The following is a 57671-nucleotide window of genomic DNA, read 5'->3' on the forward strand; positions in this document are numbered from 1 at the left end:
TTAAGCGATAACTTTAGCAACAACGCCCGCACCAACAGTACGTCCGCCTTCGCGGATTGCGAAACGCAGACCGTCGTCCATTGCGATTGGGTGGATCAGCGTAACAACCATTTTGATGTTATCACCTGGCATTACCATTTCAACGCCTTCTGGCAGTTCAATGGTACCGGTCACGTCAGTAGTACGGAAGTAGAACTGTGGACGGTAGCCTTTGAAGAACGGAGTATGACGGCCGCCTTCATCTTTGGACAGAATATAAACTTCTGACTCGAATTTGGTGTGTGGCTCGATGGTGTCTGGCTTAGCCAGTACCTGACCACGCTGGATATCTTCACGCTTGATACCACGCAGCAGGATACCACAGTTCTCACCAGCACGACCTTCGTCCAGCAGCTTGCGGAACATTTCAACGCCGGTACAGGTTGATTTCACAGTATCTTTGATACCAACGATTTCAACTTCTTCACCCACTTTAACGATGCCGCGCTCAACACGACCGGTCACAACGGTACCACGGCCGGAGATGGAGAACACGTCTTCGATTGGCAGCAGGAACGGCTTGTCAATAGCACGCTCTGGTTCCGGGATGTAGTTATCCAGGTGGCCCGCCAGCTCGATGATTTTGGCTTCCCACTCAGCGTCACCTTCCAGCGCTTTCAGCGCGGAACCGTGAACGATTGGGGTGTCATCGCCCGGGAATTCGTACTGAGACAGCAGATCACGCACTTCCATCTCAACCAGTTCCAGCAGCTCTTCGTCATCAACCATGTCACATTTGTTCAGGAACACGATGATGTAAGGTACGCCTACCTGACGACCCAGCAGGATGTGCTCACGGGTCTGCGGCATTGGGCCGTCAGTCGCAGCAACAACCAGAATCGCACCGTCCATCTGCGCAGCACCGGTGATCATGTTTTTCACATAGTCGGCGTGGCCCGGGCAGTCAACGTGAGCGTAGTGACGGGTTGGGGTGTCATACTCAACGTGAGAGGTGTTGATGGTGATACCACGTGCTTTTTCTTCTGGTGCGTTATCGATCTGGTCGAATGCACGAGCAGAACCACCGTAGGTTTTAGCCAGAACGGTAGTGATAGCTGCGGTCAGGGTAGTTTTACCGTGGTCAACGTGGCCGATAGTACCAACGTTGACGTGCGGTTTGGAACGTTCAAATTTTTCTTTTGCCACGACGATATTCCTTACTTTCTGTGCTCTCCCTGTGGAAAGGAGAGCACGGGATCAATTGATTAAACCCGATTATTTACCACGGGCTTCAATAACAGCCTGAGCAACGTTGTTTGGCGCATCATCGTACTTCAGGAATTCCATGGAGTAAGATGCACGACCTTTAGTGATAGAACGCAGCTGAGTTGCATATCCAAACATCTCGGACAGCGGAACTTCGGCGTGAATCACATTACCTGTCACGTTCGATTCCTGACCGCGCAGCGTACCACGACGACGGCTCAGGTCACCGATAACGTCACCGGTGTTCTCTTCAGGTGTTTCAACTTCAACCTTCATGATTGGCTCAAGCAGCACAGGTTTTGCTTTCTTAAAACCATCTTTAAAGGCGATAGATGCTGCCAGTTTAAACGCCAGCTCAGAGGAGTCAACGTCATGGTAAGAACCAAAGTGCAGACGAACGCCCAGATCCACAACTGGATAACCAGCCAAAGGACCTGATTTCAGCTGCTCCTGGATACCTTTATCAACCGCAGGGATGTATTCACCAGGAATCACACCACCTTTGATATCGTTGACAAATTCGTACCCTTTCGGATTCGAACCTGGCTCCAGCGGGTACATATCAATAATGACATGACCATACTGACCACGACCACCAGACTGCTTGGCGTGTTTACCTTCAATATCAGTTACTTTCGCACGAATCGCTTCACGATAAGCTACCTGTGGTTTACCCACGTTAGCTTCAACGTTGAACTCACGCTTCATACGGTCAACGATGATATCAAGGTGCAATTCACCCATACCAGCGATGATGGTCTGGTTAGATTCTTCATCAGTCCATACGCGGAAAGACGGGTCCTCTTTAGCCAGACGACCCAGAGCCAGACCCATTTTTTCCTGGTCAGCTTTGGTTTTCGGCTCAACGGCGATAGAGATAACTGGCTCTGGGAATTCCATACGCTCCAGAATGATGACGTTATCCGGATCACACAAAGTGTCACCAGTGGTCACGTCTTTCAGACCGATAGCAGCAGCGATATCCCCTGCACGAACTTCTTTGATCTCTTCACGTTTGTTCGCATGCATCTGTACGATACGACCAAAACGCTCACGAGCCGCTTTCACCGAGTTCAGTACGGTATCACCAGAGTTAACCACACCGGAATAAACGCGGAAGAACGTCAGGTTACCCACAAACGGGTCGGTTGCGATTTTAAACGCCAGTGCAGAGAACGGCTCATCATCAGTTGCATGACGCTCAGCCGGAGTATCTTTACCATCGTCCAGGATACCATTGATCGCAGGAACATCGGTTGGGGCCGGCAGGTATTCAACTACAGCATCCAGCATTGCCTGAACACCTTTGTTCTTAAACGCAGAACCACAGGTAACCAGAATGATTTCGTTGTTCAGAACACGCTGACGCAGAGCCGTTTTGATCTCTTCTTCAGTCAGTTCTTCACCGCCCAGATATTTCTCCATCAGCTCTTCAGACGCTTCAGCTGCAGATTCAATCAGGTTCTGGTGCCATTCTTCAGCCAGCGCCTGCATATCAGCTGGAATATCTTCGTATTCGAAGGTTACGCCCTGATCGGCGTCGTTCCAGTTGATTGCTTTCATTTTCACCAGGTCAACGACGCCGGTGAATTTTTCTTCTGCACCAATTGCCAACTGCAATGGAACAGGGTTAGCGCCCAGACGGGATTTAATCTGGCCAACCACTTTCAGGAAGTTCGCACCCATACGGTCCATTTTGTTAACGAACGCGATACGTGGAACTTTGTATTTGTTTGCCTGACGCCATACAGTCTCAGACTGTGGCTGAACACCGCCAACCGCACAGTAAACCATTACTGCGCCGTCGAGGACACGCATAGAACGCTCAACTTCGATGGTGAAGTCAACGTGTCCGGGGGTGTCGATGATGTTTACGCGGTGCGGCTCGAACTGCTTAGCCATACCAGACCAGAAAGCCGTAGTCGCTGCGGAGGTGATAGTAATACCACGCTCCTGCTCCTGCGCCATCCAGTCCATGGTGGCTGCGCCGTCATGAACTTCACCGATTTTGTGGTTTACACCGGTGTAGAACAGAATACGTTCAGTCGTCGTCGTCTTACCGGCGTCGATGTGAGCACTGATACCGATATTACGATAGCGTGCAATGGGTGTTGTACGAGCCATTTGATTCCTCTGATTCTCGGACGTTCAAAGTTAAATCCCGGCGGGGTTAACTGAACGCCCGCCGGGTTAATAACAACTACAAAGCTGTTACCAGCGGTAGTGAGCGAACGCCTTGTTGGCTTCGGCCATACGGTGAACGTCTTCACGTTTCTTCACTGCGGTACCTTTGTTCTCGGCCGCATCAGAAAGTTCGTTCGCCAGGCGCAGAGCCATAGATTTATCACCGCGTTTACGAGCAGCTTCAACGATCCAGCGCATTGCCAGAGCATTGCGACGAACCGGACGGACTTCAACTGGTACCTGATAAGTAGAACCACCAACGCGACGGGATTTAACTTCCACGGTTGGGCGGACGTTGTCCAGAGCTACTTCAAATGCTTCCAGTTCACTTTTACCAGCACGCTGAGCCAGGGTCTCAAGTGCGGTATAAACGATGGATTCAGCAGTAGATTTTTTACCATCTACCATCAGGATATTTACAAATTTAGCCAGCAGCTCTGATCCAAACTTAGGATCTGGCAGGATTTTACGCTGACCAATTACGCGACGACGTGGCATGGAAATACTCCGTTGTTAATTCAGGATTGTCCAAAACTCTACGAGTTTATTATGACATTTAAGATAAAACGTTTGGCCTTACTTAACGGAGAACCATTAAGCCTTTGGCTTCTTCACGCCGTACTTGGAGCGTGACTGCTTACGGTCTTTAACACCTGAGCAGTCCAGCGCGCCACGGACGGTGTGGTAACGCACACCTGGCAGGTCTTTAACACGACCGCCACGGATCAGGATCACGGAGTGCTCCTGAAGGTTATGACCTTCACCGCCGATATAGGAGGTGACTTCAAAACCATTGGTTAAACGAACACGGCAAACTTTACGCAGCGCTGAGTTCGGTTTTTTAGGGGTAGTAGTATATACGCGAGTACATACACCACGTTTCTGCGGGCAGGCTTCCAGCGCTGGCACGTTGCTCTTTGCAACTTTGCGTGCGCGTGGTTTGCGAACCAGCTGGTTAACTGTTGCCATTAAATAGCTCCTGGGATTTGCTTTTGCTTCGTAAACACGTGATAAATCGCCTCGTGGTATAACGAGGACGCGGAATTTTAGGGCTGAGCAGAAAAGGTGTCAAGAAATAACCAGGATATCGTCCTGTTACCAGGTTACCTGTTGTGGATGTTTTACCGTCAGCGCAACGAAATCAGTATAGCCTACCTGCGCTATACTGGCTGAAATTTGAGCAGAAAGGCCACGTGCCAGAACATCCTCACGCAGCACATACAGAGAAACTGGCGCACCGATCAGACGCCCCAACGCCTGAGAGCCTTCCATCGCCGCTACCACCCCATCCTGTATCAGTAACACATCGTCCCCTGTGGCCAGCATTCGCATCAGCGCATCGAAATCGCACTTAAAAGGAGAATGTAAAATGAGATGCAGCATGAATCCCTCAGAAGGTAATAATCCGGTCACAGCGATCAAGCTCTGCACGTAACGCTGCCGGAGAAAGGACATTTACCGGTAGTACTCTTTTGCCTTCAGCTGGCAGACCACGTTCTGACAGTGAAGCCGCGCAGACATAGAGATCATCAATATCATACAAAGGCAAAACGCCAAACGTCGCCGCATAATGGCGCGCCAGTATCCGTTCAGGCTGCTGCTCGGGAACAAGTTGTAATACGCCATCACTGACAAAGAAAAGCGCGATTTTTTCACTGAGAGCAGAAATGGCCAGAGCCGCATCCAGCCCTTCCCTACCGGCACTACTGCCATGAGGAGCCTGGGTAAAAATAATTGCGACACGATTCATCAGAATTGCACCAGACGGTCACAGCTTAATACTGCTTCAGCCAGCGCGCCCAGCCCGGTCAGCTGAAAGCCATGCCCTAGATTATCCGCAGGCAGGCCGAGATTTTTCGCTTCCTGCTGGTCGGTCACTCCCCGCCGCAATGCCGCCGCAACACAAACATTAAGCGCCACACCGTGCTCCTTATGCAGCTGTTGCCAGCCTTGCGTCAGATTAAATTCATCGCTGGCGGGGGAAACCAGCGAGCTGGCATTGAGCACCCCTTCACGGTAAAAAAACACGCTGTCCAGATGATGACCTTCAGCCAGTAAGGCCTGAGCAAACAAAAATGCGCTGCTCGCCTGCTGGGTGCCACAGGCGGGGCCGGTTACCAGCAACGTAAAATGCATCAACGATCATGCCCCTGAATATCCCCATTCTTGAACTGACGAATGTAGAGATAAACCGTGTGCTTGGAAATATTAAGCCGGTCAGCTACCTGATTGATGGCATACTTAATATCGAAAATGCCCTTCTCATGCAGATTAAACACAATCTGGCGATTTTTGGCGTTATTGGAGACATTACGATCGCCGCTGACTTCCTCAATGGTGAACTCAAGGGTCTGCATCACCAGATCTTCAACCGACGAAGCGAAGTTCACCATCGAAGGGACTTCCTGAGTTTCCGGCGGCATAAAGGTTGCCATAATCTGCGAGAACGGTACATCCAGGTTCATATTAATGCACAACAGCCCAATAACCCGCTGTTTACCATTACGAATTGCAATGGTAACTGATTTCATCAACACGCCGCTTTTGGCACGGGTAAAATAAGCTTTCGAGACATTGCTGTCCGCCCCTCTCATTTCGTGCAACATCCGCAGAGCCATATCCGTAATTGGCGAACCGATTTTACGCCCGGTATGTTCGCCATTAGCAATACGCACGGCGGAGCGTTTCAAATCTTCCAGGGAATGAAGAACGATTTCACAATGGGTGCCAATCAGCATAGCGAGGCCATCGACCACCGCTTCATAAGATTGCAGGATATCTAAGTCAGTTTGCTCGAAGGGACGCTGATCCAGTAATTCCAGATCGGTCATATCACCGGTAAATAGTGAACCAGACATTAAGACACCACCCTTGAAAAGAACCTGACGCACTGTGTCAGGAGAGACGTGTTCAGATGAAAATACGCGGAGGGTAGTCTAGCAAATATCGCAAAGGCATGTCCTGACCTTTGTAAGGAATTAGAGTGAGCAGTAAAGGCTGGAAGAAGAATGGAAATGACACCGCCACTAAGAAGTGGCGGTGAAAAGGCTTATTTAGCCTGGGTCGCTGCAGGCGCTTCAGCCGGTTTTTCAGCGTTAGCATCGGCTTTTGCCGCAGGCTTAATGTCCAGCAGCTCGACATCAAAGACCAGCGTGGAGTTCGCCGGAATACCCGGAACGCCATTCTTGCCGTAAGCCAACTGCGGTGGGATGACCAGCTTAATCTTGCCACCTTTTTTCACGTGCTTCAGACCTTCGGTCCAACCGGGAATAACACCGTCAAGACGGAAAGAGAGTGGTTCACCACGCGTGTAAGAGTTATCAAACTCAGTACCATCGATCAGCGTGCCTTTGTAGTTAACGACAACCGTGTCGCTATCCGTTGGGGCCTTGCCAGTACCTTCTTTCTCTACCTGATAGAGCAAGCCAGATTCCGTTTTCTTCACGCCCTTTTCTTTGGCGAATTTAGTGGCAAAAGCGTCACCTTTCTCAGTGTTTTCTTTGGCATCTTTTTCCATCTTGGCCTGTGCAGCACTCTTCACACGGCCTTCAAACGCCTGAAGGGTCTGCTCAATTTCCTGGTCAGAGAGTTTACTCTTACCAGCAAAAGCATCCTGAACACCGGAGATCAGCTGCTGTTTATCCAGCGTGATACCCAGTTTTTCCTGTTCTTTCAGAGAGTTTTCCATGTAGCGACCGAGCGAAGCGCCCAGCGCATAAGCGGATTGTTGATCCTCAGTTTTAAACGCAGCATTTTTGGGTGCTGCCGCTGGCTGAGGTGCCTGCTCTGTTGGTGCGGCGGCAGGGGCGGCGGCAGGGGCGGCGGCAGTTTCAGCAGCCAAAACCTGCGGGGCATTCAGCGCAGCGGCAAGGGTGGTGGCTAACAGTGTGACTTTAAATATTGATTTCATCCATTTCTCCAAAACCGAAGCCTCACACCTCGGAAATCATTGACAGATCGGGGTCTGTACTATAACTACAAATCTGCACAAGAAAACTGCACAATTTCGCAATGAAAGCTAAGTAACTTACGACCGTATGTCCACCCGAAAGTTTCACCACAGAAATGCAGACGCCTGACTCTTTTTTCAAGTGCCGCCAGAAATTAACCTGAACATTTCTGTTTCCTGCCCTGCTTTCCCGTTAGAATCAGCAAGATTCTGCCATTGTCAGAACCCGTGGCAGTCACCAGCAGTCACCTGAGGAAAAACTATGCAGCACCTGTTTGAACAACGCCTGGAAATGCTGGAAAGCCGACTGGCGTTTCAGGAGCACACCATTGAAGAGCTGAATCAGACGGTAATTCACCATGAACTGGAGATGTCCCGCCTGCGTGAGCAGATGCGGCTGCTTACCGATAAGCTGAAATCGGTTGCCCCTTCCATGATTGCTTCACAGTCAGAAGAGACGCCCCCTCCGCACTACTGATTTGATTAAAAGAATGGGGAATTCACCGCTAATCGGTCGGACTTTTCTTCAGCTCGCGGCCCCTCTACCCGCCCGGACAAACAGGCAAAAATAAGGCCACCGCAAGGGTAGCCTCATTGAAATCCGCAGAAAATTTAGTGGCTGCAACCACAGCCACCGGTGCCACATCCACCCTTACCATGCTCATGGTCGTGGTCATGATCGTGGTGATGGTCGTGTTCGCCATGGACATGACCGTGAGCCAGTTCTTCCGCCGTAGCTTCGCGAATAGCCACCACTTCGACGTTGAAATTCAGATTCTGCCCAGCCAGGGTGTGATTACCATCAACCACGACATGGTCATCTTCCACTTCGGTGATTTCAACCGGCACCGGCCCCTGATCGGTTTCCGCCAGGAAGCGCATTCCCACCTGCAACTCATCAACGCCCATAAAAACGTCTTTGGGTACGCGCTGAACCAGATTGTCATCATACTGGCCATAAGCGTCATCGGCGGTGATATTCACTTCGAACTTGTCACCCGCCTCATGATTTTCCAGTGCTTTTTCAAGGCCGGCAATCAGGGAACCATGACCGTGCAGATAGTCCAGCGGTGCGCTCACCGGAGACTCATCAACCAACACACCATCTTCTGTACGTACCTGGTATGCCAGGCTGACCACCAGGTCTTTTGCTACTTTCATGATTACTCCTAAACCGTTGAGAGCCTGAGCTCTTGCAGGCCAGCCAAATGCTGACCTTAAGAGCTTTAAATTGCGTCGATTGTAATAAATTTCAACGCTGCTGTACGGTAAAGCTTAAAAAAAGCTGCGCGATAACGCTACTCAGGATGGAAAATTCCTATGACCTGTTCATTTGCCCGCACCTCATCACGGACATGTTTATCCGCTTCACGCATCTGGTGGCCGCACTTAACACATTCAACCACATCGATATTATTTTCTTTCCACAGTGCCAGAGTATCTTTTGCCTGACATTTCGGGCAGGTCGCACCGGCGATAAATCTTTTACGCATTTTGATTCCTATTCAAACTCATCCCAGCCGCCAAACTGGCGTTTTTCATGGCGCATCTCTGCCTGAAAAATGTCTTCCAGTTCGCGACGCGCCTCTTTCACCCGTGAAATTTGCTGGCTGTCAGCATGGTTAGGCATCAGCTCACGCAGCATACGCATATCCAGACGGCGAAAATGCTGCTGGGCGCGGAAAGCCTGGTGTGGATGCATACCTAACGTCATCAGCGTCTTACGCCCCAGTTCCAGCGCACTGGAGAAGGTCTCACGCGAGAACTGCGCCACCCCAGCCTGGATCAGCTCATGAGCTTCCACACGACCTCTGGCCCGGGCAAGAATCTGAAGATGCGGAAAATGATGCTGGCACAGATGAACAATTTCCATCGCATCCTCCGGACCATTACAGGTAATAACTATCGACTGCGCGGTTTCCGCACCGGCAGCACGCAACAGTTCCAGTTCGGTTGCATCGCCGTAATAAACTTTATAACCATATTTACGCATCAGACTGACCGCACTGATATCCCGCTCCAGTACCGTAATCCGCTTCTCGTTCGCCATCAGCAAACGCGCCACCACCTGACCAAAACGCCCAAACCCGACCACGATCACTTCAGGTTTATCATCCTCAACGAAAGGCTTCTCATCAGGCTCATCGCTGTCGTTAAAGCGCCTTGCCAGAATCCGATCAATGCCCTGCATCAGCAATGGCGTAGTCATCATCGATAGCGTCACCGTCACCAGCAACAGCGGCATCTGATCGCCATGAAACAGCTTTGCCGATGATGCTGCCGAAAACAGCACAAAAGCGAACTCGCCTCCCTGACTCAGCACGCCGGAAAATTGCAGGCGCTCAGAACTACGCAGACCAAACAGACGAGAGAGCGAATAGAGGACCGTCCCCTTAATCGCCACCAGCGCCACAACACCGACCAGAATTTCGATGATATGGGTGTAGAGCACGCCAAGGTTCAGCGCCATCCCCACTGAAATAAAGAACAGGCCGAGCAGCAATCCTTTAAACGGGTCAATGGCTATCTCCAGTTCGTGGCGATACTCACTCTCTGCCAGCAGGATCCCGGCGATAAAGGTGCCCAGTGCCATCGAAAGCCCCAACGCATCCATAAACAATGCGGAGCCCAATACCAGCAGCAAAGCAGCAGCGGTAAAGACTTCACGCACGCCGGATGCCGCGATAAAACGGAAAATAGGTCGCAACAGATAGCGGCCACCAACCAACATACCGGCAAAGGCCAGTACCTTCATGCCGATGGTCATCCAGTCAGTATGACCACTGTCACCTCCGGCCAACAGCGGAACCAGAGCCAGAGCAGGGATCACCGCGAGGTCCTGGAACAACAGTACCGAAAACCCCAACTGGCCCGATTCGTTGCGGTTCATCCCCTTATCGCGCATCAGCTGTAGCGCCATCGCGGTGGACGACATCGCCAGTCCGATACCACCGATCACTGCCGCCTGCCACGAAAAATTCGTCAGCCATAACAGTCCGCCGAGGATCGCCGCGCTGAGCAGAACCTGCGCGGCACCGACGCCAAAGATGGAGCGTCGCAGCTGCCACAGCTTTGCCGGGTTCAGCTCCAGCCCAATGATAAACATCAGGAACACCACACCCAGTTCCGAGAAATGCAGGATCTCATCGACATCGCTGATAAAGCCAAGTCCCCACGGCCCGATAGCAATACCGGCCAGCAGATAGCCCAACACGGCACCAATCCCCAGCCTTGCCGCCAGTGGCACCGCGATCACTGCCGCAAAAAGATACACCACGCCTGCCGTCAGCAGCGTTTGCCCTTCCATTCAGAGCCCTCCGGGCAGTTGCGGCGATGCCAGCCAGTCACCATAGGCACGCGCAAAATTTTTCATCACTTCTGGCGGCTGCCGCCGTGCAAGATAGATGATCATCGGCGTCAGCCAGTGCATACGGCATAGCTGAGCGGTCAGTTCAAAAGGACGCATGATTTCCGACATCGGGTAGCGATTAAGCCCATCCTGATGATAGGCCGCTTCAGGCTCACCGGTGGTGATGACACTCCGCCAGTATTTCCCCTCCAGCACGTTGCCATCAGGACCGCTGGCAAACCCACGTGACAACACGCGATCCAGCCACTCTTTCAGCAATGCAGGGCAACTGTAGGTATAGAGCGGATGCTGAAAAACAATCACCTGATGCTCACGAAGCAACTGCTGCTCGCGATGGATGTCAATAAAAAAGTCCGGGTAGTGTGCATACAGATCATGTACGGTCACATTTGGCAGATCCTTTGCCGGTTGCAGCAATACCCGGTTAGCGATTGAGTCCTGTGATTCAGGATGTGCATAGAGCAACAAAACATTGGGCTGCTGCGACATGATTCCTCTCCAAATCGTCGTCATAACGGGGAAATTCCGCTACCATGCCCGACGCAGCGGAATAGTGCATTCCGCAAAGCAATTACGATGATTTAATTTAACATATACCCTGAATAATTCGTATTGCAGCGAGGCGACAGGCGAAGGGAACCCGGAGAGCTGGTTCAGCTAAGGGATTCGGGAGACTGAACGCAGTCAGCGCATCTGCAACCTGAAGTATGACGGATATATTCTGACTATTACGGCGCTTATGATTATCTTCTCCTCGTTACAAATACGACGCGGCGTCCGCGTGCTGCTGGACAACGCCACCGCCACGATCAATCCCGGCCAGAAAGTTGGACTGGTTGGGAAAAATGGCTGTGGCAAATCGACCCTGCTGTCGTTGCTCAAGCACGAGATAAGCGCCGACGGCGGTAGTGCTCATTATCCAGGCAACTGGTCGCTGGCCTGGGTTAACCAGGAGACGCCCGCGCTGGCCATGCCCGCCATTGAATACGTTATCGATGGCGATCGTGAATTTCGTCAGCTGGAATCCGACCTCGCTCATGCTAACGACATCGATGATGGTCATGCCATCGCCACACTGCATGGCAAGCTGGACGCTATCCAGGCATGGACGATGCAATCCCGCGCAGCCAGTTTGCTTCATGGTCTGGGCTTTTCGCAGGAGCAGCTGACACGCCCGGTCAGTGACTTTTCCGGCGGCTGGCGAATGCGTCTTAACCTGGCACAGGCGCTGATATGCCGCTCAGATCTGTTGCTGCTTGATGAACCCACCAACCACCTTGATCTTGACGCGGTGATCTGGCTGGAACGTTGGTTGAAAAGCTATCAGGGCACATTGATTCTTATTTCCCATGACCGCGATTTTCTCGACCCGGTAGTGGATAAAATTCTGCATATTGAGCAGCAGTCAATGTTCGAATACACCGGCAATTACAGCGCCTTTGAGGTGCAGCGGGCGACCAAACTGGCGCAACAGCAGTCGATGTATGAAAACCAGCAGACCAAAGTGGCGCACCTGCAAAGCTTTATTGACCGCTTTAAGGCGAAAGCCAGCAAAGCCAAACAGGCGCAAAGCCGGATTAAAATGCTGGAACGTATGGAGCTGATCGCGCCTGCACATGTTGATAATCCTTTTACCTTCAGCTTTCGTGCCCCGGAAAGCCTGCCCAATCCATTGCTGAACATGGAAAAAGTAAGCGCAGGCTATGGTGAGCGCATCATCCTGAATCCCATCAAACTGAATCTGGTGCCAGGCTCACGGATTGGTTTGCTGGGCCGTAATGGCGCGGGTAAATCGACGCTGATTAAACTGCTGGCCGGTGAACTGACCCCGCTAAAAGGCGATATTGGCCTGGCGAAAGGCATCAGGCTGGGTTACTTCGCTCAGCATCAGCTGGAATTTTTGCGCGCCGATGAATCACCCTTACAACATCTTGCCCGCCTTGCGCCTCAGGTGCTGGAACAGCAGCTACGGGATTATCTCGGCGGCTTTGGTTTTCAGGGCGATAAGGTGACTGAAAATACCGAACGTTTTTCCGGCGGTGAAAAAGCGCGGCTGGTGCTGGCATTGATTGTCTGGCAGCGCCCCAACCTGCTGCTGCTGGATGAACCCACCAACCACCTCGATCTGGATATGCGTCAGGCATTAACCGAGGCGCTGATCGACTTTGAAGGCGCACTGGTGGTGGTTTCGCACGATCGCCACCTGCTGCGCTCCACCACTGACGATCTTTATCTGGTCCACGATGGCAAGGTCGAGGCCTTTGATGGCGACCTGGAAGATTACCAGCGCTGGCTGAGCGAACTACAAAAACAGCAGGTCAGCAGCACAGATGTCAAAACAGATAACGCCAACAGTGCTCAGGCGAGAAAAGATCAAAAACGTCGTGAAGCAGAATTGCGCACACAAACGCAACCTCTGCGTAAACAGATTGAGAAGCTCGAAAAGCAGATGGAGAAACTGAACAGCCAGCTGACCGCCGCCGAAGAAAAACTGGCGGATGCGGAGATCTACGACCAAAAGCGCAAGGCCGATCTCACTGCCGCACTGAAGCAGCAGGCTGAGACAAAATCCGCGCTGGAAGAGTGTGAAATGGCCTGGCTGGATGCGCAGGAGCAGCTGGAAGCGATGCTCCAGGCCAGTTAAAACGGCTTATCACCGAGTATCGTCGCGCGGTGCATAATGCGCCGCGCTGGCAAATAATCGGCGTTAGCGTAGTGCTGCGTAACCCGGTTGTCCCAGATAGCCAGATCGTTTTCCTGCCAGCGCCAGCGCACCTGGAATTCTGGCTTAGTAATATGGGCAAACAGAAAGGCCAGCAATGCCTCACTCTCTTTCTGCTTCAGGCCAGCGATGCGGGTGGTAAATCCTTCGTTCACAAACAGTGCCAGCCTGCCGCTTACCGGATGAGTCCTCACCACCGGATGCAACACCGGTGGATTCTTCTCTACCGCCACTTTCCAGCGGGCGTGTTCTTCTTCACTGTCACGGTATTTGAATTCCTGGAATGATTTGGTGAAGTCGTGCTCCGCTTTTAATCCGCTCAGTAACACCTTAAACGGTTCAGACAACGCATCGTAAGCTGCGACGCCACTGGCCCACAGCGTATCACCACCGTTTTTCGGCAACTGCTTCGCAGCGAGGATGGCACCGGCCGGAGGCGTGGCGATAAAGGTGACATCGGTATGCCAGTTATCACTGTCGGGGGGATTATCGTTGTGCGTATCCAGTACAATAATCTCTTCCACATCAGGGGCGTGAGGGTATACCGGATGGATATGCAGGTCACCAAAACGCGCGGCCAGCGCCCGCTGCTGCTGCGGGGTGATCGGCTGATCCCGGACGAACAGCACCTGATGACGGATCAACGCATGATATAGCTGTTCAAACTGGGCGTCGCTCATCGGCCGACTCAGATTAATATCAGCAACCTGCGCCCCAATATTCGGGCCAAGTGGGGTGATAGTCAGACGTTCGTTCATCACTATTCTCCGTGCCAGGGGGTTAAGCGACGTTGCAACGTGCGCAACATCAGTTCCAGTGTGAAGGCAATCAGGGCAATCACCGCGATGCCAGCCAGTACCACATCTGTTGCCAGAAACTCTCCGGCCGACTGCACCATAAAGCCCAGCCCACGGGTAGCAGCAATCAGTTCAGCCGCCACCAGCGTTGACCAGCCAACGCCAAGGCCAATACGGATACCGGTAAGAATTTCCGGCAGCGCACCGGGCAGGATCACCAACCACAATAGCTGCCAGCGATCGGCACCCAGTGACTGCGCGGCCCTGATACGCACCAGCCTGGCGCTTTTCACACCCGCCAGGGTCGACAGGGCAACCGGTGCGAAAATCGCCAGATAAATCAGCAGGATTTTGGAGGTTTCACCAATACCAAACCAGATAACCATTAAAGGTAAATACGCCAGCGGCGGCACCGGACGGTACAGCTCAATCAGCGGGTCAAGAATACCGCGCACCGTGGCATTCAGTCCCATCATAATACCCACCGGTACCCCGAGAATGATTGCCGCCAACAGCGCGATGAGGATCCGCCCGAGGCTGGCGGACAGGTGCTGCCATAATGTGGCATTCATAAATCCCTGCGGACCGGCAATGACCACCAGTTGATGAAACACCTGTTGTGGCGGCGGCAGAAACAGCGGAGCAATCAGATGAAGCGTCGTAACCGCCCACCATGCCGCCAGCAATACCAGCAGGGTGGCGATACTGAATGTCAGCTGGCGACGCAATGGCCAGCGCCACCGCTGACGCGAGGTAAGGTTTTTTTCGGCTGATAGCAGGCTCATAAGAAGACCTCACGCTGTCGGAAGACCCGGCTTAATACATATTCGCGTTGGGCAATAAACGCAGGGTCGGACTTAATAACCCGACAGGACTCCCCAGCGGCATAGCGGCGACCAAAATCCAGTGTGATCCGTTCAGTAATGCGCCCCGGTCCCGGCGACAAAAGGATTAATTCACTGGCGAGGAATACCGCTTCTTCAATATCGTGGGTGATCAGTAAAACCGGCCTGTTTTCCTCATACCACAGGCTTAACAGCAGCTCCTGCATCTGTTCCCGGGTAAAAGCGTCCAGTGCGCCAAATGGCTCATCCAGCAGCAACAGCGGTGGCCGGGTCAGCAGCGCTCTGGCAATGCCGACCCGCTGACGCATTCCGCCTGAAAGCTGCCAGATAAATTTTTTTTCCGCACCGGCAAGTCCGACTTTCTTCAGCATCTGACGGGCCGCCTCCCTGCGCGGTTCTTTCGCCACACCGGCCAGTTGCAGACCCAACGCCACATTGTCCACGACGTTACGCCACGGCAGCAGGCCTTCGTGCTGAAACACCACGCCGCGGTCTGCGCCGGGCCCGGTAACGGTTTTGCCATCCAGCGTAATACTGCCGGACTGCACCGGAAGAAAACCGGCGATCAGATTCAATAACGTGGTTTTCCCACAGCCTGACGGGCCCAGCACCACAACCAGTTCTCCGGCTGCAATCCTCAGGTTAATGCCATCAAGCGCAAGATGGCCCTCATAACGGGCGCTGAGATGTGAGACAACAAGCACAATGCCTCCGACTAACGAGCGAGGGGTTTAATAAACCGGTCAGTGACATAGCTGCTGTAATCGGTGGCAACCTGTGGCACTTTTCCCTGCTGTTGCAGAAACCGCGCGGTATCTACAATCGCCTTACTGACCGGCTGAGACAGTTGCTCTACCTGCTGCGCGGCGGTCAGGTAACGATTACCTTTTACCAGCTCAGCAACCTGCGATTCCGGCACCCCGCTGAGGCGTGACAGCTTGCTAAGGTTGTCACTGTTTTCGAGCCACTGCTGCGGGTTATCGAGATAGCTTTTCTGCGCCGCCAGCGCACTGCGTGCAAAAGCAGTCACCACTTCCGGGTGTTGCCTGGCAAAATCTTTACGTACCACCCAGACATCGAGCGTCGGTGAGCCCCATTGTGCCACCTGAGCAGAGTCGGTCAGGACATGGCCCTGTTTTTCCAGCTCACTGACTGCCGGAGCCCAGACATAAGCACCGTCGATATCCCCTCTCTGCCAGGCAGCCACAATCGCCGGTGGTTGCAGATTGATAATTTGCAGCCGATCGGGGGCGATTCCCCAGTGCTTCAGCGCAGCAAGCAGGCTGTAATGCGTGGTGGAGATAAAAGGTACAGCGATACGTTTACCGATCAGATCCTGAGGCGTGTTGATGCCTTTTTTCACCACCAGCGCCTCGGAAGTGCCAAGTTGCGAAGCCAGCAGAAACACCTCAATCGGCACCTGCTGACTTGCAGCAACGGCCAGCGGGCTGGAACCGATATTACCGATTTGCACATCGCCAGATGCCAGCGCCCTGACCACGCCAGAACCGCTGTCGAACTTGCGCCAGTCCACTTTCGCACCACTCTCTTTAGCAAAGGTATTATCAGCCTGGGCGACCTTTGCTGGCTCCGCTGACGTCTGATAAGCAATGGTGACATCCACCGCTTTGCTACTGAAGGAGGAAGCAAGAAGTAAAAGCATTACAGCGATGGAAGAATGGCTGAATTTACCCGCCATAACACAGCTCCGGTTGTCTTTATCTGAGGATTAATCTCCTCTTTGTAACCGGGAACTATTTTGGCAATAAAGTAATTAAAAATTATCTTTTATATTTTTATCTGCTTAGAAGAAAAGTACCTGACTTTAGCTGAAAAACAGAAAACCACCGCCAGACGGTGGTTTATATCCCGCAGACAATGGTTAATGCCAGATCAGTAGCACGCAGACGGCAGTCAGAATGCCCATGGAGAGATTAAAAATTTTCCAGGCGCGACGGCTGGCAAGAATTCGTCCAATCAGCGTTCCGAAACTCAGCCAGATTACACCGGACAGCAGGTTAACCAGCATCATCGCAAAACTGATCGCCACTACCGAATTCCGCCAGGCATCGCCCGACAGGCTGAAGCTGGCTACCGCTCCCAACGCCATCAGCCAGGCTTTGGGATTAATGAGCTGGAGCAACCCGCCCTGCCAGAAGGGCACGGGGCGCTTTGGAGGCTCACCGGTTTGCAGTTTTTCATATTTCGCGCTGGCAATTTTCCACGCCAGCCAGAGAAGATAGAGACTTCCGGCAATTTTCAGAAACAGATGAAGGGCAGGATAAAGCAGGATCAATCCACCGATGCCGGAGGCTGCAATAAGCAGCATGACCTGCATACCGGTCATAATCCCTGCCAGCAACCACAGCGAACGCAGGAAGCCAAAATTGGCACCAGAGGCGGTAAGTAACATATTATTGGGGCCTGGGGTTATGGCGGCCACCCAGAGAAAGCCCAGCATCGATAAAAATAAACTCAGTTCCATATGAATCGGGTGCTCCTCACCGCAGACCAGAATCGAACCTGATGAAGCTAACAACGTGACAGGGATCAGACAAGCATTTTGAAGATCAATTTTAATCCACAGCCCTCTGATTTTCAGCCCATAACAGGGTTCAGTAACCCACACCTGCAAACCATGCTGCCCCGGTTAATACGCCGTCGTATGTATCTGCAACCGCACTGGCAACGCCTGACGCTTCCCGACAGCGATTTTGTTGACCTCGCGTGGAGTGAAAATCCGGCACAAGCCAGGCATAAGCCCCGGGTAGTGCTGTTCCATGGCCTTGAAGGCAGTGTCAGCAGTCCCTATGCGCATGGCCTGCTGCATGCCTGTCAGCAACGTGGATGGCTGGGGGTAGTGATGCATTTTCGCGGTTGTAGCGGCGAGCCGAACCGGCTGCACCGGATTTACCATTCAGGCGAGACCAGCGATGCCTCCTTTTTTCTGCAATGGCTTCGGGAGCAATGGGGGACGGTGCCTACCGCCGCCGTAGGCTTTTCACTGGGCGGCAATATGCTTAGCTTTCTGATGGGAGAACAGGGGAACGCCTGTCTGCTGGATGCCGGCGTGGTGGTTTCTGCTCCGCTGATGCTGGAGCCATGCAGTCTGCGGCTGGAGCATGGATTTTCCCGCGTCTATCAACGCTATTTGCTGAATTTGCTCAAAAAAAATGCCGAACGTAAACTGATTGCCTGGCCTGGCACACTCCCTGTGGATATGTCACAACTGAAAGCATTGAAGACGCTGCGAAGTTTTGACGATGCCATCACCGCCAGAGCACACGGCTTCAGGGATGCAGGCGATTACTATCGCCGCTGTAGCGCCATGCCATTGCTGCCTGCTGTGTGTAAACCTTTACTGATTATTCATGCGCAAGACGATCCTTTTATGAGTGAAGAGGTCATCCCTGATCCAGACAGGCTGCCAGCCTGCGTCGAGTATCAATTGACCCGTTATGGTGGTCATGTGGGATTTGTCAGCGGAACCCCGCTCAAACCGCAAATGTGGCTGGAACAACGCATTCCGCAATGGCTTTCAACCTGGCTGGACAATTAACATGATTATTCCCTGGCAAGAACTGGAAACAGAAACGCTTAATAACCTGATTGAATCCTTTGTGCTGCGTGAAGGGACCGATTACGGTGAACATGAACGTTCTCTGGCGCAGAAAGTCGAGGACGTTCGTCGACAGCTCAGTCATGGGGAAGCCGTACTGGTGTGGTCAGAGCTGCATGAAACAGTGAATATCATGCGTCGTAATCAACTCGGTCAGACTTAACCTTTCCGTTCTGATAACGACATACCCTTACGGTAAATGGCGGGCCTGTGTCATCAGGATATCAGGCAGTCAGGTCCCTGTTCAGTCTGCGCTTTTTTTCAAATATCACTCACCCGGTGTGGATGGAAGGGAAGATGACACAGGGCAACAAAACGTGTTAACAATGGCGGGTCCATATGCACAAGGAACCCGTTTATGTCTGCTAAACATCCGGTGATCGCCGTGACCGGCTCCAGCGGAGCCGGAACTACCACCACCAGTCGCGCCTTCCGCAAGATATTTCAGCAGTTGAACCTGCATGCTGCTGAAGTGGAAGGAGACAGCTTTCACCGGTATACCCGACCAGAAATGGATATGGCTATTCGTAAGGCACGGGACCTGGGTCGTCATATCAGTTATTTTGGGCCTGAAGCCAATGACTTTGCGCTACTGGAACAGACCTTCAGACAATATGGCGAAAGCGGAAACGGCCAGTCACGCAAATATCTGCATACCTACGATGAAGCCGTGCCCTGGAATCAGGTTCCCGGCACCTTCACGCCCTGGCAGCCGTTGCCGGAACCTACCGATGTGCTGTTTTATGAAGGGCTGCACGGCGGCGTGGTGACACCACAAAATGATGTCGCACAACACGTTGATCTGCTGGTTGGTGTGGTGCCGATTGTTAACCTTGAATGGATACAGAAACTGGTACGCGATACCAGTGAACGTGGTCATTCCCGCGAAGCGGTGATGGATTCTGTCGTGCGCTCAATGGAAGATTACATTAATTTCATCACCCCACAATTCTCCCGCACTCACCTCAACTTTCAGCGGGTGCCAACCGTTGATACCTCAAATCCGTTTGCTGCCCGCTCCATTCCGTCGCTGGACGAAAGCTTTGTGGTTATTCATTTTCAGGCGCTGGAAGATATCGATTTCCCTTATCTGCTGACCATGCTTCAGGGCTCGTTTATTTCCCGCATCAATACCCTGGTGGTGCCTGGCGGTAAAATGGGGCTGGCAATGGAGCTGATCATGGGGCCGTTAGTCAAACGATTGATGGAAGGCAAAAAAATAGAGTAGCGCCCTGCATTGACAGGGCGACATTGCGCTTAGCGCGCAACCACCTCGTAACTGTGGGTAATGGTGACACCCTTACCCAGCATCAGAGCCACGGAGCAGTATTTTTCAGCCGAAAGATCGACTGCCCGTGAGACAGCTTTATCACTTAGCTCATCACCGGTAACGATAAAGTGCAGATTAATATGGGTAAACAACCGGGGAGCCTCTTCCCGTCGCTCTGACGTGAGCTTCACTTCGCAATCTTTTACGTCATGGCGGCCTTTTTGCAAAATTGACACCACGTCAATAGCGCTGCATCCACCTGCCGCCATCAGTACCATCTCCATCGGGCTGGGCGCTTTATCTCCGGAGTTGCCATCCATCAGTATCTGATGCCCTGAAGAGGATTCGCCTAAAAAGGTCAGCCCTTCCACCCACTTGACTCGTGCCTGCATGTCAATGCTCCTAATTCATTCAATTAACTCCAGATTACGCTTAAGCCATAAAAACGGCAATCCGACAAACTTCCCACTATGCTGAATAAAGAGAACAGAAGACACTGATGCAAAGCTATGCTACAAAAAGACTGTAAAATTTTCGTCAGTACTCTACAAATCATGACGAAACGGAATGACATAACGAGCCAGGCTTTGAGCTAAGGCCAGAAAAAATTTCCTGACAGGGTAACGCTTCAGTATTTCATCGCCTGACAGGGAATTCTGCCCCTGAATTTAAGGCACGATAACAACAGAGGATAACAACGAATGGTTCTCGGCAAACCGCAAACAGACCCGACACTTGAATGGTTCCTGTCACATTGCCATATTCATAAGTATCCATCCAAAAGCACGCTGATTCATCAGGGTGAAAAAGCGGAAACGCTCTACTACATTGTCAAAGGCGCGGTAGCGGTGCTTATCAAGGATGAAGAAGGCAAGGAGATGATCCTCTCTTATCTCAATCAGGGTGATTTTATTGGCGAACTTGGCCTGTTCGAAGAAGGTCAGGAACGTAGTGCGTGGGTTCGGGCAAAAACCGCCTGTGAAGTTGCTGAAATTTCGTATAAAAAATTCCGTCAGCTGATTCAGGTTAATCCGGAAATTCTGATGCGCCTTTCTTCGCAAATGGCGCGCCGCCTGCAAGTAACATCAGAGAAAGTAGGTAATTTAGCGTTTCTTGATGTCACCGGCCGCATCGCCCAGACATTGCTTAATCTGGCCAAACAGCCAGATGCCATGACTCACCCGGACGGTATGCAGATTAAGATTACCCGTCAGGAGATCGGTCAGATCGTTGGCTGCTCACGTGAAACAGTGGGCCGTATCCTGAAAATGTTGGAAGATCAGAATCTGATTTCAGCGCATGGGAAAACCATCGTGGTTTATGGCACACGCTAAACGACTCTGCTCCACGGCGTAACAGTTTTGTTGCGCCTTTTATCGGTAGGGAGCCATGTGGCGTAGAATCATTTATCACCCCGAAGTTAATTACGCATTACGCCAGACAATGGTGCTCTGTCTGCCCGTCGCTGTCGGATGGCTGACGGGCTACCTGCAAAACGGATTACTCTTCTCTCTGGTTCCAGCCTGCTGCAACATTGCTGGACTGGATACACCCCACAAACGTTTTTTCAAACGTCTGACCGTTGGCGGCAGCCTCTTTGCCTTTAGTAGCTTTCTTATCCAGTATCTCGGCGAACAGCAGATTCCCCTGCCCGCCATCCTGTTTGTGATGGCCATGTTGCTGGGCGTCACCGGAGAAATCAGTCCCCTGCACGGCCGCTTGTTACCCGGTTCGTTGATTGCCGCTATTTTCACTCTCAGTCTTGCCGGCAGAATGCCCATCTGGCAGCCCCCTGTGCTCTATATACTGGGCACCGTCTGGTATGGTGTTTTCAACTGGTTCTGGTTCTGGCTGTGGAAAGAGCAGCCGATGCGGGAAACATTGAGCCTGATGTATCGTGAGCTGGCTGATTATTGCGAGGCAAAATATTCTTTGCTGACAAAGCTAACCGATCCGGAAAAGGCCCTGCCGCCACTGCTTACCCGCCAGCAAAAAGCGGTGGATTTAATCACCACCTGCTATCAGCAGATGCATATGTTAGCCGCCAATAATCACAATCATCATAAACGGCTGACCCGCGCCTTTCAGGTAGCGCTGGATTTACAGGAGCACATTTCCGTCAGCCTGCACCAGCCGACAGAGGTGCAAAAACTGGTGGAACAAAGCCACGCTGAAGCAGTGATCCGCTGGAATGCCCGAACGATTGCCGCCCGGCTACGCAGGCTGGCAGACGACATTCTTTATCATCGGTTACCTGAACGCTTTACGATGGATAAGCAGTTGCAGGCACTGGCAAAAATTGCCCGTCAGCATCCGGATAATCCGGTCGGCAACTTCTGTTATTACCATTTCAGCCGTATTGCGCGCGTGCTGCGTACTCAGCGCCCTCTTTATCAGCGCGACCTGATGGCGGACCGTCAGCGCAGGTTGCCATTGCTGCCCGCGATAAAAAGCTATCTCTCACTGAAGTCTTCGGCGCTGCGTACCGCCGCCCGCTTCGCGGTGATGCTGAGTTTTGCCAGTTCGCTGGCGCTGTTTTTTGATTTGCCTAAACCTTACTGGATCCTGATGACGGTGATGTTTGTCAGCCAGAATGGCTACAGTGCCACCAGGGTGAGAATTCAGCACCGGGCGCTTGGCACCTTCGCCGGGCTGGTCATCGCTGCCATTACCCTGCGGCTGCATGCCCCGGAATCTCTGGTGCTGTTGATCATGCTGGCAATCACCCTGATCAGCTATCTGTTTATCCGTAAATTTTATGGCTGGGCCATGGTTGGCTTTACGGTCACGGCGGTATATTCCCTGCAACTCCTGTCGCTGAATGGCGCAGATTTTTTACTACCACGCCTGATGGACACGCTGATGGGATGCCTGATTGCCTTTGGTGGTATGGTCTGGCTGTGGCCACAGTGGCAAAGTGGCCTGTTGCGGCAGAATGCCCATGATGCGCTGGGCGCTTACCAGGATGCGCTGCAAATGCTGCTGGGTAGCGAGGAGCAACCAGAGAAGCTGGCATACCAGCGGATTAAAGTTAATCAGGCCCACAATGCGCTATTTAACTCTCTCAACCAGGCAATGCAGGAACCGGGATTCAATACCCGTTATCTTGCCGATATGAAGCTGTGGGTTACGCACAGCCAGTTTATCGTTGAGCATATTAATGCCATGACCATTCTCGCCCGCGAGCATACCATGCTGACGCCATCACTGGCGGAAGGCTATTTACAGCGGTGTGAAATCGCCCTACAGCGCTGTCAGCAGCGGCTGGAATATGATGGCCCAGGCCAGGAAACCGACATCATGGAAGCGAAAACTGAACGTCCGCAGGGCGCGGTGACCATTCTGGAAAGACATGTGCAGCGGATTCTGGGGCATCTTAACGTGATGCACACCATCTCATCACTGGCGTGGGCCAATCGCCCACATCATGGTCGCTGGCTGTCACGGCGTTTAAGAAAAACGGCCTGATTGCGCAGGCCGGTTGGCAGGGGACGTGTTAAGCAGACAACTGTTTTGTTACCGCCGCCGCAAAGCGCGCCATTCCCTCTTCGATATCTGCCGGTTCAATCACCAGCGAGGGGGCAAAACGGATAACATCGGTCCCGGCATTGAGGATCATCACGCCTTCTGCGGCAGCGGCATTGAGAATATCACGCGCCTTACCGGCATATTGCGGTTTCAAAGCCGCACCAATCAGCAGCCCTTTCCCCCGGATCTCACTGAACACATCCAGACTGGCATCGATTGCCTTCAACGCATTCACAAACATCTGGCGGCGAATTTCCACGCCGTTCAGTACTTCTGCGGTATTGATCACGTCAAGCGCCGCTTCGGCTACGGCACAGGCCAGCGGATTACCGCCATAGGTCGTACCATGCACACCTGGCGACATGGTGGAGGCAATCTCATTCGTCGTCAGCATCGCACTGACGGGAAAACCCCCGCCTAACGCTTTTGCCGTGGTCAGAATATCGGGCACCACGCCGTAATGTTCATATGCGAACAGCTTGCCGCTGCGGCCCATACCGCTTTGTACTTCGTCCATCACCAGTAACGCCTGATGTTCATCACACAGCTGGCGCAGCCCCTGCATAAACGCTTCAGTCGCCGGAATGATGCCGCCCTCGCCCTGAATCGGCTCAACCACAATCGCACAGGTATGATCGTCAATGACCGCCTTCACCGCGTCCAGATTGTTAAACGGCACATGGACAATATCTGCGGGTTTAGGACCAAAACCATCAGAATATTTCGGCTGACCACCAACAGAAACCGTAAAAAATGTGCGTCCATGAAAGGCGTTATGGAAAGCGATAATTTTGCTTTTATAAGGCGAGTGACGTTTGGCAGCATAGTAACGCGCCAGCTTGAAGGCCGCTTCATTGGCTTCCCCACCAGAATTGGCAAAGAAAACGCGATCGGCAAAGGTCGCAGCAATCAGCTTGCTGGCAAGGCGCAGGGCGGGTTCGTTGGTGAAGACGTTACTGGTGTGCCACAGGGTTTCGCCCTGGGTTTTCAAAGCATCAACCAGTGCCGGATGGCAGTGCCCCAGTGCAGTCACTGCAATGCCGCCAGAGAAATCGATATACTCTTTTCCCTGTTGATCCCAGACCCGGCTACCCTTGCCTTTGACCGGCACAAATTGTGCTGGTGCATAAACAGGCAAAATCACCTTATCAAACGTCTTCCGTGTTACCGCTAGTTTGTCCGCTGCCATTGACGACCTCATTTTTATACATTACCGAGAATGTGAAATTATAGTCATAAAATATGCATAAAAAATCAATTTAGAGCAACTATTTTACTGCCGCAAAAAATTCTCCAGCAGTTGATGCCCCTGCTCACTAAGAATGCTTTCCGGATGAAACTGAACCCCCTGCACGGGAAGGTGCCGGTGACAAAATCCCATAATCTCATCAGGTTGACCATCACGTATCGACCACGCGGTAATATCAAATTCTGCCGGGAGAGAGTCCTTCTCAACAATCAGCGAATGATAACGCGTCACCGTCAGCGGATGCTTCAGGCCCCGGAAAACACCGACCTCATTGTGCTCAATCGCGGAAGTCTTGCCATGCATCACTTCCCGCGCCCGCACCACTCGTGCACCAAATGCCTGAGCAATAGCCTGATGTCCCAGGCATACGCCAAGGATCGGCAACTTTCCGGCAAAGGTCATAATTGCCGCCAGCGAAATTCCGGCCTCATCGGGTGTGCAGGGTCCGGGGGAAATCACCAGGTGATCCGGGCGCAGAGCAGCAATATCTTCCAAAGTCAGCGCATCATTCCGCCGAACCTCGACCTCTTCTCCAAGCTCACAAAAATACTGATAGAGATTCCAGGTGAAAGAGTCGTAATTATCAATTAATAACAGCATTGATGCTCCACATGGGAAAAGGGGGCACGGTTCTTTACGGAAGTGACCAGCGGGGTGATGACTATATCGCAACAACAACGATGCATAGCCCGCCCCGCAGGAAGGTTAAGGCAGCACTTTAGCGGAGAGGATCACCACCGGCTTCACCGGTACATTCTGGTAAGGGCCAACGTTCTGCGAAGGAACCTGAGAGATCTTATCCGCAACGTCCTGTCCTTTCACGACTTTACCAAATACGGCATAGCCAAAGTCACGCTGACCATGATCGAGGAAAGCGTTATCAGCCACATTAATAAAGAACTGGCTGGTAGCACTGTCCTTGTCTGCGGTACGCGCCATAGCGATGGTGCCGCGTTTATTCAGCAAACCGTTATCCGCTTCATTTTTGATTGGCGCATTCGTCGTTTTTTGCTGCATATCGGTGGTAAAGCCACCGCCCTGCACCATAAAACCAGGAATAACGCGGTGGAAGGTGGTGTTGTTATAGAAACCACTATTAACGTAATCGACGAAGTTTTTAACCGAAACCGGGGCTTTCTGATTATTAAGCTCAAGCTCAATATTACCGGCAGAGGTAGTCAGGAGCACATGCGTGTCTCCTTTCGCAGCCAGCGCAGAAAAGGAGAGCGTGGAGAGAGCAAACACGGTAGCAACCGCTGTTAACGTACGTTTTAGCATGAAAAATTCCTTACTAAGGGCGACAAGCCAAAAAAACCACATTGATTGTAAAGAGGCCCTTATCAACGCGCCAGCGTTTTACTTTTATTTACCTGCTGAGCCTTAAAAAAGGCCTGATTCCCTCAGCGGAAAAAAGTTGATTTACATCACAAATTCAATGCATATGAAACAGAATATTTCATTATTCATTTATGCCGATCACGAAAATCGTTACACTGCCGACGCTTACCGTGGGCGTCCGCCTCACGATCCTTCAGACTCACAGGCATCCACTATGACTAATCGCGATCGAATTGGGCTTACCTGGATCAGTTTCTTTTCCTACGCACTTACGGGCGCGGTCGTCATTGTGACTGGCATGGTGCTGGAAAATATTGCTGATTATTTTCACCTGCCAGTCGCGCAGATGAGTAATACCTTTACCTTTCTCAACGCGGGTATCCTCGCAGCCGTGTTTTTGAATGCCTGGCTGATGGAAATTATTCCCCTTAAACGCCAGCTGATATTTGGCTTTGTCCTGATGGTGCTGGCGGTGCTGGGCCTGATGACCAGCCACAGCCTGAGCGTTTTTTCTCTCAGTATGTTCGTGCTGGGCGTGGTCAGTGGCATCACCATGTCGATTGGTACATTCCTGATTACTCATCTGTATCAGGGACGTCAGCGCGGGTCGCGCCTGCTGTTTACCGATTCCTTTTTCAGTATGGCCGGTACTATTTTCCCTGTCATTGCCGCCGCTCTGCTGGCGCGCGCGCTGCCGTGGTACTGGGTTTATGTCTGCATCGGGGTGATCTATGTCGCGATCTTTGTGCTGGCACTGTGCTTTGAATTCCCGGTTCTGGGTAAGCAGGCGGTAACGCAGCAGACGGCGGAAAAAGAAAAATGGGGCGTTGGTGTCCTGCTGCTGTCGGTGGCGGCGCTCTGTTATATCCTGGGACAGCTGGGCTTTATTGGCTGGGTGCCACAATATGCCACCAAAAATATGGCAATGGACCTGGGCCAGGCAGGTGGGCTGGTCGGCAACTTCTGGACCTCTTACATGATAGGAATGTGGGCATTCAGTGCCATCCTGCGCTTTTTTGACCCACAGCGCATCGTTACCCTGCTGGCCCTGCTCTCCACCTTATTGATGTACTGGTTTATCAGCACCACCGATGCCGCGATGCTGAAGTGGATCATGATAAGCCTGGGTTTTTGTTCCAGTGCTATTTACACCACCATTATTACCCTTGGTTCACTACAAACCCGGATTTCTTCACCCAAACTGGTGAATTTTATTCTGACATGTGGAACGGTCGGTACGATGCTGACCTTCGTGGTTACCGGTCCGATCGTTGAAAGAGGGGGCCCGCACGCCGCTCTTTTCACCGCCAACGGCCTCTATGCGGTGGTATTTATCATGTGTCTGCTGCTCGGTTTTGTCAGCAAACACAAGCTGCATGGTAAGAACGCGGCTCACTAAAGAGTGATGCGGGCAGGCCACCCTGGTCTGCCCGCAGTCATCACCGTTTGAAATTGATCCGTTCGCTTTCATCAAGATAAATGCGGGTTTCTGCCGGTTGAGTTTCCGCAATGACTCGTCCATTACGCACTGACCAGCGCACCGGCACCTGACGGCGTAGCGCATCAAAACCGCTCTCGGCGGGGAGAATGATCAGACTGGCGCGATTGCCGGTCTGAATGCCGTAGTCATTCAGTTGTAGCGTTCTGGCACTGTGAGTAGTAATCAGCTTTATCCCCTCATCCAACTGACCATAGCCCATTAACTGACAGACATGCAGCCCCATATGCAGCACCTGTAACATGTTGGCGGTGCCCAGTGGATACCAGGGATCGAAGACATCATCATGGCCGAAACAGACGTTAATATCGGCCTCCAGCATCTCTTTCACCCGGGTGATACCGCGGCGTTTAGGATAGGTGTCAAAACGGCCTTGCAGATGAATATTCACCAGCGGATTGGCGACGAAATTAATGCCCGCAAGTTTCAGCAGGCGGAACAAGCGTGATGTGTAAGCGCCATTATAGGAGTGCATCGCCGTAGTGTGGCTGGCGGTGACGCGTGCCCCCATTTTTTCACGTAAGGCCAGCGCAGCGACCGTCTCAACGAACCGCGATTGTTCATCGTCAATCTCATCGCAGTGGACATCCACCATACGCTGATATTTCTGCGCCAGGGCGAAGGTTTTATGTAACGATTCGACGCCATATTCGCGGGTGAACTCAAAATGAGGTATAGCCCCAACCACATCGGCACCCAGCTTCAGCGCCTCCTCCAGCAACACCTCACCATCCGGATAGGAGAGAATGCCCTCCTGAGGAAAAGCCACAATCTGGATATCCACCCACGGTGCCATCTCCTCTTTTACTTCCAGCATTGCCCGCAGTGCGGTCAGCGTTGGGTCGGAGACATCAACATGCGTGCGGACATACTGGATACCATTCGCTATCTGCCATTTCAGCGTCTGCCGGGCGCGTTTTTTTACGTCATCATGGCTTAACAGCGCCTTGCGTTCTGCCCAGCGCTCAATGCCTTCAAACAGCGTTCCCGATTCGTTCCAGGCCGGATCACCCGCGGTTTGCGTGGTATCCAGGTGAATATGTGGTTCGATAAATGGCGGAAATGCCAGACCACCTTCCGCATCCAGCGCATCATCTGTCGCCGCATTTTGTGGTTGAGGAGAAATTGAGCTGAACACGCCATCGCGAATTCCGATTTGCCAGAGTCCCTCGCGCCACGGCAAACGAACGTGATTAATCCATTTTAAATTAACAGCCTGCATGGAAACGCTCCTCAATATCAGTGGTATCTGTTAACCATACCACCGATTTCCGCTGCTGCACGGAAGATTGCTGCCCCTGAGTCCCTGAACATCTGCCAATGCAGTAGCAACCGCCAGGCAGGCACAACTGGTGGAAGCGGAATCGGGCAAAAAACGCTGTCATAAACCAACCGCAAGGTTATATATCGCGACGGCATTCTTATCTATACTGATTTTTTACCCGATATCTGAAGGAATTAGCATGAAACGCCTGTGGTTTGCTGTGTTGCTGACTGGAGTCAGCCAGTTGAGTTGTGCCGCCGCGCTGGACTACTCTGCATTACAAGGGCGCTGGCAGGTTAAGGCCGTGCAGGTTAATGGCGACGGCATTCAGGCGGTAGTGGAAAATGACCCTCAGTATATGGGCGCAGAGGTGACTTTCTCTGCGGATAAAATCATCTGGACCAAAGGAACCAAAGATCGGGCCATCGATCCGGCAATCGATAATTGCACCGGTCAGCCCACTCTGACACCTGCCGACCATAACGATCCTGAGATGGGTTATCGGGTAGTAAATGGATTTAATGTGGTATGCGGTAAGCAGCCGTGGGGACCGGGTGCCGTGGTTACCGTACCGGTCAGAAATACCATGACGCTTTACTGGTATGACGGAGCAATTCTGACCATGAAAAAGACAAAATAACCAGAAGCAGAATCTCTCTCCTTCTGGTCATATCTGGTGGTTATGGCTGGGCAACAAATCCCACAGCAGCATAGACTTTGCTCAGGGTTTCCTGGGCCTGTGCCCGCGCTTTAGCAGCTCCTTCGCGCATCACCTGCTGAAGAAACGCTTCGTCATTACGGTAACGGTGGTAACGTTCCTGTAACTCCGTCAACATGCCGGAAACCGCTTCCGCCACGGCCCCTTTCAGGTGACCATACATCTGGCCTTCAAACTGTTTCTCCAGCTCCGGAATGCTCTGACCCGTCACCCCGGAGAGAATATCCAGCAAATTAGATACGCCAGCCTTCTGCCTGATGTCGTAACGGACCACCGGTGGCTCGTCACCATCTGTCATGGCACGCTTGATTTTCTTTACCACTGATTTTGGGTCTTCCAGCAGACCAATGACGTTATTACGGTTGTCATCAGACTTGGACATCTTTTTGGTTGGCTCCAGCAGTGACATGACACGGGCACCGGATTTGGGGATAAACGGCTCAGGAATCTTAAATACCTCACCGTACAGGGCATTAAAGCGTGACGCCACGTCGCGGCTCAGCTCCAGATGCTGCTTCTGATCTTCGCCAACCGGTACCTGAGTGGTCTGATACAACAAAATATCAGCCGCCATTAACACCGGATAATCAAACAGACCGGCGTTAATGTTCTCTTCATAGCGCGCTGACTTGTCCTTAAACTGCGTCATGCGGCTCAGCTCACCAAAGTAGGTGTAGCAGTTAAGAACCCAGCTCAGCTGAGCGTGCTCAGGGACGTGGGACTGAACAAAAATAGTGCTCTTCTCAGGATCGATACCGCAAGCCAGATAGAGCGCCAGCGTGTCCAGCGTCGCCTTGCGCAATGCAGCCGGGTCCTGACGCACGGTAATCGCGTGTAAATCGACAATGCAGTAAATACAGTCGTAATCATCCTGCATGCTGACCCACTGACGCAGCGCACCCATATAATTACCGATGGTCAGTTCGCCGGAGGGCTGTGCGCCGCTAAATACGATGGGTTTGCTCATGAGTTTCATCCTGGTAATGACAGCCCGAGTGCGGGCAACAAATCGTTAAAATGATCGAGTACAAGGTCCGGCTGCGAACTGGCAATTGGCTCGCCGTAGTTGTAGCCAAAAGTCATGCCCACGCAGGGGCAGCCTGCCGAGCGGGCAGCGAGAATATCATTGCGGGAATCACCGACAAACAGCAGCTCATGCGGCAACAAGCCAAGTTTACCCAGCACCAGGAATAATGGCGCAGGGTGTGGTTTCTTTGCCACCACATCATCACCGCCCAAAATCAGCGAGAAGTGGTTTTCAATCCCCAGTGAAATCAGCAGGGGCTGGATAAAGGCGGTTGGCTTGTTGGTGACTATTGCCAGAGGCAAACCACTGGCAGCGAGCGCTGCAAGGCTTTCCTTCACTTCAGGAAACAACCTGCTGCCCGTTTCAACCGTGCGGGCGTAATGCTTATCAAACAACGCACGAACTTCACGTAACTGCTCGTCCCCTGGCGGATGCCCAAGCGCCCAGTGCAAAGCGCGCTCCATCATAATATCGGCACCATTGCCAATCCAGGTTGCAACCCGCGCAACACCGGCAGCAGGTAAACCAGTATCAGTCAGCGCAGCATCTACCGCACTGGTCAGACCCGGCGCGCTGTCAACCAGCGTCCCGTCGAGGTCGAAAGCAACTCCGCGAATGTCAGTGAAATGATCCATGACGTGATTTCTCCAGTTCGGTGCGCATGTCTTCGATTACTTTTTTGTAATCGGACTGACCAAATATTGCTGAACCGGCGACAAACATATCGGCACCTGCCGCTGCAATCTCAGCAATGTTATCCACTTTAACACCGCCATCCACCTCCAGACGGATATCGTAGCCGCTGCGGTCGATAAGCTGCCGGGCCTTACGCAGCTTGTCCAGCGTCGCCGGAATAAAAGACTGGCCGCCAAAACCCGGATTAACGGACATCAGCAGAATCACGTCAATTTTATCCATGACATAATCCAGATAGCTGAGCGACGTCGCCGGGTTGAATACCAGTCCCGCTTTGCATCCGTGCTCTTTAATCAGTTGTAGCGAACGATCAACATGCTCAGAAGCTTCAGGATGAAAAGTGATATAGCTGGCACCCGCTTTTGCAAAGTCAGGAATCAAACGGTCAACCGGCTTCACCATAAGATGCACATCAATCGGGGCAGTAATACCGTAATCACGCAGTGCTTTCAGCACCATCGGCCCCATTGTCAGATTGGGAACATAGTGATTATCCATCACGTCGAAATGTACTACGTCACCACCCGCAGCCAGAGCTTTGGCGGTGTCTTCACCCAGGCGGGCAAAGTCAGCAGACAAAATTGATGGGGCAAGTAAAAACTGTTTCATCCATTTCTCCCAGTTAAGCGCGCCTGTGAAGCCAGGCACGAACTGCATTTGAGGTTCAGCCGCCTTCAAACAGTGCTAACAGCTCCTGAACCTGGGTGCGGCCACTGCCATTGCGACTGATTGAACGCCGGGCCTTAATCTGATGTAGCTGTTGCGCAGCCTGATACCATTCACGGGTCATCGGCGTGTCGTGATTGGAAATCAGTACCGGAATGCGGCTTTCTCGCGCCAGTTTCTCCGCCAGCTCGGCCAGATGTTGCTGCTGCCACAAGCTGAAGCTGTTGGTGTGATAAGAAGTAAAATTCGCCGTAGCCGACAGCGGCGCATAAGGAGGATCGCAGTACACCACCGCCCCTTGCTGCGCCCTGCTCAGGGTAACATCGTATGATTCACAGACAAAGATTGCACTCTGCGAGCGTTCAGCAAACCAGTAAAGTTCTTCTTCAGGGAAATAAGGCTTGTGATAACGGCCAAACGGCACGTTGAATTGACCGCTAAGGTTGTAACGACAAAGCCCGTTGTAGCAGTGACGATTGAGATACAAGAACAGCACCGCACGGCGAAAAGCATCGGTACACTGATTGAACTCTTTCCTGCACAAATAATAGAACTCCGCGTTGTTGCTTTCACGGGTAAAAAGCTCACGGGCACTGACGACAAACTGGTCAACGCGGGTTTTGACGATGTTATAGAGATTGATCAGGTCACTGTTGATATCGGCCAGCACGTAGCGTGGAAAGCGGGTGTTAAGAAACACCGATCCCGCACCAACAAAAGGCTCTATCAGACAGTCTCCTTCAGGCAGGTAACGTTGGATATCATCAAGCAGTGGGAATTTACCCCCTGCCCACTTCAAAAAAGCGCGATTTTTTTTCATGCCGTCGTTTTAGTACAGTTACTCTTCTGGCTGCGGTCATACCAACAGCATATCTGCGCTTTGGATGGTCAGGCCCAACCGTTCAGGCCTGACTTTCATCACTGGCCGAATAAATCCGGCCCCGGTTAGTTTGTTGCTTCTTTCCTGACCTGGCTGACTGGTTTCACCCACGGATTTTGCGCCCGAACTTCAGCTGGCAAAGAGGCAACCGCACGTTTGGCGTCGGCTGGCGTCGCGTATGAACCACTCACTAACACAAACCAGGGTTGACCATTACGCGTGGTTTTATACACGTGATAGCTGCTCAGATTCTGTTTTTTCGCCCATGCATTCAGTGATTCAGAACGGGAAGCGCTGCTCAGCTGCAAAGTATAGCTCCCTGCGGGCACCGACGTGGAGGCCGTTTTTGCCGGGCTGGCTGCCGCATGTGGTTTACTCTCTTTCACCGGCTGAGAAACGGCAGGCTTATGAGTGGCAGCCGGTTTGTTCTGATGCTGAGCCACAGGATGCTGTGATGTTTGCCGCGGCTGGCTGGGGCTGGCCGTCGGCCTGGCACTGGCAGCAGGATGCGAGCCTGGCACTACCGTTGCCGGAGTGGTCGGCAACGAGCTTCCATTATCCTGAGAACCTTGCGCCGCATTATCAACCTGGCCTTGCTGACTGCTTAAAGCACTGTTGAGATCGCCAGGCAATTCAACGCGTTGCTGATTGGCTGGCGTCTGCACGGGAGCCGCCTGAGTCGGCGTTGGCGAGACAGCAGGTGCGCTCAGTTCCTGAGGGTTATTGCCAGTTTGCGGCGACCCGGACTGGCCGCTGATTGATGACGAACCAGAAAGATCGATACTTTTATCGCCGCCATTACCAGACGCGGCAGACGGAGAAGCGGGCTGCTGTGTAGCTGGCTGGCCACTCATTGAAGACGAAGCGGAGAGATCGATATTTTTATCGCCACCGCTGCCTGAATTCGCTGGCTGGGAAGAGGTCGACTGCTGTGCAGACTGCGGGTTACTGGTGCCCGTAGTGTTTAAGGCCGAACCAATACCGATGACCAAAAGCAGCAGAACCAGAATACCAATCCCCATCATCATATGCTGACGGGAAACGGGCACTTTAGGGGCGGAAGACGCCTTGCGGGACCGCTGTGGACGGCGATCGCTGGTATCTGGTTTTAACTCGTCTTCCGGTTTGAACTCGTCCATTCAACCTCCTCCAGTAGATCGGATATGCCGCCCCACACCCTGTGAGCAGCGGTTGCTTCATCAATTAAATCCGGGCCACAGACAGCCTCAGCTTTGCTGACAATCGTTAATGGCAGCCAGAACCGTATCATGCCCGACACCGCTTCGCACTTCTGCTTTGCCGATGGCCACGGGCAGAACCAGACGCAGCTCACCTGCCAGCACTTTTTTATCGCGCATCATATGGGGCAGATATGCTTCTGCTGCCATACTTTCCGGCCCGGTGACAGGTAACCCGGCACGCTGCAACAGCGCAATAATCCGCTGCGTCTCATGTGCCCCAAACTGATTCAGGCGCTCTGCGGTGCGGGCCGCCATGACCATACCTGCCGCCACCGCTTCGCCGTGTAACCAGTTTCCGTAGCCCATGTGTGCTTCAATAGCGTGACCATAAGTGTGGCCAAGATTCAGTAGCGCGCGTTGCCCCATTTCACGTTCATCTGCGGCCACCACCTCTGCTTTAAGTTCACAGCAACGGCGTATACAGTAAGCCATCGCGTTACTGTCGAGCGCCAGCAACGCGTCAAGATTGTTTTCCAGCCAGTGAAAAAATTCGCCGTCCAGAATAATGCCGTATTTGATGACCTCTGCCAGCCCTGAAGCCAGCTCACGACGTGGAAGGGTATTCAGACAATTGATGTCGATTACCACCGAAGCTGGCTGGTAAAACGCACCAATCATGTTCTTGCCAAGAGGATGATTGACGGCAGTCTTGCCGCCAACGGAGGAGTCAACCTGGGACAGCAGCGTGGTGGGAACCTGGATAAACCGGACGCCCCGCTGATAGCTGGCAGCAGCAAAACCCGTCAGATCCCCGATGACTCCACCGCCCAGGGCAACCAGCGTGGTATCGCGACCGTGTGGTCTTTCCAGCAGCGCGGTGAAAACCTGATCCATTACCGCCAGAGTTTTATACTGTTCGCCATCGGGCAGGACCACCTGATCGACGCGAACGCCAGCACTTTCCAGTTGCTGACGCAGGGCGTCAAGATAGACAGGTGCCAGCGTCTGGTTAGTGACCAGCATCGCTCTGTCACCCGCCTTCAACGGCCAAAAAGATGCCGGATCGTTAAACAGTCCGGCAGCAATAGTAATGGGGTAACTACGCTCCCCCAAAGTGACGGTAACCTTCTCCATGAAGCGTATCACCTTAATGACTTTGGCCCGCAGGCGCGGTGAGCCTGATTCAGCTCTTCTCTAACATGTTAATGATTTGATTAGCGACCACTTTCGCACTCTGATCATCGGTGCGAATAGTGACGTCAGCGATCTCTTCATACAATGGGTTGCGCTCATCTGCCAGCGCTTCCAGCACTTCACGCGGAGGAGAATCCACCTGTAACAAAGGGCGCTTTTTATCACGCTGAGTACGTGCCAGTTGCTTTTCGATTGTGGTTTCCAGATAGACCACGACACCACGTGCAGAAAGACGATTACGAGTTTCACGGGATTTTACAGAACCACCACCGGTGGCCAGCACAATGCCCTGCTTTTCGGTGAGTTCATTGATGATTTTTTCTTCGCGATCGCGAAAGCCTTCTTCGCCTTCGACGTCGAACACCCAACCCACATCCGCTCCGGTACGTCGCTCAATTTCTTGATCAGAATCGAAAAATTCCATATTGAGTTGCTGAGCTAACTGACGCCCAATAGTGCTTTTGCCGGCACCCATAGGCCCAACCAGAAAGATATTGCGTTTCTCTGCCATTTTTTTGGTATTACTAAGACAATTCGTTAATGATACCCCGTCCAACCGGACAGGACATGAACTGAAACCTCATGAGCGATAGTGCGAGAGTCAGACGAAAATTATCTCAACACTGAGGGTGTTTTGGCAACCGATTAAATTGACCTTGCCCATCGCGCACACGCCAGGCGCGTTTCATTATGTTAATTGCCAGCCCGATATTGCTGCACCGGCTGCGCTGTTTACGCACGATAAAGAGTGGATAAAGTACCTCCGCGAAACCAGAACCGTGCTTCAAAATCAAAATCGCTAAACCTTGTAAGCTAATTCCGCTCTTGCGTCAAACGCATATGGTTGCATTCAGCCAAAAAAGCCACGGGCGACTCAGTTTGTGCCAAAAAAAGCATTATTGCTCACCGATCAAGCGGGGAGTGATGAAGATCACCAGTTCCCGTCTTTTTTGCGCGGATGTCGAATGGCGAAACAACGTCCCCAGCAGCGGCAAATCGCCCAGCAACGGTACTTTGCTTTGCCCCTGAGTGTTCTGCCGCTGAAAAATTCCCCCCAGTGCCAGCGTCTGACCATCTTTTACCGTCACCTGGGTCTGGATCTCCTGCTTATCAATGGCAATGTATTCACCTTCACCACTGCTGACGGTGCTCCCCGGCAGATTCTGGCTGATATGCAACTTCAACAATATCCGACCATTGGGTTGCACCACCGGCGTGACTTCCATTCCGAGTACCGCTTCTTTAAATTCCACCGACGTGCTGCCATTGCTGCCACTGGCGACTTCATAGGGAATTTCGGTGCCCTGCTTGATGCTGGCAGTTTGTTGATGTGAGGTGAACAGACGGGGGCTGGCAATGATCTCCAGCTTGTTTTCCTGCTCCAGCGCACTCAGTTCCAGATCCAGCAATCGTCCGTTCAGCCGGGCCACGGATACGCCTGCGGTCAGCGCAGGGCTGGTGGCAGCCAAATCCACCCTTAGCTGGCTGGCCCGCAGTGCTTTGTTGACCTGCTCATCCCCGCTCAGCCCCCAACTCACGCCAAGTTCGCGCAGGCTGTCTTCACTGATGGTGACAATGTGCGCCGCCAGCTCGACCTGCTCCAGTGGCTGATCAAGAGCAGTAATCCAGCGTCGGGTTTCCTCCAGGGCGGCATGGGTATCGCGCAGCAGCAGACTGTTGGTGCGCGTATCAACCGTGATGCTACCGCGCGACGTCATCAGTTTTTCCCGCTCCGCCTCCAGACTGGCGCGAACGGTTGTCGCATCAGCGTAGCGCAACGTTAATGCCAGGGTATGCAAAGGAAGCGTGTTTTCCTGCTGTTGATGGCGCAAAACCTGTTGATGCTCTTTTTCCTGCTGCCAACTTTGCGGCCAGACCAGCAGGATATTATCTTCGCGTTCGATACTCAGCTTTCCCATGCGCGCCACCAGTTTCAGCGCCTGCTGCCACGGCACATTCTGTAAGCGGACAGATAATTCCCCTTCCACTCCGGGTGCAATCACCAGATTTAACTGCTGATAATCCGCCAGCGCCTGAAGAACCTGGCCCACGGGAGCTTCATCGAACGCCAGAGACAACCCGGTGGGGCTGGCGCGCTGCGGAAAGAGCGCCATCATCAGTAACAGCGGCAGAATTGCCTTTATCCCTGGCATAGATATCTCCTTTTAATGTCATTTTCAGCACGGCCTTACAGCCCTGCATACTGGCAAGGGTGAGACCACGCGCATCCACCTGCGACAGTTGCCATTGATTTCCTGGCGACTGCTGCCTTGCCCATAGTTTTCCCCTACCCTCTGGTGAAACCAGCCATGCACGATAGTCATCTGGCTGGCCAACTATGCCCCGTAACTGCCAGGGAGCAGCAGCAGGTTGCACGTTGAGACAATCTGCCTCCTGCGGCGGCTGAAAAGGATCGCGTTCAGACTGGCCTGCGGGTGAAAACAGCAGGCTGAAGAGCAGTAAATTGTACCGCCATCGATTAAAAATCATCATTCAGCACCAGTGACAATTTAACGGACAGCAATCCCTCCTGCTCCCTGAGCATAAATCCTGTCAGCATAACGCCTGCTGACAAACTGCGCAGGTATTGCAGCACAGCCTGAAACTCCGGCCAGCGAAGCCGCATTGTCAGCTCACCGCCCTGATTATCTGGCCGCCATGCCTCCAACGTGCCGCCTGAAGAGGAGATCAGTCCGTCCAGTGAGAATGCCGGACGCTTAACAGATAATAATGCCTGTTGTAACTGCACCAGTTCAGACTCAAGCAGGAGTAATGGCGGTTGGCGCAGCAGACGTCGCAACATCGCCTGGTTACGTGCTGAATGTTGTCGTTGAGTTGCGCTGAGTTCATCAGCCTGATGCAGCACGGGCCGCATTCCTCCCAGCCACAGAGCGGTTAACACCAGAGTGCCGGACAGCAAAAGGTGCAAAATCCGCATCCATAAAGGAAGATACAGCCAGCCGATAAGCAGGTTACGAGTCATGCTGCTCCTCCAGAATTTCAGATGCCTTCGCAGTATCAGCCCGCAGTACAGCTTGCAGACTGAACTGAATAAACCCCTGCTGATTACGACTCAGTTTGCCTGTCTGCACCCGGCTGAATAAGGGCATCTGCAACAACTGTGCCCGGAGCGCCTGGACATCCGTCATCTTCAGGCAAAAGCCTTTCAGGTTGAGGTATTGCGCATTTTTGTTCATCTCACTCAGCCACATGGTTTCAGGCAATTTTCTGGCCAGCTCAGCAGTAAAGTCAGCCCATTCACCCGTTTGCTGCTGCTGTTGCTGCTGTAGCCTTAACTGCTGCTGAAGCACTCCCCGCTGTCGAACCAGTTCTTCAGCCCTGGCTTCGATCACCTTCAGTTGCTGACCTGATTGCAACTGCCTTTCTACAACCTGCCTCAGCCTGACGTTGATCGATTGCTGCCCGACGACTGGCAGCAAGATGGTGAGAAATACCGCCAACATAAGCAGTAAAACCAGCGACCAGCGATGTAACCTGGCGCTGAAACGTCGGGCACGCCACGGCAGAAGATTGACCCAAACCATCAGCAATCTCCCGGCCGCAGCGCCAGTCCGGCAGCCAGTGTAAATGCGCCCGCATTAAGCGGTAACGGAGGTTGTCTGTGGACAAAAGCATTCAGCGGATCGAGCCACTGCGCGCTTTCTGGCAGGGAGGTTTCCATGATGGCGCTGTAATAAAATGAGGAGATGTCTGGCAGGTGTGCCTGACGTAAGGCGTTAAAATCCGGCGCTTCCTCCAGTGAACACCAGCCCCATCCCTGCTGATGCAGAGGGCAAAACCATAACCAGTGATCGTGCAGCCGATGGATCAGCGCAGCTTGTGAATCGAGCCGCATATTTTTCGCCAGAGCAAAGAGCGCAGCTGGCGTCAGCTCCAGTACCTGGGGTTTTAACCTGGCTTCATGCAGACAGTTGAGCCAACTTTGCAACGCATCACGCCGGGTGGCCGTGAGCCACAACTGCCCGCCATGCGCTGTCGGCTGACGGTAATCAATCTTCAACGTTTCAGGTTCAACCGGAAAAACACGTCTCGCGGCGGCGGCAATGTAACTTTCGCGCTCTGGTTCGCGTAATTGCTGGTGAGGCAAGTCAATCTGACGCTGCAACACCAGCTGAGGCGGAAAACCCACTCTTAGCGAAACGCCACCGGGAAGTTGCCTGCGCCAGCGCTGTAATACGAGTTGGATCACCCCGGAACGTTGCAGCCTGCCATGGGTTAACGTATCGTGCGGCAGCGCATGTTGCCAACAGTGGCGTAGTTGCCATCCGTGGCGACGCCGCTGGATGCCCACTGCGCAAAGTTGTCCGTTCTGGATATCCAGGCCGACTTGCCATGTCTGAAATGCCATTTATCGCGATCTCCGTATCGTCAATGCCAGAAATTGCCATGCCCGGAATTATTTGTGTCAGAAATTGAGGTATCCAGGCGTCTGGCTTGCCTTTATACTACCGCGCGATTGTTTATAAACTGTCCAGGCGACTCAAAATGGAAAATATCAGGTGAAGTTCGTAAAGTATTTTTTGATCCTTGCAGTGTGTTGCATTTTACTGGGAGCAGGCTCGATCTATGGTCTTTACAAATACATAGAGCCTCAACTACCCGATGTGACCACGCTGAAAGATGTACGGCTGCAAACGCCAATGCAGGTTTACAGCGCAGATAACGAGCTGATTGCCCAGTATGGTGAAAAACGCCGTATTCCGCTGAAATTACAGCAAATTCCGCCAGAGATGGTTAAAGCCTTTATTGCCACGGAAGACAGCCGTTTCTATGAGCACCATGGCGTTGATCCTATTGGTATTTTCCGTGCCGCAAGCATTGCGATGGTTTCCGGTCGCGCTTCACAGGGAGCCAGTACGATTACGCAGCAGCTGGCGCGAAACTTCTTCCTGAGCCCTGAACGTACGCTAATGCGTAAAATCAAGGAGGCCTTCCTCGCCATCCGTATTGAACAGATGATGAGCAAGGATGAAATCCTTGAGCTCTACCTGAATAAGATCTATCTCGGCTACCGCGCTTACGGCGTAGGCGCTGCGGCACAGGTCTATTTTGGTAAGAATGTCGATCAGCTGTCACTGAGTGAAATGGCGATGATTGCCGGTCTGCCAAAAGCGCCGTCAACCTTTAACCCGCTCTACTCTCACGAACGTGCGCTTTCGCGTCGTAATGTGGTGCTCAGTCGCATGCTGGATCAGCATTACATCACCCAGTCACAGTTCGATGAGGCGCGCAACTCACCGCTGGTCGCCAACTATCATGCGCCAGTCATTGCTTTCTCTGCGCCTTATCTTACCGAAATGGTGCGTCAGGAAATGGTCAAACGTTATGGTGACAATGCCTATAACGATGGCTTTAAAGTGACCACCACCATTACCCGTAAATTACAGCTGGCAGCGCAGAAATCCGTCCAGGATAACGTGATCAGCTACGACATGCGTCATGGCTACCGCGGTCCGGCAAACGTGTTGTGGAAACTCGGCCAGCGTCCCTGGGGACAAACAGAGATTCTGAAGTCATTAAAAGCGCTGCCGGTATACGGCCCGCTATTCCCGGCTGTCGTGACGGAAGCTGACAGCGACAGGGCCACCGTGTTAATGCGTGACGGCAGCAATGTGACACTGGATATTGCAGGCGTGCGCTGGGCGCGTCCATATAAGTCAGACACGATGCAGGGTCGCACGCCCAGAACGGTGAGTGAAGTAGTGCAACCTGGTCAGCAGATTTGGGTGCGCCAGGTGGACAATGGCTGGTGGTTAAGTCAGGTCCCCGATGTTAACTCATCGCTGGTTTCTCTCGATCCACATAACGGGGCTGTCCTCGCTCTGGTCGGTGGGTTCGATTTTAATCAGAGCAAATTTAACCGCGCCACTCAGGCACTGCGTCAGGTGGGGTCAAATATCAAACCTTTCCTGTATACGGCGGCAATGGATCGTGGCCTGACCCTGGCTTCGATACTTAATGATGTGCCAATTTCCCGCTGGGATGCTGGCGCGGGTGCCGACTGGCGTCCTAAAAACTCGCCTCCCACCTATGACGGACCTATTCGCCTGCGTCAGGGGCTTGGTCAGTCTAAAAACGTGGTAATGGTTCGTGCCATGCGGGCAATGGGTGTCGATTATGCCGCAGAGTATCTGCAACGATTTGGCTTCCCGGCACAAAATATCGTGCATACCGAATCGCTGGCACTGGGCTCCGCTTCTTTTACACCATTGCAGATGGTTCGCGGCTATTCAGTGATGGCGAATGGCGGATTCCTGGTTGACCCCTACTTCATCAGCAAAATTGAGAATGAGCAGGGTATTACGCTGTTTGAAGTGAAGCCTAAAGTTGCCTGCCCGGAATGTAATCTGCCGGTGATTTATGGTGAGACTAAAAAAGCGGTCGCCATGAATGAAGACAGCGTGGAGAATCCCTCTGTTTCTCAGGAAGGCCGGAACGTTGCCGTTCCTCAGCCCCAACTGGAGCAGGTGAGTCGACAGCAGGCACAGCAGGATGGTGAGCAACAATATGCGCCACATGTGATTAACACCCCGCTCTCCTTCCTGATTAAGAGCGCCCTGAACTCCAATATCTTCGGCGAACCGGGCTGGATGGGTACGGGCTGGCGTGCCGGTCGTGATTTGAAACGTAACGATATTGGTGGCAAAACCGGAACAACTAACAGCTCGAAAGATGCCTGGTTCTCCGGCTATGGCCCCGGTGTGGTTACATCAGTGTGGATTGGTTTTGACGATCACCGCAGGGATCTGGGAAGAACCACCGCAGCCGGAGTCATCAAAGATCAGATCTCCGGCTATGAAGGGGGGGCAAAAAGCGCTCAACCTGCCTGGGATGACTATATGAAAGTCGCCCTCGATGGCGTGCCTCTCCAGCCACTGACGCCACCAGAGGGCGTGGTAACGGTGAATATTGACCGCAGTACCGGCAAACTGGCTAACGGCGGAGGTAATACACGTCAGGAATACTTTATTAACGGCACTCAGCCAACGGAATATTCCGTGCATGACGTGGGCACTACGCTGATGGACAACGGACAAAGTCACGAACTGTTCTGACATTTTGCTTCCTGATTTGTCCTGAAGCGAAAAAAGGGATGAGGCAATAATGGCTCATCCCTTTTTCTTTGGCCGAAACAGCTACGAAATTAGTAGCTCAGTCTTCCCTGCCTGACCAGCCACTCCCTGACCAGAAACAGGGCACTGACGTTACGCGCTTCACGAAAATCTGGCTCCTGCAATAAAGCCAGCAGATTATTCAACGGCCAGCGACGTTGCGGCAGCGGCTCTGGTTCATCGCCTTCCAGTTGTTCCTCATATAATTCTTCGGCGACCAGGATATTCATTTTGCTGGAAAAGTAGGAGGGAGCCAGCGTCAGCTGCCCCAGTACTTCCAGTTTCCCTGCACCAAATCCTGCCTCTTCTTTCAGTTCACGGTTCGCCGCTTCGAAAGGGGTTTCTCCAGGATCAATCAATCCTTTAGGAAAACCCAGTTCGTAACTTTCCAGCGCCACTGCATACTCCTGGATCAGAATCAGATGATCGCCAACGATGGGAACAATCATCACCGCCTCACGACCAGAAGGTTTCATCCGCTCATAGACTCGCCTGGCACCGTTGCTGAACTCCAGATCGACCGACTCAACGGTAAAAAGGCGTGAACGCGCGGCAGTTTCAATATTCAGGATTTTGGGTTTCTGTAACTGTCTGGTCATAGGGACCCCAGGGAAAAGCTAAAAAAATGAGCACGATAGCCCGCTGAGCACAATGTATTTAACGATGATATCTTCATCACGAACCAGCCGCACGGGAAAATCCATCATTACATAAATCCACTTACACACTTATAACAAATCAGTTACTTAAGGGGTTAATTTTTCATAAAAAGTCAATGAATGACAATTAAAATAGGATTATGCCGATACTGATATTCTGCACAGATTGTTAGTATGATCGACATAACTCATATATAGTTATTCTAATTTTATGATTTTGTGCGCTATTTTAGTACACACAGTAGATTGCCAGCTCCGTCTGAACCCGTCACAATGCAATAATTCATCTTTTAAGGCAGGCATTCTCCAGCAGAGCTACGGGAGCAAAGTGGCAGGAATGAGGGTTGCGTGAGCGCAATAGTCATCATATTGGTTGTGATGCTGGCCTGTTCGCTCGGAGCAGGTTGTTTCTTTTGGTACGCTATGCGGCATCGTCCGCCGTTGGCGAAACCACTGCCATTTATCAGTCCCCCCTTTCGCAAACTCAACAACGATGAGCGTCAGGCTGTCGAGAGCTATATCGACTCGCTGGAAAAACACCGTAAGAACGTCATCCCCAGTGGCACCAGCGCGACAGCCGCTCACCTGGTATTAAATGCGCAGAGCAGCAATGTTTATCCAGTCACCCGCTCAATTACTCGTTACGGGCTGTCAACTGATGATCCCAATAAATGGCGTTACTACCTCGATGCCGTTGAGGTTCATCTGCCCCCTCTTTGGGAGCAGTACATCACCGATGAAAACTTTGTCGAGCTGATCAAAACACAAAGTATTCCTCTGGTGATTTCGCTTAACGGGCACTCCCTCGTCAATTACGTCCATGAACAGCCGACGTTACCGCCCGTGGTCAGACCGGCCGGGCAGAAAGCGTCGATCAGGAAAGAAGAAAGCGAAAATATTGAGCTGCTTAAAGTGCGTACTGAAACGCCCGAAGAGTATGCTCTTCATCGTCCTGATGGCACCCGTGAAGCTTTTGCCATTAATTTTGCCCTCTTATTACTGTTTTTCAGTCTGACCGGCCCGATTGTCCTGATGACCTGGCTGGTGATCGCAGCAATCATCATCATTTTGGTTAGTTGCTGGAGTCTCTGGCGTCGCCCGCGCGAAAAGGATTTACGGGAGATTCATTGTCTGCGAGGCGCCCCGAAACGTTGGGGATTATTTGGTGAATCTAATCAGGGACAGGTGAGTAATATTTCTCTGGGTATTATCGATCTTATCTACCCTGCTCACTGGCAGCCCTATGTCGCAAGCGATCTGGGACAATCGACAGAGGTGGATATCTATCTCAGCCGTCACGTTGTTCGCCAGGGTCGTTTTTTATCGCTTCAGGATGAAGTGCGTAACTTCCCGATTCAGCGCTGGAGAAAAAACATGGTGCTGGCGGCAGGTTCTCTTCTGGTGCTGTTGCTGCTTATTAGCTGGATCCCACTGAGTATGCCACTGAAACTGAGTATGGCGTGGTTGAAAGGCACTGAGAGCGTACAGGTGCACTCCGTCAATGATTTGGAGTCTGTACCACTTCGCGTCGGTGACAGCCTGAAGGTTAACGGTGAGGGGATGTGTTCCATCCCGACAACCTATCAGGGCAATCGCTCTTATGCCTTTATGCCGTTTGACTGCTCGGCGGTTTACTGGAATAACGCAGCTCCCCTGCCCCAGCCCCAGTCGGACATTATCGACAAAGCGACCGCGCTGCTGACCACCACCAGCCAACAGCTTCATCCCCAGAACAATACCGATCAGAAGCTTAATCCTCAGCTTGCCACCGCTATTCAGAAGTCAGGAATGATCCTGCTGGATGACTTCTCTGACATTGTGATGAAAACCCAGGATTTGTGCAGCCAGGAGCAGGATTGTGTCAGACTGAAAAATGCTCTGGTTAATCTTGGCAACGCAAAAGACTGGGATGCGCTGGTTCATAAGGCTGACTCCGGGGCACTGAATGGTATGAATGTGCTGTTGCGTCCTGTCAGCGCAGAGGCTCTGGAAAATCTGGTCAATACGGCCACATCATCGTTCTTCTATCGGGAAACACGACGTGCAGCAGAGGCCCTCAACAGTCCCCCTCCCGGTGGATTTGTGATCCTGAGTGATGAAGGCAGACAGTTAGTCAGCCAGCCAGCTCCCAGCGTCTCCCTGTTTGATTACAACGCGCCCGAACAATGGCCGGAGCTGCAACGTCTTGCCAGCATGTTGCTGCACACCCCCTTCTCTGCCAGCGGCATCGTGACCAATATCAGTACCGATGCCAATGGTACCCGACATATTGCCCTGCATAGTGAACCGGACGCGTTCACCCTCAGTCGCTACCTTGGCAACAGTCTGCTGCTGCTGATTACCGCCCTGAGTTTTATCATTAACAGCCTGCTGGCATTAAAACGTATTCACCGCAACCGCGTTCGCACCAGCGCCATCCAGAATTATTACGATAAATGCTTCAGCCCAACGCTGAGCGGCAATGAGGACATTCGTCCCCTGTTCTGAGCCTGTCAGTTTTATGCTATTTTTAAGACTGACATGGCTACCTGTCTTCTCAAAGACACCTCCGATTGCCTCTGTGGTTAACTCCTGAAACACACCCTTGATTTATGGCTCGCAACCCATACATAGGAAGTTTCCTGAAAGGAGCAGCGATGAAAGCAAAAGACGGTGAAGCAATACGGCTTGATAAATGGCTGTGGGCCGCACGCTTTTATAAAACCCGCTCAATTGCCCGTGAAATGATTGAAGGCGGTAAAGTCCACTACAACGGTCAGCGCAGCAAGCCGGGAAAAATCGTCGAGTTGCAGGCCCTGCTGACATTACGCCAGGGAAACGATGAACGAACGGTGATTGTTCAGTCGATTAGCGATCAGCGTCGACCGGCAGCAGAAGCGCAGCTGATGTACAGTGAAACGGCTGAAAGCATTGAGAAACGTGAAAAAATAGCGCTGGCACGTAAAATGAACGCCCTTAGCATGCCGCACCCTGACAGGCGTCCGGATAAAAAAGAACGACGCGATTTACTGAAATTCAAAAATGCTGGCGAAGAGTGACAGCTACCCGCCTTTACGAGAGAAAATCATGGCTCATCAAGACCAAATGCACCGTTACCTGTTCGAAAACTACGCCGTTCGTGGTGAACTGGTTACCGTATCCAACACCTGGCAGGAAATGATTGACGGCCACGACTATCCACAACCTGTCCGGCAAGTGCTGGGTGAACTGTTGGTCGCTACCAGCCTGCTGACTGCCACACTGAAATTTGACGGCGATATCACCGTGCAGTTACAGGGAGATGGTCCGCTGACGCTGGCGGTGATCAACGGAAATAATCAACAGCAAATGCGCGGAGTGGCGCGTTTTCAGGGTGATATTGCCGTCGGCAGCAGCCTGAAAGAGATGGTGGGTAATGGTTATCTGGTGATTACCATTACCCCCACGGACGGCGAACGTTATCAGGGCGTGGTCGGTCTCGAAGGCGAAACCCTGGCTGAGTGTCTGGAAGACTACTTTATGCGTTCAGAACAGCTGCCAACCCGGCTGTTTATCCGCACTGGTGATATCGAAGGTAAAGCCGGTGCGGCAGGTATTTTGTTGCAGGTTCTGCCCGCACAGGACCCCAATCCGGATGATTTTACCCATCTGGCCACGTTGACCGAAACCATTAAAACCGAAGAACTGCTTGGGCTACCGGCTAATGACGTCCTGTGGCGCCTCTATCATCAGGAAGAAGTGACCGTTTTTGATCCCCAGCAAGTCAGCTTCCACTGCACCTGTTCTCAGGAACGCTGTGCTGAAGCACTGCGCACCCTGCCAGAAGAAGAAGTTGACCAGATTATTGCCGAGGATGGTCAGATTGATATGCACTGCGACTATTGTGGCAATCATTATATTTTTGATGCCGTCGATATTGCCGCCGTTCGCAATGACTCGGCGGCAGGTAACAATCAGGTCCATTAATATTTTCACGTCATCCGCTCCAGAAAACAGCTGATGACGTGATTCTTCCTTATCTGAGTATTCCCACCCAACTTACTGTCCTGATGAGTTTTTGCTCGCTGACAGTGTACTCAGGAAAACCATTTTGCTTCTGGTGCAAGTGCCTGTAGCGACAGAATAATCCGATAAGATTAAGACCTGCTTACAGATTCACGCGCCGCCTCTCATTTTTGCTGCTTAATTCTTTCCCTTCCGTTACGGAAGTGTAAACTGCGCGCGATCGTGCTCCCGGCCTGCTGACAGGCTGGCGCGGCAACACCGTTAACAGAGCGCAGTCTCAATTAAACTCAGTGGCAAAACAGAGCCGAGAAAGGAGCAGTACTATGCGTGACCTGACCCCGCAGGACCTCGTCGCTTATGGCATCACGGATACGGTTGAAATTATCCATAATCCTGATTTCGACACCCTCAGGCAGGAAGAAACCCGCCCGGAACTAACCGGTTATGAGCGTGGTATCGTCACTCAATCCGGCGCTGTCGCCGTGGATACCGGTATTTTCACTGGTCGTTCTCCGAAAGATAAATACATTGTCCGTGATGACACCACCAGGGATACGCTGTGGTGGAACGATCAGGGTAAAGGTAAGAACGACAACCAACCGTTGTCTCAGGAAACATGGCTGCAACTTAAATCACTGGTCACTACACAGCTCTCCCACAAGCGCCTGTTTGTGGTTGATGCCTGGTGTGGCGCCAATGCGGATAGCCGTCTCTGTGTACGCTTTATCACCGAAGTGGCCTGGCAGGCCCATTTCGTTAAAAACATGTTTATCCAACCCGATGCAGAGGCACTCAATACCTTCGAACCCGATTTTGTGGTGATGAACGGTGCCAAATGTACCAATCCCCACTGGCAGCAGCAGGGGCTGCATTCGGAGAATTTTGTTGCATTCAATCTGACTGAGCGCATCCAGCTGATTGGTGGCACCTGGTACGGCGGCGAGATGAAAAAAGGCCTGTTCGCCATTATGAACTATCTGCTGCCGCTGAAAGGCATTGCCGCAATGCACTGCTCTGCCAACGTCGGCACGGCAGGTGACGTGGCGGTCTTTTTTGGTCTCTCCGGCACGGGGAAAACCACCCTGTCAACCGACCCTCTGCGTAAGCTTATCGGTGACGATGAGCATGGCTGGGATGATGATGGCGTATTTAACTTTGAAGGGGGCTGCTACGCCAAAACCATCAAACTGTCTGAACAGGCAGAACCGGAAATCTATCGCGCAATCCGCCGCAATGCCCTGCTGGAAAACGTGGTGGTGAGAGCCGATGGTTCGGTTGACTACGATGATGGCAGCAAGACTGAAAATACCCGTGTCTCTTATCCCATCGACCATATCGACAATATAGTGAAACCCGTGTCGAAAGCCGGTCATGCGCAAAAAGTTATTTTCCTTACCGCCGATGCCTTCGGCGTGCTGCCGCCGGTTTCACGGCTGACGCCTGACCAGACACAGTATCATTTCCTGTCGGGCTTCACGGCCAAACTGGCGGGAACCGAACGTGGCGTAACCGAGCCCACACCAACCTTTTCAGCCTGCTTTGGCGCGGCATTTTTAACGCTGCATCCAACTCAATATGCAGAAGTGCTGGTAAAACGTATGGCGGCGGCGGGTGCAGAGGCGTATCTGGTCAACACAGGCTGGAACGGCAGTGGCAAACGCATCTCCCTTAAGGATACCAGGGCAATTATTAATGCCATCCTCAAGGGCGATATGACTGACGCGGAAACGATCACGCTACCGGTGTTCAATCTTGCAATGCCCACGTCCCTGCCAGGGGTGGACAGTGCGATCCTCGATCCCCGTAACACTTATGCGAATGCGGCGGAATGGCAACAGAAAGCAGAAGATCTGGCGAAGCGGTTTATCACTAATTTTGATAAATACACCGATAACGCTGCGGGTAAAGCACTGGTATCAGCAGGCCCGCAAATTTAATCACGTGTAACCGATAAAGAAAAAGCGTCATCGCACTATGGGATGACGCTTTATCATTGAGCATCTGTATGACACGTTCAGCCATCTGACAATGAATTCAGGCTGCTGATGCTGTCAGCGTCACCATCGTTACCCTCGATATACATTCTTTGCACCGTGTCATTGAAGCTGACCGTTTTTTTGATCGAGACAGACTTATCACCTGATTTCGGCTCATCCCCTACAGTCGGCCTGTCCTGTCTTTGCTCAAATGCTGCCTTCAGCCCCTCAGGCGATGCGTCTGCCTGAACAGGTTGCCTTTGCTCAAATGCTGCCTTCAGCCCCCCAGACGATGCGTCTGCCTGAACAGGCTGCCTTTGCTCAAATGCTGCCTTCAGCCCCCCAGAGTGGGATGCTCGTGTAAACTGTTCTGCCTGATTGGAAACTTTTTTTACAGAAGAGAGAAGGGAGTTCTGCCTTACAATCTTGTTTGACTCGGTTGCAAAAGAAGTATTTGCAGATCGCAAAGATGACCCAATTAACTGTGTTGCCAAGATAAAGCCCCCAAAAGTGAATTTGAGCTATTTTAGCCACTCATCTTGCTTATTTTCTCTCAAAAAACAGCATTTCCGGAAGTCGGTTAACTCACCATTTAACCAGATGTTGCCAGAGCGGAAACCTCAGCCGCAGGCAGCGGCAGATAAGCGCGGATACGCAAACCACCGCGCTCACTTTCGCCCACTTCAAGTGTCCCCTGATGAGCATCAATAATACGCTGCACAATCGCCAGTCCTAATCCGGTGCCACTGGTGCTTCGGGCACTGTCACCACGCACAAAAGGCTGAAACAGATGTTTCAACTGGTCCGGCGCAATCCCCGGCCCGTCATCTTCTACCTGGAACCAGGCTCGCTCCAGCTCACTGCCGCTGCTGACCTTGATCCAGCCATTACCATAACGCGCAGCGTTCACCACCATATTGGCCGCCGCCCGCTTAATCGAGAGCGGATTGATATCCAGCATCAGTTCCGCAGGCATCACCGCATTTTCAATTTCACGCTCATAGCCACTCTCGGCCGCCACCACTTCGCCCAGTACCCCATTGAGATCGGCACGTTCGGTTTGCATCTCCTGACCGGTGCGCAAATAGTCAATGAACTGCTCAATAATGGCGTTGCACTCCTCGATATCTTTGTTAATCGACTCGGCCAGATATCCATCCTCCTGCGACATCATCTCTGTCGCCAGGCGGATGCGGGTGAGCGGTGTGCGCAAGTCATGGCTGACGCCCGCCATCAGCAGCGTCCGGTCATCTGCAAGCTGTTTAACCCCGGCAGCCATCTGGTTAAAAGCGCGGGTGACTGAACGTACCTCAGAAGCCCCGTATTCCCGCAGCGGCGGCGGGATAATGCCTTTTCCCACCTGCAATGCAGCATGTTCCAGCTCCACCAGTGGCCGGTTCTGGATACGTATAAACAGCCAGGCACCGCCAATCGCCAGCAGCATAATCGCCAGCGTATAACGAAACAGTGGAGAGAAGTCTCCCTGATGGATTTCCGTCAGCGGCACACGCACCCAGATATCGGGTGACAACCAGGTTTTCAGCCAGACCACCGGGGAGTTTTTATTTACCTCCACGCGGACATCCGTTGGCCCGCCCAGTTGCTGCGCCATCTGCTGACTGAGAAATTCATAGTGCTGCGCCCAGCGCAGCCCGCTCTCTTCCGCCGCCGCATTGGTATACAGCGAAATGCCCAGCTCGCGATAAATCTCACGGCGAAAAGCTGGAGGAACTTCAAGCTGCGTTCCATCTTCCAGCTGTAACCGATCGGTCATCAGCATCCGCACTTCGTAAGCCAGCACTTTGTTGAACTGCTGAAGACTGGGCAGAATGGCGAAGTTCAGCACCACCAGATAGGTGGTGACCAGGCTGACAAACAGCAGGGTCACAATCAGCAATAAGGTGCGGGCAAACGAACTACGCGGAGAGAAGCGGATTCGCCTCATGCCTTGCTACCGTCCGGTACAAATACATAGCCCAGGCCCCAGACGGTCTGGATATAGCGTGGATGCGCAGGATCTTCTTCCACCATGCGGCGCAGACGGGAGATTTGCACGTCAATCGAGCGCTCCATAGCACTGTACTCACGGCCACGGGCCAGATTCATCAGCTTGTCACGAGAGAGCGGCTCACGCGGGTGGCTGACCAGCGCTTTCAGTACCGCGAACTCACCGCTGGTCAGTGGCATCGGCTCGTCTTCACGGAACATTTCACGCGTTCCCAGATTCAGCTTGAACTTACCGAAAGCAATCACCGCTTCTTCCTGCGAAGGCGCACCCGGCAGCTCATTCGCCTGACGACGCAGCACAGCACGTATACGCGCCAGCAACTCACGTGGATTAAACGGTTTAGGGATATAGTCATCGGCACCGATTTCCAGTCCGACGATACGGTCAACTTCTTCGCCTTTGGCCGTCACCATAATGATCGGCATTGGGTTGCTCTGACTGCGCAGACGGCGGCAAATCGACAGCCCATCTTCACCAGGAAGCATCAAATCCAGCACCATCAGGTGAAAGGATTCACGGGTCAGCAGACGGTCCATCTGCTCGGCATTCGCCACGCTGCGCACCTGAAACCCCTGTTCGGTCAGATAACGCTCCAGCAACGCACGCAAACGCATGTCGTCATCCACCACCAGAATTTTGTAGTTCTCTTGCATGTTGATACTCCCAAAGGCGCAATTGCCTGAGCCAATATTTTTAAAAAAGATGCCTGAATGTAACAGTCAATAATGGTTTATATTCTAGCCGAAATTGTTACAAAGCATATTAAACAGCAGCTTATCTTTAAGCTCAGCAGAAAAACCTGCGTTGACACACAGAAATTCAGCTTAACTTTTTCGACGAATAGTGATGACAAACAAGCGGTAACGAGAGAGAGAAAAAATGCCGAACGGATTTGCATCGCCGCACGCCAGACAACAAAATATCGCCAGCCTGAAAAACAGAGAAAGGGTAGAAGCAATGAAAACCAAACTGATCACCCGCGAAGGTTACGACAAGCTGAAGCAGGAGCTGGACTTTCTCTGGCGTGAAGAGCGGCCGGAAGTCACTAAAAAGGTCACCTGGGCCGCCAGCCTTGGCGACCGCAGCGAAAATGCTGACTACCAGTACAACAAAAAGCGCCTGCGCGAAATTGACCGCCGCGTGCGTTATCTGACCAAATGCCTCGAGCAGTTGCGCATTGTTGATTACTCGCCGCAGCAGGATGGTCGGGTGTTTTTTGGGGCCTGGGTGGAAGTGGAAAATGACGACGGCGAACTGAAGCGCTTTCGCATTGTGGGCTACGACGAGATTTTTGGCCGCAAAGATTACATCTCAATCGACTCACCGATGGCCCGCGCGCTGCTGAAAAAGGCCACCGGCGATGTGGCCACCGTGCATACTCCGGCGGGTGAAGCCACCTGGTATGTGAATGAAATCGACTACGTTAAACCCTCCTGAACGGCGGAGCCTGCCCGATTGCTGGTAATTATCGCCCGCAATCCGTATAACTGTCCGCTGTTCTTAGCTACCAAGTAACCAATGATGAAAGATTCGCTGAGCCACATAATTGCAAGTGAGTTGCAGGCACGCGCAGAACAGGTTGATGCTGCCGTTCGTCTGCTGGATGAAGGCAATACCGTGCCGTTTATCGCCCGCTACCGGAAAGAAGTCACCGGCGGGCTGGACGATACCCAGTTGCGTCAGCTGGAAACCCGCCTGGGTTACCTGCGGGAACTGGAAGAGCGCCGCCACTCCATTCTTAAGTCCATCGAAGACCAGGGCAAGCTCAGCGATGAGCTGGCGGAGGCTATCCGCAGCAACCTGAGTAAAACCGAACTGGAAGACCTCTACCTGCCTTATAAACCGAAGCGTCGTACCCGCGGTCAGATAGCCATCGAAGCCGGGCTGGAACCTCTGGCAGATACGCTGTGGCAGGAGCCTGCCAACGATCCGGAACAGCTGGCATTGGGTTATATCGATGCAGAAAAAGGCGTGGCGGACAGCAAGGCGGCCCTGGATGGTGCCCGTTATATTCTGATGGAGCGCTTCGCCGAAGATGCCACCCTGCTGGCAAAAGTGCGCGAGTATCTGTCAAAAAATGCCCACCTGGTTTCCCGCGTGCTCGAAGGCAAAGAAGAAGAAGGTGCCAAGTTCCGCGATTACTTCGATCATCACGAGCCGCTCTCTTCCGTCCCCTCACACCGTGCGCTGGCGATGTTCCGGGGCCGCAACGAAGGGGTATTGCAGCTGTCGCTGAATGCCGATCCCCAGTTCGACGAGCCGCCGCGTGAAAGCTACGGCGAACAGATTATCGCTGAGCATCTTAACCTGCGGCTGAACAATGCGCCGGCAGACGGCTGGCGCAAAGCGGTGGTCAGCTGGACGTGGCGCATAAAGGTGCTGCTGCATCTGGAAACCGAGCTGATGAGCAGTATGCGCGAACGGGCAGAAGATGAAGCGATTAACGTCTTTGCCCGCAACCTGCATGATCTGCTGATGGCCGCCCCGGCGGGGATGCGCGCCACCATGGGTCTTGATCCCGGCCTGCGCACCGGCGTAAAAGTGGCGGTGGTCGATGCCACCGGCAAGCTGGTCGCTACCGACACCATTTATCCTCACACCGGTCAGGCAGCGAAAGCGGCCAGCGCGGTGGCTGCGCTGTGTAGCAAACACCAGGTTGAACTGGTGGCGATTGGCAACGGCACCGCCTCACGTGAGACGGAACGCTTCTTCCTCGATGTGCAAAAGCAGTTTACGCAGGTGCAGGCCCAGAAGGTGATTGTCAGTGAGGCGGGCGCATCCGTCTACTCTGCGTCTGAACTGGCCGCGCTGGAGTTCCCGGACCTCGACGTGTCGTTGCGCGGGGCGGTTTCCATCGCGCGTCGCCTACAGGATCCCCTGTCTGAGCTGGTGAAAATCGATCCCAAATCAATCGGGGTCGGCCAGTATCAGCATGATGTCAGCCAGAGCCAGCTGGCGAAGAAGCTGGATGCCGTGGTGGAAGACTGCGTTAACGGCGTGGGGGTGGATCTGAATACCGCCTCAGTCCCGCTGCTGACGCGCGTTGCGGGCCTGAGCAAAATGATCGCACAGAACATTGTCAGCTGGCGCGATGAGCATGGCCGTTTTCAGGATCGTCAGCAACTGCTGAAAGTCAGCCGTCTGGGTCCAAAAGCCTTTGAACAATGCGCCGGTTTTCTGCGTATCAATCACGGCGATAATCCGCTGGATGCCTCAACCGTGCATCCGGAGGCCTATCCGGTGGTAGAGCGCATCCTGACCGCTACCCGGCAGGCGCTTGATGAACTGATGGGAAACCCTGCTGAACTGCGTACTCTGCGCGCCGTGGACTTTACCGACGAACGCTTTGGTGTCCCGACCGTCAGCGATATCATTAAAGAGCTGGAGAAGCCGGGGCGCGATCCACGTCCGGAGTTCAAAACCGCACAGTTCGCTGAAGGTATTGAAACCATGAACGACCTGCTTCCCGGCATGGTTCTGGAAGGCGCTGTCACTAACGTCACCAATTTTGGCGCTTTTGTCGATATCGGCGTACATCAGGATGGTCTGGTACACATCTCGTCTCTTTCCGACAAGTTTGTTGACGATCCACATAAAGTGGTCAAAGCAGGCGACATCGTGAAGGTAAAGGTGATGGAAGTCGATCTTCAGCGTAAGCGTATTGCCCTGACCATGCGTCTGGATGAGCAACCCGGTGAAACCGCTGCCCGCCGCAGTGGCAGTGCCAGCCCTCGCGATAACGGCCGCCCGGCACCGAACAAAGCACGTCCACGCCCCGTGGCTCAGAGCGCCGGAAACAGCGCAATGGGCGATGCACTGGCCGCCGCCTTCGGCAAAAAACGTTAACTGCCGTCAGAGCGGATCGCCCGATCCGCTCACTTTTCGTTCACTGACTAAATTTGTTCTGTATCAATAAGAGCAATAATCATTCTCATTACAATACCCGACGTTGACAATAATGGTGCGCAATTGCATCGAATGGGTAATTATTTATGCAATATATTCCAGGGCAAGACTATCAAATCCTGAGCTACTCTCCGGACGTCAGCACCGCCTTCCGGCAAAAGCTACTCTCTCTCGGCCTGCTTCCGGGTGCCATATTCAAAGTCAGACGCATAGCCCCGTTGGGCGATCCTGTGCAGATTGAAACGCGCCGCTTCAGTCTGATGCTGCGCAAGAAAGACCTCTCATTCCTGCAAATCGCCCTTCCTGACTAATATGAGCCTCATCATGAACAGATTAACTATCGGGCTGATTGGTAACCCCAATTCCGGTAAAACCACCCTGTTTAATCAACTGACCGGAGCCAGACAGCATGTCGGCAACTGGGCGGGAGTAACCGTTGAACGCAAATCAGGCCGCTTTACTACCCCGCAGCAGCAGGTTGAACTGGTCGATTTGCCTGGCACTTACTCGCTGACCACCATTTCGCAGCAAACCTCGCTGGACGAACAGATTGCCTGCCATTTTATGTTAAGTGGAGAAGCATCGCTGATCATCAACGTGGTCGATGCCAGTAATCTGGAGCGCAACCTCTACCTGACATTACAACTGCTGGAGTTAGGCATTCCCTGTATCGTCGCGCTGAATATGCTGGATATCGCACGCAGCCAGCATATTCACATCGACGTTGCACTGCTTGCTGAAAAGCTTGGCTGTCCGGTGATCCCATTAATTTCTAACCGGGGAAGCGGACTGAGCGAACTCCGGCAAGCCATTGATGACCACCCCGGCGTTGCCGGTCATTTCGCCCTGACCTGGCCACCTTCTGTAGAAGAGAAGGTATCGCAGCTGACCGCTGCAATGCCACAGAGCGACTCCGCGCGGCAACGCCGCTGGCTGGCATTGCAAACGCTGGAGGGGGATATTTTTTGTCGCGCACAATGTGGCGAAGCCGCTTCCCGGCTCTCCGGCGTTGAAGCCTGCCCGCTGGAGATCGCCCATACCCGCTATCAGGCAATTGATACTCTTTGCCAACAGACAACCGCCATGCAGCAGGCGACACCTCATCGTCTCTCTGCACGGCTGGACGCGCTGGTGCTGAATCGCTGGCTGGGATTTCCGGTATTCCTGGCTGTGATGTATTTGATGTTCTTCTTTGCCATCAATATGGGCGGCGCGTTACAACCGCTGTTTGAGATAAGCTCCACCGCAATATTTGTGCATGGCGTGCAGTGGCTGGGCGCAACGCTGCATTTTCCCGCCGTGGTGACGCTGTTTCTGGCACAGGGAATTGGCGGCGGCATCACCACCGTCATGCCGCTGATCCCGCAAATTGGCCTGATGTATCTGTTCCTGTCGATGATGGAAGACTCCGGCTACATGGCCCGTGCGGCCTTCGTGGTTGACAGGCTGATGCAGGCGCTGGGCCTGCCGGGCAAATCGTTTGTCCCGCTGATTGTCGGTTTTGGTTGCAACGTCCCGGCGGTGATGGGATCGCGTACGCTCGATACCCCGCGTGAGCGACTGATCACCATTCTGATGTCGCCCTTCATGTCCTGTGGTGCCCGGCTGGCGATTTTTGCGGTCTTTGCCTCGGCCTTTTTTGGTCAATACGGTGCTCTGGTGGTATTCAGCCTCTACCTGCTGGGCATTGCCGCAGCCATTTTTACCGGCCTGCTGTTGAAAAATACCCTGCTACGCGGCGAAGCTTCGCCCTTTGTGATGGAGCTACCCACCTGGCACATTCCGCATATGAAGAGCCTGCTGTTACAGAGCTGGCAGCGCCTGAAAAGCTTTGTCTTCAGAGCAGGTAAAGTGATTGTGGTGGTCAGCATGTTTATTGGCGCGCTGAACAGCTTCTCTTTTAATGGTCAGGCGGTTTCCAATATCAATGATTCAGCACTGGCCAGCGTCAGCCGCCAGTTAACTCCGCTTCTCAGCCCGATGGGGGTGGAACAAAACAACTGGCAGGCTACGGTTGGCCTGATCACCGGCGCAATGGCTAAAGAAGTGGTGGTGGGGACGCTGAACACCTTGTATACCGCTCAGGCACTGCATGAAGAGGAATTTAACCTCAGTGAATACAGCCTGTTCAATGAATTACAGGATGCATTGAGCCAGACCTGGGACAGCCTGAAAAGCACCTTCAGCCTCAGCGTGCTGCTCCATCCTATCGACGCCAGCAAAGGCGACGGTGAAATGGCGGGTGGGCCAATGGGGGTGATGCACAGCAAATTCGGCAGCGATGCTGCGGCTTACAGCTATCTGATTTTTGTGCTGCTGTATGTGCCCTGTGTTTCTGTGATGGGCGCAGTCGCCAGGGAAAGTGGCCGTCGCTGGATGCTGTTCTCTATTCTGTGGGGACTGAACCTGGCTTATTCACTGGCTACGCTGTTCTATCAGCTTGCCACCTTCAACAGTCACCCGCTGTCTGCCTCAGTAACGATGGCAGCGGTAGTGGTCTTTAATCTGCTGGTATGGCTGCTGTTGCAGACCATTCATCTGCCACCGGAGCGGCTGGTGGTCAGAACGGTGACGGCTAAAAGTTGTGCCAACTGCGGAAAAAGTGGCCGCTGCCACTGACCGATGCTTACCCACAGGCAGGGTGTCGTCACCGTACACCCTGCGCCGGTCAGCCCCTCTGCGGGCTGCCTGCTCAGGTTGCGATTTCGCGCTGACAGGCTACAGTGAAAGCTCAGCTGGCTGATAAAAGATGCGACGATGAACTG

At 52.8% G+C, this 57671-nt stretch carries 57 protein-coding genes; 18 read left to right on the plus strand and 39 right to left on the minus strand.

Features of this window, described 5'->3' with window-relative positions; all coding sequences use genetic code 11:
• From tuf to fkpA, 9 genes are all read right to left on the minus strand, one after another.
• On the minus strand, positions 1 to 1185 hold the full coding sequence (gene tuf / locus BG55_RS04580; RefSeq protein ID WP_034934818.1) for an elongation factor Tu: 1185 nt from the start codon (positions 1183 to 1185) through the stop codon (positions 1 to 3).
• 69 nt (positions 1186 to 1254) lie between these two features.
• A complete protein-coding gene (gene fusA, locus BG55_RS04585) occupies positions 1255 to 3369 on the minus strand; it encodes an elongation factor G (RefSeq protein ID WP_034934819.1) in 2115 nt (704 codons plus the stop codon).
• 87 nt (positions 3370 to 3456) lie between these two features.
• Entirely contained in the window at positions 3457 to 3927 is a 471-nt protein-coding gene (rpsG, locus tag BG55_RS04590; protein WP_034934820.1) for a 30S ribosomal protein S7, read from the minus strand.
• Between the two features lie 96 nt (positions 3928 to 4023).
• Entirely contained in the window at positions 4024 to 4398 is a 375-nt protein-coding gene (rpsL, locus tag BG55_RS04595) for a 30S ribosomal protein S12 (RefSeq protein ID WP_013204141.1), read from the minus strand.
• Positions 4399 to 4524: 126 nt separating this feature from the next.
• A complete protein-coding gene (tusB, locus tag BG55_RS04600) occupies positions 4525 to 4812 on the minus strand; it encodes a sulfurtransferase complex subunit TusB (protein ID WP_034934821.1) in 288 nt (95 codons plus the stop codon).
• A 7-nt stretch (positions 4813 to 4819) separates the two neighbouring features.
• Positions 4820 to 5185: a sulfurtransferase complex subunit TusC gene (gene tusC, locus BG55_RS04605; RefSeq protein WP_200871592.1), complete on the minus strand. Its 366-nt coding sequence runs from the start codon at positions 5183 to 5185 to the stop codon at positions 4820 to 4822.
• Positions 5179 to 5565 (minus strand): sulfurtransferase complex subunit TusD, encoded by a 387-nt coding sequence (tusD, locus tag BG55_RS04610; RefSeq protein WP_034934823.1) that lies wholly within the window; start codon positions 5563 to 5565, stop codon positions 5179 to 5181. The genes tusC and tusD overlap by 7 nt, the downstream gene beginning before the upstream one ends.
• Positions 5565 to 6287, minus strand: coding sequence for a helix-turn-helix transcriptional regulator (locus BG55_RS04615; protein WP_034934825.1), 723 nt, complete (start codon positions 6285 to 6287; stop codon positions 5565 to 5567). Before BG55_RS04615 ends, tusD begins: the two co-directional genes overlap by 1 nt.
• 191 nt (positions 6288 to 6478) lie before the next feature.
• Complete coding sequence (fkpA, locus tag BG55_RS04620; protein ID WP_034934827.1) at positions 6479 to 7339, minus strand: FKBP-type peptidyl-prolyl cis-trans isomerase; 861 nt, start codon at positions 7337 to 7339, stop codon at positions 6479 to 6481.
• Between the two features lie 301 nt (positions 7340 to 7640).
• Here fkpA and BG55_RS04625 point away from each other — a divergent pair, with 301 nt between their 5' ends.
• Entirely contained in the window at positions 7641 to 7856 is a 216-nt protein-coding gene (locus BG55_RS04625) for a SlyX family protein (protein WP_034934830.1), read from the plus strand.
• Positions 7857 to 7990: 134 nt separating this feature from the next.
• On the opposite strand, the gene slyD is transcribed toward BG55_RS04625, so the two are convergent.
• The 4 genes from slyD to kefG form a co-directional block, all read right to left on the minus strand.
• Positions 7991 to 8539 (minus strand): peptidylprolyl isomerase, encoded by a 549-nt coding sequence (slyD, locus tag BG55_RS04630; protein ID WP_034934831.1) that lies wholly within the window; start codon positions 8537 to 8539, stop codon positions 7991 to 7993.
• Positions 8540 to 8676: 137 nt separating this feature from the next.
• Complete coding sequence (locus BG55_RS04635; RefSeq protein ID WP_152542629.1) at positions 8677 to 8877, minus strand: YheV family putative zinc ribbon protein; 201 nt, start codon at positions 8875 to 8877, stop codon at positions 8677 to 8679.
• A gap of 2 nt (positions 8878 to 8879) precedes the next feature.
• Positions 8880 to 10685: a glutathione-regulated potassium-efflux system protein KefB gene (gene kefB, locus BG55_RS04640; RefSeq protein ID WP_034934836.1), complete on the minus strand. Its 1806-nt coding sequence runs from the start codon at positions 10683 to 10685 to the stop codon at positions 8880 to 8882.
• The gene (gene kefG, locus BG55_RS04645) at positions 10686 to 11237 is read right to left on the minus strand and encodes a glutathione-regulated potassium-efflux system ancillary protein KefG (RefSeq protein WP_034934839.1); all 552 of its coding nucleotides are present in this window, start codon (positions 11235 to 11237) and stop codon (positions 10686 to 10688) included.
• Positions 11238 to 11487: 250 nt separating this feature from the next.
• Here kefG and BG55_RS04650 point away from each other — a divergent pair, with 250 nt between their 5' ends.
• The gene (locus tag BG55_RS04650; RefSeq protein WP_034934841.1) at positions 11488 to 13392 is read left to right on the plus strand and encodes an ABC transporter ATP-binding protein; all 1905 of its coding nucleotides are present in this window, start codon (positions 11488 to 11490) and stop codon (positions 13390 to 13392) included.
• Here the strand turns inward: BG55_RS04650 and tauD are convergent.
• The 5 genes from tauD to BG55_RS04675 all read right to left on the minus strand — a co-directional run bounded on the left by tauD (position 13389) and on the right by BG55_RS04675 (position 17597).
• Positions 13389 to 14228 (minus strand): taurine dioxygenase, encoded by an 840-nt coding sequence (tauD, locus tag BG55_RS04655; RefSeq protein ID WP_034934843.1) that lies wholly within the window; start codon positions 14226 to 14228, stop codon positions 13389 to 13391. The two genes, BG55_RS04650 and tauD, sit on opposite strands and share 4 nt — an antisense overlap.
• Positions 14229 to 14230: 2 nt before the next feature.
• Complete coding sequence (tauC, locus tag BG55_RS04660) at positions 14231 to 15052, minus strand: taurine ABC transporter permease TauC (protein ID WP_034934845.1); 822 nt, start codon at positions 15050 to 15052, stop codon at positions 14231 to 14233.
• Positions 15049 to 15816 carry a taurine ABC transporter ATP-binding subunit gene (gene tauB / locus BG55_RS04665; RefSeq protein WP_034934848.1) on the minus strand — a complete coding sequence of 256 codons (768 nt, stop codon included), beginning with the start codon at positions 15814 to 15816 and terminating at the stop codon, positions 15049 to 15051. The genes tauC and tauB overlap by 4 nt, the downstream gene beginning before the upstream one ends.
• Before the next feature lie 11 nt (positions 15817 to 15827).
• Complete coding sequence (gene tauA, locus BG55_RS04670; RefSeq protein WP_034934849.1) at positions 15828 to 16811, minus strand: taurine ABC transporter substrate-binding protein; 984 nt, start codon at positions 16809 to 16811, stop codon at positions 15828 to 15830.
• A 183-nt stretch (positions 16812 to 16994) separates the two neighbouring features.
• The gene (locus tag BG55_RS04675) at positions 16995 to 17597 is read right to left on the minus strand and encodes a LysE family translocator (RefSeq protein ID WP_034934851.1); all 603 of its coding nucleotides are present in this window, start codon (positions 17595 to 17597) and stop codon (positions 16995 to 16997) included.
• Between the two features lie 78 nt (positions 17598 to 17675).
• Between BG55_RS04675 and BG55_RS04680 the strand changes: the two genes are divergently transcribed.
• The 3 genes from BG55_RS04680 to BG55_RS04690 all read left to right on the plus strand — a co-directional run bounded on the left by BG55_RS04680 (position 17676) and on the right by BG55_RS04690 (position 19959).
• Positions 17676 to 18671, plus strand: coding sequence for a hydrolase (locus BG55_RS04680; protein WP_276551471.1), 996 nt, complete (start codon positions 17676 to 17678; stop codon positions 18669 to 18671).
• A gap of 1 nt (position 18672) precedes the next feature.
• The gene (locus BG55_RS04685) at positions 18673 to 18894 is read left to right on the plus strand and encodes a YheU family protein (RefSeq protein WP_034934855.1); all 222 of its coding nucleotides are present in this window, start codon (positions 18673 to 18675) and stop codon (positions 18892 to 18894) included.
• Positions 18895 to 19089: 195 nt separating this feature from the next.
• Positions 19090 to 19959, plus strand: a complete 870-nt coding sequence (locus BG55_RS04690; protein ID WP_034934857.1) for a phosphoribulokinase — start codon at positions 19090 to 19092, stop codon at positions 19957 to 19959.
• A 29-nt stretch (positions 19960 to 19988) separates the two neighbouring features.
• On the opposite strand, the gene BG55_RS04695 is transcribed toward BG55_RS04690, so the two are convergent.
• A complete protein-coding gene (locus tag BG55_RS04695; RefSeq protein ID WP_034934861.1) occupies positions 19989 to 20393 on the minus strand; it encodes an OsmC family protein in 405 nt (134 codons plus the stop codon).
• 309 nt (positions 20394 to 20702) lie between these two features.
• Between BG55_RS04695 and crp the strand changes: the two genes are divergently transcribed.
• Both crp and BG55_RS04705 read left to right on the plus strand, forming a co-directional pair.
• Entirely contained in the window at positions 20703 to 21335 is a 633-nt protein-coding gene (gene crp, locus BG55_RS04700; protein WP_034934863.1) for a cAMP-activated global transcriptional regulator CRP, read from the plus strand.
• A gap of 55 nt (positions 21336 to 21390) precedes the next feature.
• Positions 21391 to 23469, plus strand: coding sequence for a YccS/YhfK family putative transporter (locus BG55_RS04705; protein ID WP_034934866.1), 2079 nt, complete (start codon positions 21391 to 21393; stop codon positions 23467 to 23469).
• 28 nt (positions 23470 to 23497) lie between these two features.
• Here BG55_RS04705 and argD read toward each other — a convergent pair whose 3' ends face one another.
• The 3 genes from argD to ppiA form a co-directional block, all read right to left on the minus strand.
• Positions 23498 to 24718 carry a bifunctional acetylornithine/succinyldiaminopimelate transaminase gene (argD, locus tag BG55_RS04710; RefSeq protein WP_034934868.1) on the minus strand — a complete coding sequence of 407 codons (1221 nt, stop codon included), beginning with the start codon at positions 24716 to 24718 and terminating at the stop codon, positions 23498 to 23500.
• Positions 24719 to 24802: 84 nt separating this feature from the next.
• Positions 24803 to 25378, minus strand: coding sequence for an aminodeoxychorismate synthase component II (locus BG55_RS04715; RefSeq protein WP_034934871.1), 576 nt, complete (start codon positions 25376 to 25378; stop codon positions 24803 to 24805).
• A gap of 105 nt (positions 25379 to 25483) precedes the next feature.
• The gene (gene ppiA, locus BG55_RS04720) at positions 25484 to 26056 is read right to left on the minus strand and encodes a peptidylprolyl isomerase A (RefSeq protein ID WP_034934872.1); all 573 of its coding nucleotides are present in this window, start codon (positions 26054 to 26056) and stop codon (positions 25484 to 25486) included.
• A 274-nt stretch (positions 26057 to 26330) separates the two neighbouring features.
• Here ppiA and tsgA point away from each other — a divergent pair, with 274 nt between their 5' ends.
• Complete coding sequence (gene tsgA / locus BG55_RS04725) at positions 26331 to 27515, plus strand: MFS transporter TsgA (protein WP_034934927.1); 1185 nt, start codon at positions 26331 to 26333, stop codon at positions 27513 to 27515.
• Between the two features lie 40 nt (positions 27516 to 27555).
• On the opposite strand, the gene BG55_RS04730 is transcribed toward tsgA, so the two are convergent.
• Positions 27556 to 28836: a cytosine deaminase gene (locus tag BG55_RS04730; RefSeq protein ID WP_034934874.1), complete on the minus strand. Its 1281-nt coding sequence runs from the start codon at positions 28834 to 28836 to the stop codon at positions 27556 to 27558.
• 241 nt (positions 28837 to 29077) lie between these two features.
• Between BG55_RS04730 and BG55_RS04735 the strand changes: the two genes are divergently transcribed.
• Positions 29078 to 29518 (plus strand): hypothetical protein, encoded by a 441-nt coding sequence (locus BG55_RS04735; protein WP_034934877.1) that lies wholly within the window; start codon positions 29078 to 29080, stop codon positions 29516 to 29518.
• Positions 29519 to 29558: 40 nt separating this feature from the next.
• Here BG55_RS04735 and trpS read toward each other — a convergent pair whose 3' ends face one another.
• From trpS to pilM, 12 genes are all read right to left on the minus strand, one after another.
• The gene (gene trpS, locus BG55_RS04740) at positions 29559 to 30563 is read right to left on the minus strand and encodes a tryptophan--tRNA ligase (protein WP_034934880.1); all 1005 of its coding nucleotides are present in this window, start codon (positions 30561 to 30563) and stop codon (positions 29559 to 29561) included.
• Between the two features lie 5 nt (positions 30564 to 30568).
• Positions 30569 to 31258 carry a phosphoglycolate phosphatase gene (locus tag BG55_RS04745; protein ID WP_034934882.1) on the minus strand — a complete coding sequence of 230 codons (690 nt, stop codon included), beginning with the start codon at positions 31256 to 31258 and terminating at the stop codon, positions 30569 to 30571.
• Positions 31242 to 31928 carry a ribulose-phosphate 3-epimerase gene (gene rpe, locus BG55_RS04750; protein ID WP_034934928.1) on the minus strand — a complete coding sequence of 229 codons (687 nt, stop codon included), beginning with the start codon at positions 31926 to 31928 and terminating at the stop codon, positions 31242 to 31244. The genes BG55_RS04745 and rpe overlap by 17 nt, the downstream gene beginning before the upstream one ends.
• Before the next feature lie 55 nt (positions 31929 to 31983).
• On the minus strand, positions 31984 to 32805 hold the full coding sequence (dam, locus tag BG55_RS04755) for an adenine-specific DNA-methyltransferase (protein ID WP_034934884.1): 822 nt from the start codon (positions 32803 to 32805) through the stop codon (positions 31984 to 31986).
• A gap of 125 nt (positions 32806 to 32930) precedes the next feature.
• A complete protein-coding gene (locus BG55_RS04760; RefSeq protein ID WP_034934886.1) occupies positions 32931 to 34004 on the minus strand; it encodes an SPOR domain-containing protein in 1074 nt (357 codons plus the stop codon).
• Positions 34005 to 34091: 87 nt separating this feature from the next.
• Complete coding sequence (gene aroB / locus BG55_RS04765; RefSeq protein WP_034934890.1) at positions 34092 to 35180, minus strand: 3-dehydroquinate synthase; 1089 nt, start codon at positions 35178 to 35180, stop codon at positions 34092 to 34094.
• 49 nt (positions 35181 to 35229) lie between these two features.
• The gene (gene aroK / locus BG55_RS04770) at positions 35230 to 35751 is read right to left on the minus strand and encodes a shikimate kinase AroK (protein WP_034934892.1); all 522 of its coding nucleotides are present in this window, start codon (positions 35749 to 35751) and stop codon (positions 35230 to 35232) included.
• 385 nt (positions 35752 to 36136) lie between these two features.
• Positions 36137 to 37393 (minus strand): DNA uptake porin HofQ, encoded by a 1257-nt coding sequence (gene hofQ, locus BG55_RS04775; RefSeq protein ID WP_420889605.1) that lies wholly within the window; start codon positions 37391 to 37393, stop codon positions 36137 to 36139.
• Positions 37299 to 37733 carry a DNA utilization family protein gene (locus tag BG55_RS04780; RefSeq protein WP_052018694.1) on the minus strand — a complete coding sequence of 145 codons (435 nt, stop codon included), beginning with the start codon at positions 37731 to 37733 and terminating at the stop codon, positions 37299 to 37301. The genes hofQ and BG55_RS04780 overlap by 95 nt, the downstream gene beginning before the upstream one ends.
• Positions 37720 to 38223: a HofO family protein gene (locus BG55_RS21345; protein ID WP_052018695.1), complete on the minus strand. Its 504-nt coding sequence runs from the start codon at positions 38221 to 38223 to the stop codon at positions 37720 to 37722. The genes BG55_RS04780 and BG55_RS21345 overlap by 14 nt, the downstream gene beginning before the upstream one ends.
• On the minus strand, positions 38213 to 38785 hold the full coding sequence (locus BG55_RS04790; RefSeq protein ID WP_034934894.1) for a PilN domain-containing protein: 573 nt from the start codon (positions 38783 to 38785) through the stop codon (positions 38213 to 38215). Before BG55_RS04790 ends, BG55_RS21345 begins: the two co-directional genes overlap by 11 nt.
• Positions 38785 to 39609, minus strand: a complete 825-nt coding sequence (gene pilM / locus BG55_RS04795) for a type IV pilus biogenesis protein PilM (RefSeq protein ID WP_034934897.1) — start codon at positions 39607 to 39609, stop codon at positions 38785 to 38787. Before pilM ends, BG55_RS04790 begins: the two co-directional genes overlap by 1 nt.
• Before the next feature lie 151 nt (positions 39610 to 39760).
• On the opposite strand from pilM, the gene mrcA reads away from it, so the two are divergent.
• Positions 39761 to 42316, plus strand: coding sequence for a peptidoglycan glycosyltransferase/peptidoglycan DD-transpeptidase MrcA (gene mrcA / locus BG55_RS04800; protein WP_034934900.1), 2556 nt, complete (start codon positions 39761 to 39763; stop codon positions 42314 to 42316).
• 89 nt (positions 42317 to 42405) lie between these two features.
• On the opposite strand, the gene nudE is transcribed toward mrcA, so the two are convergent.
• Positions 42406 to 42972, minus strand: a complete 567-nt coding sequence (gene nudE, locus BG55_RS04805; RefSeq protein ID WP_034934903.1) for an ADP compounds hydrolase NudE — start codon at positions 42970 to 42972, stop codon at positions 42406 to 42408.
• Between the two features lie 408 nt (positions 42973 to 43380).
• Between nudE and BG55_RS04810 the strand changes: the two genes are divergently transcribed.
• The 4 genes from BG55_RS04810 to pckA all read left to right on the plus strand — a co-directional run bounded on the left by BG55_RS04810 (position 43381) and on the right by pckA (position 48953).
• The gene (locus tag BG55_RS04810; protein ID WP_034934906.1) at positions 43381 to 45519 is read left to right on the plus strand and encodes an intracellular growth attenuator family protein; all 2139 of its coding nucleotides are present in this window, start codon (positions 43381 to 43383) and stop codon (positions 45517 to 45519) included.
• Positions 45520 to 45668: 149 nt separating this feature from the next.
• Complete coding sequence (gene hslR, locus BG55_RS04815) at positions 45669 to 46070, plus strand: ribosome-associated heat shock protein Hsp15 (protein WP_034934909.1); 402 nt, start codon at positions 45669 to 45671, stop codon at positions 46068 to 46070.
• A 28-nt stretch (positions 46071 to 46098) separates the two neighbouring features.
• Entirely contained in the window at positions 46099 to 46977 is an 879-nt protein-coding gene (gene hslO, locus BG55_RS04820) for an Hsp33 family molecular chaperone HslO (protein WP_034934938.1), read from the plus strand.
• 362 nt (positions 46978 to 47339) lie between these two features.
• Positions 47340 to 48953, plus strand: coding sequence for a phosphoenolpyruvate carboxykinase (ATP) (gene pckA / locus BG55_RS04825; protein WP_034934911.1), 1614 nt, complete (start codon positions 47340 to 47342; stop codon positions 48951 to 48953).
• A 77-nt stretch (positions 48954 to 49030) separates the two neighbouring features.
• Here pckA and BG55_RS22420 read toward each other — a convergent pair whose 3' ends face one another.
• The 3 genes from BG55_RS22420 to ompR all read right to left on the minus strand — a co-directional run bounded on the left by BG55_RS22420 (position 49031) and on the right by ompR (position 51653).
• Positions 49031 to 49486, minus strand: a complete 456-nt coding sequence (locus BG55_RS22420; protein WP_152542631.1) for a hypothetical protein — start codon at positions 49484 to 49486, stop codon at positions 49031 to 49033.
• A gap of 98 nt (positions 49487 to 49584) precedes the next feature.
• The gene (gene envZ / locus BG55_RS04830; RefSeq protein ID WP_034934914.1) at positions 49585 to 50937 is read right to left on the minus strand and encodes a two-component system sensor histidine kinase EnvZ; all 1353 of its coding nucleotides are present in this window, start codon (positions 50935 to 50937) and stop codon (positions 49585 to 49587) included.
• Positions 50934 to 51653 carry an osmolarity response regulator transcription factor OmpR gene (gene ompR, locus BG55_RS04835; RefSeq protein ID WP_001157751.1) on the minus strand — a complete coding sequence of 240 codons (720 nt, stop codon included), beginning with the start codon at positions 51651 to 51653 and terminating at the stop codon, positions 50934 to 50936. Before ompR ends, envZ begins: the two co-directional genes overlap by 4 nt.
• A 304-nt stretch (positions 51654 to 51957) precedes the next feature.
• Here ompR and greB point away from each other — a divergent pair, with 304 nt between their 5' ends.
• The 4 genes from greB (at position 51958) to feoB (ending at position 57525) form a co-directional block, all read left to right on the plus strand.
• Positions 51958 to 52437, plus strand: a complete 480-nt coding sequence (greB, locus tag BG55_RS04840) for a transcription elongation factor GreB (protein ID WP_034934941.1) — start codon at positions 51958 to 51960, stop codon at positions 52435 to 52437.
• A gap of 81 nt (positions 52438 to 52518) precedes the next feature.
• A complete protein-coding gene (locus BG55_RS04845) occupies positions 52519 to 54846 on the plus strand; it encodes a Tex family protein (RefSeq protein ID WP_034934917.1) in 2328 nt (775 codons plus the stop codon).
• Between the two features lie 146 nt (positions 54847 to 54992).
• On the plus strand, positions 54993 to 55217 hold the full coding sequence (gene feoA, locus BG55_RS04850) for a ferrous iron transporter A (RefSeq protein ID WP_034934919.1): 225 nt from the start codon (positions 54993 to 54995) through the stop codon (positions 55215 to 55217).
• A 13-nt stretch (positions 55218 to 55230) separates the two neighbouring features.
• Positions 55231 to 57525: a Fe(2+) transporter permease subunit FeoB gene (feoB, locus tag BG55_RS04855; protein ID WP_034934943.1), complete on the plus strand. Its 2295-nt coding sequence runs from the start codon at positions 55231 to 55233 to the stop codon at positions 57523 to 57525.
• Positions 57526 to 57671 lie beyond the last annotated feature (146 nt).

The organism is Erwinia mallotivora, from assembly GCF_000590885.1.
Taxonomy (GTDB): domain Bacteria; phylum Pseudomonadota; class Gammaproteobacteria; order Enterobacterales; family Enterobacteriaceae; genus Erwinia; species Erwinia mallotivora.

Coding starts and splice junctions, on each gene's coding strand:
- dam (WP_034934884.1), bottom strand. CDS start 32,805: ATGAAAAAAAATCGCGCTTTTTTGAAGTGGGCAGGGGGTAAATTCCCA.
- trpS (WP_034934880.1), bottom strand. CDS start 30,563: ATGAGCAAACCCATCGTATTTAGCGGCGCACAGCCCTCCGGCGAACTG.
- BG55_RS21345 (WP_052018695.1), bottom strand. CDS start 38,223: ATGACTCGTAACCTGCTTATCGGCTGGCTGTATCTTCCTTTATGGATG.
- BG55_RS04745 (WP_034934882.1), bottom strand. CDS start 31,258: ATGGATCATTTCACTGACATTCGCGGAGTTGCTTTCGACCTCGACGGG.
- rpsL (WP_013204141.1), bottom strand. CDS start 4,398: ATGGCAACAGTTAACCAGCTGGTTCGCAAACCACGCGCACGCAAAGTT.
- tusB (WP_034934821.1), bottom strand. CDS start 4,812: ATGCTGCATCTCATTTTACATTCTCCTTTTAAGTGCGATTTCGATGCG.
- BG55_RS04730 (WP_034934874.1), bottom strand. CDS start 28,836: ATGCAGGCTGTTAATTTAAAATGGATTAATCACGTTCGTTTGCCGTGG.
- kefB (WP_034934836.1), bottom strand. CDS start 10,685: ATGGAAGGGCAAACGCTGCTGACGGCAGGCGTGGTGTATCTTTTTGCG.
- tauD (WP_034934843.1), bottom strand. CDS start 14,228: ATGAACGAACGTCTGACTATCACCCCACTTGGCCCGAATATTGGGGCG.
- BG55_RS04790 (WP_034934894.1), bottom strand. CDS start 38,785: ATGGTTTGGGTCAATCTTCTGCCGTGGCGTGCCCGACGTTTCAGCGCC.
- rpsG (WP_034934820.1), bottom strand. CDS start 3,927: ATGCCACGTCGTCGCGTAATTGGTCAGCGTAAAATCCTGCCAGATCCT.
- BG55_RS04625 (WP_034934830.1), top strand. CDS start 7,641: ATGCAGCACCTGTTTGAACAACGCCTGGAAATGCTGGAAAGCCGACTG.
- envZ (WP_034934914.1), bottom strand. CDS start 50,937: ATGAGGCGAATCCGCTTCTCTCCGCGTAGTTCGTTTGCCCGCACCTTA.
- hofQ (WP_420889605.1), bottom strand. CDS start 37,393: ATGCCAGGGATAAAGGCAATTCTGCCGCTGTTACTGATGATGGCGCTC.
- hslR (WP_034934909.1), top strand. CDS start 45,669: ATGAAAGCAAAAGACGGTGAAGCAATACGGCTTGATAAATGGCTGTGG.
- fkpA (WP_034934827.1), bottom strand. CDS start 7,339: ATGAAATCAATATTTAAAGTCACACTGTTAGCCACCACCCTTGCCGCT.
- aroB (WP_034934890.1), bottom strand. CDS start 35,180: ATGGAGAAGGTTACCGTCACTTTGGGGGAGCGTAGTTACCCCATTACT.
- BG55_RS04705 (WP_034934866.1), top strand. CDS start 21,391: ATGTGGCGTAGAATCATTTATCACCCCGAAGTTAATTACGCATTACGC.
- argD (WP_034934868.1), bottom strand. CDS start 24,718: ATGGCAGCGGACAAACTAGCGGTAACACGGAAGACGTTTGATAAGGTG.
- BG55_RS04735 (WP_034934877.1), top strand. CDS start 29,078: ATGAAACGCCTGTGGTTTGCTGTGTTGCTGACTGGAGTCAGCCAGTTG.
- hslO (WP_034934938.1), top strand. CDS start 46,099: ATGGCTCATCAAGACCAAATGCACCGTTACCTGTTCGAAAACTACGCC.
- slyD (WP_034934831.1), bottom strand. CDS start 8,539: ATGAAAGTAGCAAAAGACCTGGTGGTCAGCCTGGCATACCAGGTACGT.
- nudE (WP_034934903.1), bottom strand. CDS start 42,972: ATGACCAGACAGTTACAGAAACCCAAAATCCTGAATATTGAAACTGCC.
- BG55_RS04715 (WP_034934871.1), bottom strand. CDS start 25,378: ATGCTGTTATTAATTGATAATTACGACTCTTTCACCTGGAATCTCTAT.
- greB (WP_034934941.1), top strand. CDS start 51,958: ATGAAAACCAAACTGATCACCCGCGAAGGTTACGACAAGCTGAAGCAG.
- rpe (WP_034934928.1), bottom strand. CDS start 31,928: ATGAAACAGTTTTTACTTGCCCCATCAATTTTGTCTGCTGACTTTGCC.
- tusD (WP_034934823.1), bottom strand. CDS start 5,565: ATGCATTTTACGTTGCTGGTAACCGGCCCCGCCTGTGGCACCCAGCAG.
- kefG (WP_034934839.1), bottom strand. CDS start 11,237: ATGTCGCAGCAGCCCAATGTTTTGTTGCTCTATGCACATCCTGAATCA.
- pckA (WP_034934911.1), top strand. CDS start 47,340: ATGCGTGACCTGACCCCGCAGGACCTCGTCGCTTATGGCATCACGGAT.
- BG55_RS04780 (WP_052018694.1), bottom strand. CDS start 37,733: ATGATGATTTTTAATCGATGGCGGTACAATTTACTGCTCTTCAGCCTG.
- BG55_RS04845 (WP_034934917.1), top strand. CDS start 52,519: ATGATGAAAGATTCGCTGAGCCACATAATTGCAAGTGAGTTGCAGGCA.
- BG55_RS04690 (WP_034934857.1), top strand. CDS start 19,090: ATGTCTGCTAAACATCCGGTGATCGCCGTGACCGGCTCCAGCGGAGCC.
- ppiA (WP_034934872.1), bottom strand. CDS start 26,056: ATGCTAAAACGTACGTTAACAGCGGTTGCTACCGTGTTTGCTCTCTCC.
- BG55_RS04685 (WP_034934855.1), top strand. CDS start 18,673: ATGATTATTCCCTGGCAAGAACTGGAAACAGAAACGCTTAATAACCTG.
- feoB (WP_034934943.1), top strand. CDS start 55,231: ATGAACAGATTAACTATCGGGCTGATTGGTAACCCCAATTCCGGTAAA.
- BG55_RS04615 (WP_034934825.1), bottom strand. CDS start 6,287: ATGTCTGGTTCACTATTTACCGGTGATATGACCGATCTGGAATTACTG.
- BG55_RS04675 (WP_034934851.1), bottom strand. CDS start 17,597: ATGGAACTGAGTTTATTTTTATCGATGCTGGGCTTTCTCTGGGTGGCC.
- fusA (WP_034934819.1), bottom strand. CDS start 3,369: ATGGCTCGTACAACACCCATTGCACGCTATCGTAATATCGGTATCAGT.
- BG55_RS04695 (WP_034934861.1), bottom strand. CDS start 20,393: ATGCAGGCACGAGTCAAGTGGGTGGAAGGGCTGACCTTTTTAGGCGAA.
- tauC (WP_034934845.1), bottom strand. CDS start 15,052: ATGAGCCTGCTATCAGCCGAAAAAAACCTTACCTCGCGTCAGCGGTGG.
- crp (WP_034934863.1), top strand. CDS start 20,703: ATGGTTCTCGGCAAACCGCAAACAGACCCGACACTTGAATGGTTCCTG.
- tauA (WP_034934849.1), bottom strand. CDS start 16,811: ATGGCGGGTAAATTCAGCCATTCTTCCATCGCTGTAATGCTTTTACTT.
- aroK (WP_034934892.1), bottom strand. CDS start 35,751: ATGGCAGAGAAACGCAATATCTTTCTGGTTGGGCCTATGGGTGCCGGC.
- BG55_RS04760 (WP_034934886.1), bottom strand. CDS start 34,004: ATGGACGAGTTCAAACCGGAAGACGAGTTAAAACCAGATACCAGCGAT.
- BG55_RS04650 (WP_034934841.1), top strand. CDS start 11,488: ATGATTATCTTCTCCTCGTTACAAATACGACGCGGCGTCCGCGTGCTG.
- feoA (WP_034934919.1), top strand. CDS start 54,993: ATGCAATATATTCCAGGGCAAGACTATCAAATCCTGAGCTACTCTCCG.
- pilM (WP_034934897.1), bottom strand. CDS start 39,609: ATGGCATTTCAGACATGGCAAGTCGGCCTGGATATCCAGAACGGACAA.
- ompR (WP_001157751.1), bottom strand. CDS start 51,653: ATGCAAGAGAACTACAAAATTCTGGTGGTGGATGACGACATGCGTTTG.
- tsgA (WP_034934927.1), top strand. CDS start 26,331: ATGACTAATCGCGATCGAATTGGGCTTACCTGGATCAGTTTCTTTTCC.